Here is a 56,538-nt window from a genome sequence, read left to right on the forward strand (position 1 = left end):
CTGCTGTCCCTGCCCGGCTCGCCGATCATCTACTACGGCGACGAGATCGGCATGGGCGACAACATCTGGCTCGGCGACCGCGACGCCGTGCGCACTCCCATGCAGTGGACCCCGGACCGCAACGCCGGATTCTCCTCCTGCGACCCGGGGCGGCTGTTCCTGCCGGCCATCATGGACCCGGTCTACGGCTACCAGGTCACCAGCGTGGAGGCGTCGATGGCGTCGCCGTCGTCGCTGCTGCACTGGACCCGGCGCATGATCGAGATTCGTAAGCAGAACAAGGCGTTCGGGCTCGGCTCCTACACCGAGCTGCCCTCCTCCAACCCCGCGGTCCTCGCCTTCCTGCGCGAGTACGAGGACGACCTGGTGCTCTGCGTGAACAACTTCTCCCGCTTCGCCCAGCCCACGGAGCTGGATCTGAGCGCCTTCGAGGGTCGTCATCCGGTCGAGCTGTTCGGCGGGGTGCGCTTTCCCGCCATCGGGGAACTGCCGTACCTGCTGACGCTCGGCGGGCACGGCTTCTACTGGTTCCGGCTCCGCAAGGACGCCGCGTAGAACCCGGGGCGGGGCGGTTTCTCCCGCCCCGCCCGGGGCACGCATCAGTAACACCCCGCCCGCCGGCGGCGCCCTCCGGAGGCGGGCCGAACCTGGGGAAAGGACGCGACGCCATGTCGGAAGCCCTCACCCGCACCGTCACCGCTCCGCCCGGGCTCCTTTCATCACTCGATCCACTGCTGCGGGAGTGGCTGCCGCGGCAGCGATGGTTCGCGGGCAAGGGCCGCCCGGTCACCGGATTCACCCTGGTCCAGGCCACCGAGCTGCTGCCGCCGAGCTCCAAGCTGGGCCTGTACCACCTGCTGGTGCGCGCCCACCAGCCGCTCGGGCCCGCCCTCGGTGCCGCCGACCACCCCGGCGACTGCTACCAACTGCTGATAGGCGTGCGCGAGGCGCTGCCGCCCCGGCTCGCGCCCGCGCTCATCGGACACGTCACCCAGGGTCCCCTTGCCGGACGGACGGTCTACGAGGCCCTGCACGACACCCGGCCCGCCGAGCTGCTCCTGGAGGCCCTCCGCACCCAGGCCCGCGTCGGCGGGCTCCGTTTCGAGCGGGACCCGCACCAGGAGATCCGCTCCGGACTCGTCCCGCGCCTGATCACCGCCGAGCAGTCGAACTCGTCGGTCGTCTATGGCGATACGTTCATCCTGAAGCTGCTGCGCCGGATCGTGCCCGGGATCAACCCCGACCTGGAGCTGCCGCTGGCACTGGCCCGCGCGGGCTGCCCCCGGGTGCCCCCGCCCACCGCCTGGCTGGTCGCGGAGCCGGACGGCACCGCGGGCACGGCCGAGCCGGACGAGCCGTTCGTGCTGGGGGTGCTCCAGCCGTTCGTACAGGGCGCGACCGACGGCTGGGAACTGGCGCTGCGCAACCTGGCCAAGGGCGAGGACTTCGTCGCGGAGGCGCGGGCGCTGGGCCGGGCCACCGCCGAGGTGCACACCGCGCTGGCCCGTGCGCTGCCGATGGTCACCCTGGGCCATGCGCAGCTGCGGCTCATGGTCGACGGCATGACCGAGCGGCTGGAGGCCGCCGTGCACGCGGTGCCCGCGCTGCGGCCGTACGCTCCCGGGCTGCGCTCGGCGTTCACCGCCCTGGGCGACCTCGCCGCCGAGGGGCGCACCTGGACCGCCCAGCGGGTGCACGGCGACCTGCACCTCGGGCAGTGCCTGCGCTCCCCGGCCGGTGACTGGTCGCTGATCGACTTCGAGGGCGAACCGGCCCGGCCACTGGCCGAACGGCGGATGCCGCAGCCGGTGGTGCGGGACGTGGCCGGCATGCTGCGGTCCTTCGACTACGCGGCGCGCTCGGTGGACCCGGCCCAGCCGGAGTGGGCCGAGCGGTGCCGTGCGGCCTACTGCTCCGGGTACGCGGAGCCGGCCGGCCGCGATCCGCGCACCGATCCGGTGATGCTGCGGGCCTACGAGACCGACAAGGCCGTCTACGAGGTGCTGTACGAGGCCCGGCACCGCCCCGAGTGGCTCCCGGTGCCGCTGGCGGCCGTGCACCGGCTGGCCGTGTCCGACCAGACCTGACCCACCCGACCTTCGTCCAGGAGGCTTCGCCCGTGACCCCCCGCCCCGAGTCCAGCGGTTCGCAGCCCGAGCAGCCGGCCGAGCAGCGCATCGAGCCGCCGGCGACCGCCCGGAAGAAGAGCGCCGCCGCCGCGAAGAAGCAGCCCGCAGCGGCGAAGGCGGCGGCCAAGGCCGTGACCAAGAAGGTGACGGCGACCAAGACGAAGGCGACGTCGAAGAAGACGACGGAGAAGGCCGCCGAGAAGGCCCCGGCCAAGGCCACCGGGCGGAAGGCGGCGCCCGGGAAGCCGGCCGAGAAGGTCGCGGCGACGGCGGCCCGGAAGAAGCCGGCGGCGAAGAAGGTTACCGCGGCGAAGGCCACCGCGAAGCGGAAGGCGACGGCCCCGTCACCCGCCGCGGCGCGGGCCACCGCACCTGCGCAGGAGTCTCCGCAGCCGGAGGCCTCCCAGCCGGAGAACCCGCAGGTCGTCGCCCCGCCGGAGGCGGAGATCGCCGTCTCCCCCGCCCTGGACGCCGGGGACCGGGAACGGCTGCTGGAAGGCACGCACCACGCCCCGCACTCCGTGCTCGGCGCGCACCCGGTGCCCGGCGGCGTGGTCTTCCGGGTCTTCAAGCCGTACGCCCTGGCGGTGACCGTCCTGTCCGGGGGCCTGTCCGTCGACCTGCACGACGACGGAGACGGCTTCTTCTCGGGGCTGCTGCCGCTGCACGAGGTCCCGGCGTACCGGCTGCTCGTGACGTACGAGGGGACGGTGCAGGAGACCGAGGACGCCTACCGCTTCCTGCCCACCCTCGGCGAGTTCGACCTGCACCTGATCGGCGAGGGGCGGCACGAGGAGCTGTGGACGGCGCTCGGCGCACATCCCATGACGCACCAGGGCGTGACCGGCACCCGCTTCTCGGTGTGGGCGCCGAACGCGCGCGGGGTGCGAGTGGCCGGCACCTTCAACTTCTGGGACGGCACCGGCTTCCCCATGCGCTCGCTCGGCTCCTCCGGGGTGTGGGAGCTGTTCGTGCCGGGGATCGGCGAGGGCGAGCTGTACAAGTTCGAGATCACCCGTCCCGACGGTTCGAAGACCCTGCGCGCCGACCCGCTGGCCCGCCGCACCGAGGTGCCGCCCGCCACCTCCTCGATCGTCACCTCCTCCCAGTACGAGTGGGGCGACGACGAGTGGCTGGAGCGCCGGGCCGAGAAGCCCGCGCACCAGGGGCCGTTCTCGGTGTACGAGGTCCACCTGCCCTCCTGGCGACCCGGCCTGACGTACCGTCAGCTGGCCGAGCAGCTGCCGGCCTACGTGAAGGACCTGGGGTTCACGCACGTCGAGCTGATGCCGGTCGCCGAGCACCCGTTCGGCGGGTCCTGGGGCTACCAGGTCACCGGCTTCTACGCGCCGACGGCCCGCCTCGGCACCCCCGACGACTTCCGGTACCTGGTGGACGCGCTGCACCGGGCGGGGATCGGGGTGCTGATGGACTGGGTCCCGGCACACTTCCCGCGCGACGAGTGGGCGCTGGCCGAGTTCGACGGCCGTCCGCTGTACGAGCACGAGGATCCGCTGCGGGCCGCCCACCCCGACTGGGGCACCCTGGAGTTCGACTTCGGGCGGCGCGAGGTCCGCAACTTCCTGGTGGCCAACGCGCTGTACTGGTGCGAGGAGTTCCACATCGACGGGCTGCGGGTGGACGCGGTCGCCTCGATGCTCTACCTGGACTACTCGCGCGAGCCCGGCCAGTGGACGCCGAACGAGCACGGCGGCCGGGAGAACCTGGACGCGGTGGCGTTCCTCCAGGAGATGAACGCCACCGTGTACCGCAGGGTGCCGGGCGTGGTGACGGTCGCGGAGGAGTCCACGGCCTGGGACGGCGTCACCCGCGCCACCCACCACAAGGGCCCGAGCGGCTTCGGCGGGCTGGGCTTCGGGCTGAAGTGGAACATGGGCTGGATGCACGACTCGCTCAAGTACATGAGCCACGACCCGATCCACCGCCGCTACCACCACCACGAGATGACCTTCTCGATGGTGTACGCCTACAGCGAGAACTACGTGCTGCCGATCTCCCACGACGAGGTGGTGCACGGCAAGCGTTCCCTCGTGTCGAAGATGCCCGGCGACTGGTGGCAGCAGCGCGCCAACCTGCGCGCCTACCTGGGCTTCATGTGGGCCCACCCCGGAAAGCAACTCCTGTTCATGGGACAGGAGTTCGCCCAGGGGGCGGAGTGGTCGGAGGCGCACGGCCCGGACTGGTGGCTGCTGGACCCGCACTACGGCGCGGAGGCCGACCACCGGGGGGTGCGCGACCTGGTGCGCGACCTCAACGCCGTGTACCGGCACACCCCGGCGCTGTGGCAGGGCGACACCGAGCCCTCCGGATTCCGCTGGGTCGTCGGGGACGCCGCCGAGGACAACGTGCTCGCCTTCCTGCGCTACGACAGCGACGGCAGCCCGCTGCTCGCGGTCTGCCACTTCGCCGCCGTGGTCCGCGAGGACTACCGGCTCGGCGTCCCCGACGACGTGCCCGCCTGGCACGAGACCCTGAACACCGACGCCGGCCGGTACGGCGGCAGCGGCGTCGCCCAGCCCGACCCGGTGAAGCCCGAGCCGCAGGGCCGGCACGGATACCCGGCGAGCATCCGGCTGACCCTGCCGCCGCTGGCGACGGTGTGGCTGCGCCCGGCCTGAGGCCGGGCCGGGCGGTCACTCCAGGGCGTCGGCCAGTGCCTTCGGCAACGGCTCGGTGTGCAGGACGCCGAGCCGCTGGGTGGCGCGGGTGAGGGCCACGTAGAGGTCGCTGGTGCCGTAGCGGCCGGGTTCGACCACCAGGACCGAGTCGAACTCCAGGCCCTTGGCCTGGCGCGGGTCGAGCAGGACGACGGCGTGCGTGAGGTCGGGCTCGGCGCCGGCCGTCACCCCCTCCAGCCGGGCGGCCAGGGCGCGGTGCAGCGCACGCGGCGCGATCACCGCGAGCCGGCCCTCGGACGGGGTGAGTTCCTCCACGGCCTTGGCGACCGCGCCGGGCAGGTCGTCGGTGGCGCGGGACCAGGGGCGTACGCCCGTGGAGCGCACCGAGCCGGGCGGCTCGAAACCGGGGTGCTCGGCGCGGACGACGGCCGCCGCCACGTCCATGATCTCCGCCGGGGTGCGGTAGTTGACGCCCAGCCGGGTGTGCTTCCAGCGATCCTCCACGTAGGGGTGGAGGATCGTCGACCAGGAGCCGACACCGGCCGCCTCCGAGGTCTGCGCCGGGTCGCCGACCAGGGTCATCGAGCGGGTGGGACTACGCCGCATGAGCAGCCGCCACGCCATCGGTGACAGCTCCTGCGCCTCGTCGACGATGATGTGCCCGAAGGCCCAGGTGCGGTCGGCGGCTGCGCGCTCGGCGGCGCTTCGGTGGTCCTCCTCCTCGTGCCGCTCGGCGAAGCGCTCGGCGTCGATGATGTCGTGCGCGGACAGCACCTCGGACGACTCGGGGTCGTCCTCCTCCTTGTCCTCGAACTCGTAGGTCCGGGAGGCGTAGGAGACGTCCAGCACGCCCTGCGCGTAGGCGATCTGGGACTGCCGCTCGCGTTCGGCGCGCTCGCGCGCGAGCCGGTCGTCCTCGCCGAGGAGCTCGGCTGCCTCGTCGAGCAGCGGCACGTCGGCGACGGTCCAGTGCCGGGTCACCGGGCGGCGGATCGCGCCGGCGTCCTCGTCGGGCAGGAAGGCCTCGGGGGCGGCGAGGAAGTCGGCGACGAGGCGCTGCGGGGTGAGCCGGGGCCAGAGCTGGTCGATCGCCGACCAGACCTCGGGGTTCTCGGCGAGTTCGTCGCGGATCTGGGTGATGTCGGCGGCGTCGAGGACGTTGGAGCCGTCGTAGGGGTCGGTGCCGATGCGCTCGGCGACCATGTCGGTGAGCGTGTTGAGGATGTGCCCCTCGAAGTGCTCGCGGGCGACGTTGTGCGGCAGCTTCACGGCCCGGGTGCGTTCGCGGGCGACGTTCACCAGGCCGTCGTCCAGCATCAGGATCTCGCGGTCGTGCTCGATGGTGATCACCGGGTCGGGCAGCGCCTGCCGGCTGCGGACGACCTCGGCGAGCACGTCGGCCATCTCCGCCCGGCCCTTCACGGCGGCGGCCCCGGGGGTGTCGGCGCGGGTCGTCCGCACCCCGGGGAACAGCTCGCCGACGGTCGCGAGGAGCACGCCGGTCTCGCCGAGGCTGGGCAGCACCTCGCCGATGTAGCCGAGGAAGGCCGGGTTGGGGCCGACGACCAGGACGGCGCGACGGGCCAGCAGCTCGCGGTGCTCGTAGAGCAGGTAGGCGGCGCGGTGCAGGGCGACGGCGGTCTTGCCGGTACCGGGGCCACCCTCGACCACCAGCACGCCGCGGTGCGGGGCGCGGATGATGCGGTCCTGGTCGGCCTGGATGGTGCGCACGATGTCGGCCATGCGGCCGGTCCGCGCGGAGGTGAGCGCGGCCAGCAGCACGGCGTCGCCCGCGGGGTCCTCGTGGCCGGTGCGGGTCGCGTCACCGAGGTCGAGGATCTCGTCGTGCAGGGCGGTGACCCGGCGGCCCTCGGTGGAGATGTGCCGGCGGCGCCTGAGCCCCATCGGGGTGTGGCCGGTGGCCAGGTAGAAGGGGCGGGCGACGTCGGCGCGCCAGTCGATGAGGACGGGAGTGCGTTCGGCGTCGTCGGCGCGCAGACCGATGCGGCCGATGTGGTGGGTGGCACCGGAGGCCAGGTCGATGCGGCCGAAGCACAGGGAGCCGTCGACGGCGTTCAGCGCGGCGAGAAGGCCGGAGCGCTCGGCGACCAGGATGTCCCGCTCCAGCCTGGCCTGCATGGGCGTGTTGCCCTGGGCGAGCGCGTCGGTGACGGCCACCTCGGTGTCGCCGCGCAGGGCGTCCACGCGTGCGTAGAGCCCGTCGACGAATTCCTGTTCCTGGCGCAATTCGTCGTCCGGAAATTCGGTGTTTGACAATTCCGCTCCCGCCCGGATATACTGTGTTCACTGAACTTCACCGCGCCTTCTTCCACTAGAAGGCGCGAATCAATGAATATACGCAAGGAAAACCCCCGGGCGCAATTGCCCGGGGGTTTTTCGCGAGCGTTTCTCCGTGCAGGCTCGCCGATTGCGGCACGTGTCCGCCCGTGTCGGTCAGAGCACCTCGGCCAGTTCCTCCAGCAGCCGCCGCTTGGGCCGGGCCCCCACCATCGACCGCTGCGGCTCCCCGTCGCGGAACACCATGAAGGTCGGCATCGACAGCACCTTGTACGCGTTGGTCGTGTCCGGGTTGGCGTCCACGTCGAGCTGGACGACTTTCAGCCGGTCGCCCTCCTCGGCGGCCAGCGCACTCAGCACCGGCGCCATCTGCCGGCACGGCGGGCACCAGTCGGCGGTGAACTCCACCAGCACCGGCAGTTCCGACTCGATCACCTCCGCCGCGAAGTCCGCGTCGGTCACCTCGGTCACACCGCTCGTCCTGCTCACGTCTGCCGCCCTCCCAGTTCGCACACCGGTTCCGGACCGCCCGGAACCTCCGCCTCGGCGGCCAGTTCGTCCCGTGCCCGCTCGGCCCGGGCCAGCTGCTGCCCGACCTTCGCCCGCACCGCCCGCAACTCGCCTATCAGGGAGTCGAGTTCCTCCAGCTTGCGCCGGTAGACCTGGAGCGAGGCGGGGCACGAGTCGCCCTCGGGGTGACCGGCCCGCAGGCACTCCACGAAGGGCCGGGTCTCCTCCAGGTCGAACCCGAAGTCCTGGAGCGTGCGGATCTGCCGCAGCAGCCTCAGGTCGCTCTCGTCGTAGGTGCGGTAGCCATTGCCCGCCCGCCGCGCGGGCAGCAGTCCCCGCGACTCGTAGTACCGCAGTGTGCGCGTGGTGGTCCCGGCGCGTGCGGCCAGCTCGCCGATTCGCATGCCGACGAACGTAAGCGTTGACGTCGGGGTCAAGGCAACGGCCGGTTGTCAGTCCGCGGCCGGGACCGCCCCGGTGAGATGCGGCACGGCGGCGTAGGCGCGGCCGGTCAGCAGGAGCAGCAGGGCGCCGACGGGACCGCGGATCTCCTCGCCCTCGCCGCGCGTCCAGTCGATGTCGGTGGCCACGAGCCGGGCGCGCGGGAGCGGCCAGGGGCGGGGCGGGAAGCGCATGGTCCACACGCGGTCGGCGGCATCCCGGGCGGCCTCGCGGGGCATCTCCCGGTGCCGGCCGAGGGCGAGGGCGATGTCCTGGCCGTGGACGAGGATGTCGAGCAGGGGCTCGCGGGATGTGGTCGTGGGGGCGAGCCGACGGGAGCCGATGACGGAGCGCAGGGCGCCGACGATCTCACCGACGGGGCGCTCGCCCTCGCGCACCGCCGAGTCGTGGATCATGCGGTCGATGTTGCCCCTGGCGCGGAGGCACTCGCGCAGCACCCTGCTGTGGGAGAAGCGGGCGGCGACGGTCAGATGGGCGGCGACGTCCCGCACCCGCCAGTCCCCGCACCGGGTGGGCGTGTCCCACTCCTCGGGGCGCAGCCCCTCCAGCAGCTCGACCAGGCTCGCCCGCTCCCGGTCGACGATCCGCCAGCGCTCATCGGTCCCCAGTACGACTGACACGGGAATCACCGCCCATGGGAATGGTAAGATTCTCTGACCAAAGTAGTCAGAGAGTCTGACCGATGTCAAGCGGTGAAGCGGTCGGACGACCGCACGGAGGAAGGAGGGAGCGGCGGTGACGGAGAGCGGAGAGCAGGTCGCCGAGGGGGACGCGCGGGCCGAGGACCGGCTCAGCACCGGAGTGCTGCTGTTCCTCCCGTACCGGGCACTGGAGAACCGGGTCTTCGCCGCCCTCGCCGACGCGGGGTTCGACGACTTCACCCCCGCCCAGGGCCGGGTGATGCAGCGCATCGGCCCGCACGGCACCCGGCTGACGGAACTGGCCGAGCAGGCGCAGATCACCAAGCAGACCGCCGGTTTCCTGGTCGACCAGCTGGAGAAGGCCGGGTACGTGCACCGCGTCCAGGACCCCACCGACCGCCGGGCCCGCCTGGTCTGCGGCTCGGCGAAGGCATGGGCGGCGAAGGAGGTCGCGGACGCGGTGGTCGCCGAGGTGGAACGGGAATGGGAGGCGCACATCGGCCCCCGCCGCATGCGGCACCTCCGCGAGGCCCTGATGCTGCTGCGGGAGATCACGGATCCGTGGGCATGAGGGGTGCGGGGAGGCTGCGGGTGCCCGGGTAGGTCGCGGGGTGCCCGGGATTGTCCGCGGGGTCATGGGATGCCCGGGTGTGAATGCTGCGGGGCCACCCGCCGGGGCGTAATACCTACGGGCACGGACGCCCGGGCGTGAATGCTGCGGGGCCCGCCCGCATGGACGACGTACCCATGCCTACGGGCCCCGTTCCTGGACATCATGCACTACGGCTCCCGTGCCGGACGGAATGCCTGCGGGCACGGACAGCCCGGGCGTGATGGCGTGGGTTCCGCGGGGAATGGATCTCCGGGGCATGCGTCCGGCTGGAAGCGGATGCCCGGACGTGCGTCCCGCGGGAGGCGGAGGCACCGGGGCCTGCATGCCTGCCATCCACACCCAGGGCGTAAGCCACCCGAGGGATGCGATACCCGCCGCCCCTCGCCGCCCCTTGTGAAGTCACGTCACGGGCGACAAGACCGAGCGGCCAGGCCCACGGGGGCGGAACCTGGCCGCTCGGCGGCGGGGGGGACCTCAGGAGCTCGGGCCCGGGTGCGTCCGGGGCCGAGGAGAGCGGTCCTCGGGTGCCCGCGCCTCGGGGCCCCGAACAGGAGCGGATCCCCGGTGGCCCGAGACCCCGGGGCCGGTGGCCTCGGAGTTCTGGACCAGCGACGGGGCCGGGGGCCCGGGGCCGGTCCTGTCCGACCCGGGTGTCCACGGGCGGCCGGGCGGCCGGGCCACGGGGAGCGTCCCGGCCGCCCGGGTCCTGGGGCGGGGCCGGCCCGGCGAGAGGTGGCGGCCGGGCCGTGGGGCCCTGGATCGGGGCCCCACCCGCACCCCGCGGGCGGGGATGTCACTCCCGGGGCAACCCGGCCGCAGCAGGCGTCACGCCTTGGCCAGTTCCTTCTCGGTCGCCGGCTCGGGGAGCTGCGTGCGGTCCGGTGCGGTGGCCTGGTCGGAGTCGTCCAGCAGGGTCTGCTCGTCGAAGGGGAGCCGGCCGGCGAGGACCTCGCCCACCCTGCCCTTGTCGATCTCCTTCGTCCACGTGCCGACCAGCACCGTGGCAACCGCGTTGCCCGCGAAGTTGGTCAGGGCGCGGGCCTCGCTCATGAAGCGGTCGATGCCGACGATCAGGCCGATGCCGTCCACCAGGGCGGGCTTGTGCGACTGGAGACCGCCGGCCAGCGTCGCCAGGCCCGCGCCGGTGACACCCGCCGCGCCCTTGGACGCGACCAGCAGGAACAGCAGCAACGGGATCTGTTCGCCGACCGACATCGGCGTACCCATGGCGTCGGCGATGAACAGCGACGCCATGGTCATGTAGATCATGGTGCCGTCGAGGTTGAAGGAGTAACCGGTCGGGACGGTGATGCCGACCACCGGCTTGCTCACCCCCAGGTGCTCCATCTTCGCGATGAGCCGCGGCAGCGCCGACTCGGAGGAGGACGTCGACAGGATCAGCAGGAACTCACGGCCCAGGTACGTGAACAGGGTGAGGATGTTCAGCCCCGCGACGACCCTCAGCAGCGTGCCCAGCACCAGGAAGACGAACAGCACACAGGTGACGTAGAAGCCGAGCATCAGCACCGCGAGGCTCTTCAGCGCGTCCAGGCCCGCCGAGCCGGTGACTGCCGCCATGGCGCCGAACGCACCCACCGGAGCAGCCCACATGATCATGGCCAGGACCCGGAAGACCAGGCGCTGGATGTGCTCGATGCCCCGCAGGACCGGCTGGCCGGCGTTGCCCATGGCCTGGAGCGCGAAGCCGCACAGCAGGGCGATCAGCAGGGTCTGGAGCACCTCGCCCTCGGTGAAGGCGGACACGATGGTCGTCGGGATGATGCCCAGCAGGAACTCGGTGGTGTCCTTGGCCTCCGCGTCGACCTGTGCGTGCCCGGTCTCCTTGACCGCGTCGGTGATCGCGAGCCCGGTGCCCGGCTCCAGGATGTTGCCGACGACCAGCCCGATGCCCAGCGCGACCAGCGACATGACCAGGAAGTAGGCCAGGGCGATGCCGCCCACGGCGCCGACCTTCGCGGCCTTGCGCACCGAGCCGATGCCCAGCACGATCGTGCAGAAGATGATCGGCGAGATCATCATCTTGATCAGGTTCACGAACCCGGTGCCGATCGGCTTCAGCTCGACCGCGAAGTCCGGCGCGATCAGGCCCACGGCGATTCCGAGGGCGACCGCGACGATCACCGCGATGTAGAGGTAGTGCGTACGGTCCCGCTTGGCTCGGGGTGCGGCTGGTGCCGTATCGGCTGCGCTGGTCACGGCGGCCCTCCTTGACGACGTCGTCGGCATCACCGGCGTGCGGCTCACGTCCGGGACGGGGGTTTGGGGAATGCCGTGACTATGGCGTGCCCCTGTGAGGGCGGTCACCCTTCCGTTCATTGAGTTCATCGCGGAACCGAGGGGCAGACTGGCCGCATGCGCCTCCCCGTCCCCCGGCCCCGCAGCCTCGCGGGCCAGCTCTTCGCCATGCAGGCCGTGCTGATAGCGGTGGTCGTGGCCGGGTACGCGCTGTTCACCTACGTCGGCGACCGCAGCCAGGCCGAGGAGGGCGCGGGCCGCCAGGCCACGGCGGTGGCCCGCTCGGTCGCCGACTCCCCGTCCGTGCGGGAGGCGATCCGCACGTCCGACCCCTCGGCGCGGCTCCAGCCGTACGCGCTGGCGGTGGTGCGGGACACGGACGTCGACTTCGTGACGATCATGAATCCGCGGGGCATCCGCTGGACCCACCCCGACCCCCGCCAGATCGGCCTGCCCTTCCGCGGTCACACCGCCCCGGCGCTCGCGGGCCGGACCTTCACCGAGACCTACACCGGCACCCTCGGCCCCTCCGTCCGCGCGGTCACCCCGGTCCGGGACGGCGAGCGCATCGTCGGCCTGGTCAGCGCCGGGATCCGGGTGGAGGAGATCAGCCAGCGGGCGCGGGGCCGGCTGACCGCGCTGCTCGCGGTGGCGGCCGGCGCCCTCGGGCTCGGCGCGATCGGCACGTACGTCATCAACGCCCGTCTGCGCCGGCACACCCACGGCATGAACGCGACCGAGCTCAGCCACATGCACGACTACCATCAGGCCGCGCTCCACGCCGTGCGCGAGGGGCTGCTGATGCTGGACGGGCAGTACCGCGTGGCATTGATCAACGACGGCGGCCGGGAGCTGCTGGGCGTGGCCCCGGAGGAGGACGTGGTGGGCAGGTCGGTCGCGGAGCTGGGACTCCCGGCGCCGCTGACGGGTGCGCTGCTGGCGTCCGAGCCGCGGGTGGACGAGGTGCACCTGACCGCGGACCGGGTGCTGGTGGTGAACACCTCCCCGGTGTCGGGCGGTCAGCGGCGCGGGTCGGTGGCGACCCTGCGGGACGTGACCGAACTCCAGTCGCTGATGGGCGAGCTGGACTCCGAGCGGGGCTTCACCCAGGCGCTGCGCTCGCAGGCGCACGAGGCGGCGAACCGGTTGCACACGGTCGTCTCGCTGATCGAGCTGGGCCGCGCCGAGGAGGCGGTGGAGTTCGCGACCGCCGAGCTGGAGCTGGCCCAGGCGCTCACCGACCAGGTGGTGGCGGCAGTGAGCGAGCCGGTGCTCGCGGCGCTGCTGCTGGGCAAGGCCGCGCAGGCCAACGAGCGGGGCGTGGAGCTCGTGGTGTCGCCCGACAGCCGCCTGGACGACGGGCTGCTGCCGTCCTCGCTGCCCGCCCGCGACCTGGTCACCATCCTCGGCAACCTGATCGACAATGCCGTGGACGCGGCGCAGGGTGGGGTGCGGCCCCGGGTGACCGTCACGGCGCTCACCGAGGAGGGCGCGGAGCTGATCCTGCGGGTGTCCGACACGGGCCCGGGGGTGGCCCCGGACCACGTCGAGGAGGTCTTCCGGCGGGGCTTTTCGACCAAGCCGTCCGGTCCCGGCGGCCGGGGACTGGGCCTGGCGCTGGTGCGGCAGGCGGTGACCCGGCACGGCGGTTCGCTGACGATGGCCTCGGCGGACGGGGGCGGTGCCCGGTTCGAGGTGCGGCTGCCGCTCGGGGGCGCCGTGGCGGGCAGCACGGCCGCGCGGGCCGCGGAGGACGACGCATGAGCGCCGGGAGCCCCATCCGCGTGCTGGTCGTGGAGGACGACCCGGTCGCCGCCGACGCCCATGTGCTGTACGTGGGCCGGGTGCCGGGGTTCGTCGCCGTCGGCAAGGTGCACACGGGCGCCGAGGCCCGCCGCGCGCTGGAGCGCACCCCCGTCGACCTGCTCCTGCTCGACCTGCACCTGCCGGACGTGCACGGACTCCAGCTGGCGCGCTCGCTGCGGGCGGCCGGGCACCACGCGGACGTGATCGCGGTGACCTCGGCCCGGGACCTGGCCGTGGTGCGCGAGGGGGTGTCGCTGGGCGTGGTGCAGTACGTGCTCAAGCCCTTCACCTTCGCCACGCTGCGGGACCGGCTGGTGCGTTACGCCGAGTTCCGCGCCGCGGTCGGCGAGGCCAGCGGCCAGGACGAGGTGGACCGCGCCCTGGCCGCCCTGCGCGCCCCCGGGCCGGTGGCCCTGCCCAAGGGCCTGAGCGCACCGACGCTGGAGCGGGTGACCGTCGCCCTGCGCGAGGCCGAGGAGGGTCTGACGGCCGCGGGAGCGGCGGAGGCGGTCGGCATCTCCCGCATCACGGCCCGCCGTTACCTGGAACACCTCGTCGAAGCGGGCCGCGCGGCCCGCCGCCCGCAGTACGGGACCGTGGGGCGCCCGGAGCTGTGGTACCGGTGGGTACCGGGGCCCTGACGGCGTGTGGGGTCCGTTTCTCGCCGCGGTCCGCCGGGCCCTTGACCGCCGTTCCCCGAAGGGACCCGGAGGCCGCATGCCTCCGGCCACGGCAGGCGCCCTGCCGCCGGTAGCCGACCGGCCGGTAGCCGTAGCTTCCTACAATGAGTGATCCTGGCCGAACAGACCGTAGTCACATGCCCGCGGCAGCCCTACGTTGTGGCGCGTGCACCGACCCTCCGCCCGACCGGCCCCCCACTCGTCCCCGCCCTTTGACACCTCCGCCGCCCGCCGGCTGCGCGCCGCGCTCGGTCTGGGGCCCGAGCACGTCGCCCACACCCTGCGCGCCTCGTACGGGCTGCCGTACGCCACCCCGGATCTCGTGCTCGCCTGGGAGCGCGGGACCGTCGCCCCCTCCAGTGCCCAGCTCACCGCGTTGGCAGGTGTGTTGTGGTGCTCCCCCGGTGAACTCATCGGCCGGCCGCGCACCCTGCGCGAGCACCGTGTCGCCCGTGGGCTCGCCCCCGAGGACGTCGCCCGCGCGGTCGGGCAGGAACTCCACGCGTATCTGCGCATGGAGGAGACCGGCCAGTGGCGCGGGACCGACCGCCAGTCCGCGGCCCTGGCCGGGCTGCTCGAACTGTCCCTGGCCGACGTGGTCACCGTCACCGGACGGGAGGACCGGCTGGCGGAGCTGCTGCGCAGTGCGGCCACGACACGCTGGCAGGCGTACGTGCGCCCGGTGGCGAAGATCGCCCCGCTGGACCGCCGGCTGCTCGAAGGAGTGCTCCAGCGTCTGCACCAGCACTACCAGGGCCGCATGGCCGCCACCCTCAGCTGGGGCGGCGGCAGCGACGACGCGGGCGACGGCGGGCGGGAGTTCCTGGACCGGATCGTCGACCACTTCTGGCAGCAGGTCGAGGAGCGGGGGTGACACGGGCGGGCGTCACCCGGGAGCGGCGTCCGGCGGCGTGCGAGGCCACGCCGGGAACGATGCGGGTCCGCGGCGCCGTCTAGAAGACCGACTCCGCCTCGTCCATCCGGTCCTTCGGGACCGTCTTCAGCTCGGTCACCGCCTCCGCGAGCGGCACCATCGTGATGTCGGTGCCGCGCAGCGCGGTCATCATGCCGAACTCGCCCCGGTGCGCGGCCTCCACCGCGTGCCAGCCGAAGCGGGTGGCGAGCACCCTGTCGTACGCGGTGGGCACGCCGCCGCGCTGGACGTGGCCGAGGATGACCGGCTTGGACTCCTTGCCCAGGCGCCGCTCGAGCTCGTGCGCCAGGGCCGTGCCGATTCCCTGGAAGCGCTCGTGGCCGAACTGGTCGATCTCGCCCTTGCCGTAGTCCATGGAGCCCTCGGCCGGATGCGCGCCCTCGGCGACGCAGATGACCGCGAACTTCTTCCCGCGGGCGAAGCGCGCCTCGACCATCTTGACCAGCTGCGCCGGGTCGAAGGCGCGCTCGGGCAGGCAGATGCCGTGGGCGCCGGCGGCCATGCCGGACTCCAGGGCGATCCAGCCCGCGTGCCGGCCCATCACCTCGACGACCATCACGCGCTGGTGGGACTCGGCGGTGGTCTTCAGGCGGTCCATCGCCTCCGTGGCGACCCCGACGGCCGTGTCGAAGCCGAAGGTGCGGTCGGTGGAGGAGATGTCGTTGTCGATCGTCTTCGGCACGCCGACCACCGGCAGGCCCGCGTCGGACAGCATGCGGGCCGCGGTGAGCGTTCCCTCGCCGCCGATCGGGATCAGGGCGTCGATGCCGAAGTCGCTCACTATGTCGGCCGCGTTCTCGCAGGCCTCGCGCAGCCGGTCGCGCTCCAGGCGCGAGGAGCCGAGGATGGTGCCGCCACGGGCGAGGATGCCGCTGACCGCGTTGAGGTCGAGGCTGCGGTAGCGGCCGTCCAACAGGCCCGCGTAACCGTCCTCGAAGCCGATGACATCGTCGCCGTAGTTGTCGACCGCGCGGTGCACGACCGACCGGATCACGGCGTTCAGGCCGGGGCAGTCGCCGCCTGCGGTGAGAACTCCGATACGCATCGTGCTGTGTCTCCTGGTCGCTGGGGATACCGGTGAGCCGGATCCGATTCTTTCACGTCGCCCGGGGGGCCGCCGTCGTCGTCCCCGCTTCGACCCGTCCCCGAGGACCATCGGACCGCGTGAGAGGACCTTCGGCTCAGCAGGACGGACGGCGCCCTAGCCACCCCCGGAGGTATTGTCAAGAGGGTTCGGCTCGCCTCGGTAGGGCCTTTTTTGTCAGCCGTGACATCGCGAAAATCCCGACGGAACGGAGAGCGCGCGTGACCCGCAGCGTGTACGTCACCGGTATCGACCGCGGAGACGGCCGCCAGGTCGTCGAGCTGGGGGTCATGGAGCTTTTGACCCGGCAGGTCGACCGGGTGGGTGTCTTCCGCCCCCTCGTCCACGACGGGCCCGACCGGCTCTTCGAGCTGCTGCGTGCCCGCTACCGGCTCACCCAGGACCCGGCGACCGTCTACGGCATGGACTACCGGGAGGCGTCCGCCCTCCAGGCCGAGCGGGGCACCGACGAACTGGTGTCCACCCTGGTCGACCGCTTCCACCAGGTCGCCCGCGACTACGACGTGGTCCTGGTCCTCGGCACCGACTACGCCGACACCCAGTTCCCCGACGAGCTGTCCCTCAACGCCCGGCTGGCCAACGAGTTCGGCGCCTCGGTGCTGCCGGTCGTGGGCGGACGCCGGCAGGCCGCCGCCGCCGTGCGTGCCGAGACCCGCAACGCCTACCGCGTCTACGACGCCCTGGGCTGCGACGTGCTCGCCATGGTGGTCAACCGGGTGGCCCGCGAGGACCGGGACGAGATCGCCGAGCGGCTGGCCACCCGCCTGCCCGTGCCCTGCTACGTGCTGCCGGACGAGCCCGCGCTCGCCGCCCCCACGGTCTCCCAGATCGCGCACACCCTGGGCGCGAGGATCGTGCTCGGCGACGACTCCGGACTGGCCCGCGACGCGCTGGACTTCATCTTCGGCGGGGCCATGCTGCCGACCTTCCTCGCCGCCCTGACCCCGGGCTGTCTGGTCGTCACCCCCGGCGACCGCGCCGACCTGGTGGTGGGCGCGATGGCCGCGCACAGCTCGGGCACCCCGCCGATAGCCGGCGTGCTGCTCACCCTGGACGAGGTCCCCGGCGAGGACATCCTCACCCTGGCCGGCCGGCTCGCGCCCGGCACCCCGGTGCTGTCGGTGCCCGGCAACAGCTTCCCCACCGCCGAGCAGCTGTTCTCCATCGAGGGCAGGATGAACGCGGCCACCCCGCGCAAGGCGGAGATGGCGCTCGGCCTCTTCGAGCGGTACACCGACACCGCGGAGCTGACCCGGCGGGTCTCCGCGCCCAGCAGCGACCGCGTGACCCCGATGATGTTCGAGCACAAGCTGCTCGAACAGGCCCGCTCCGACCTGCGCCGGGTGGTGCTGCCCGAGGGCACCGAGGAGCGGGTGCTGCACGCCGCCGAGGTGCTGCTGCGCCGGGGCGTGTGCGAGCTGACGCTGCTCGGCCCCGAGGACCACATCCGCAAGAAGGCCGCCGATCTCGGCATCGACCTCGGCGACACGCTGCTGATCGACCCGGCCACCTCCGAGCTGCGCGACTCCTTCGCGGAGAAGTACGCGGCCCTGCGCGCCCACCGGGGCGTCAGCGTGGAGCTGGCCTACGACGTCGTCTCCGACGTGAACTACTTCGGCACGCTGATGGTGCAGGAGGGGCTGGCCGACGGCATGGTGTCGGGCTCGGTGCACTCCACGGCCGCGACCATCCGCCCCGCTTTCGAGATCATCAAGACCCAGCCCGAGGCGGGCATCGTCTCCTCCGTCTTCTTCATGTGCCTGGCCGACAAGGTCCTCGTCTACGGCGACTGCGCGGTCAACCCCGACCCGGACGCCGAGCAGCTCGCCGACATCGCCGTGCAGTCGGCGGTGACGGCCGCACGGTTCGGAGTGGAGCCGCGGATCGCGATGCTGTCCTACTCGACCGGCACGTCCGGCACCGGCGCCGACGTCGACAAGGTGCGCGAGGCGACCGAGCTGGTGCGCGAACGCCGCCCCGACCTCAAGATCGAGGGGCCGATCCAGTACGACGCCGCCGTGGAGCCGTCGGTCGCGGCGACCAAGCTGCCGGGCTCGGAGGTCGCGGGCCAGGCGACCGTGCTGATCTTCCCCGACCTGAACACCGGCAACAACACCTACAAGGCCGTGCAGCGCTCGGCCGGCGCGATCGCCGTCGGCCCGGTGCTCCAGGGTCTGCGCAAGCCGGTCAACGACCTGTCCCGGGGCGCCCTGGTGCAGGACATCGTCAACACCGTCGCCATCACGGCGATCCAGGCCCAGTCCCCCGCCCCGTCCCCGAGCGAGAAGGCAGCCGCCCAGTGACCGCGACCCGTGTCCTCGTCCTCAACTCCGGCTCGTCGTCGGTGAAGTACCAGCTGCTCGACATGAGCGACAGCCGCCGGCTGGCCGCTGGCCTGGTCGAGCGGATCGGCGAGCGGACCTCGCTGGTACGGCACACGCCCCTCGCGGCGGGCGGCGCGAGCCGGGAGCGCACCGGCCCGATCGCCGACCACGACGCCGCGCTGAAGGCGATGGCCGAGGAACTGGCCGCGGACGGGCTGGGCATCGACTCCCCCGGGCTGGCCGCGATCGGCCACCGGGTGGTGCACGGCGGGAAGCGCTTCACCGAGCCGACCGTCATCGACGACCGGGTGTGCGCGGAGATCGAGCGGCTGATCCCCGTCGCGCCGCTGCACAACCCGGCCAACCTGACCGGCATCCGCACGGCGCGCACGCTGCGTCCGGACCTGCCGCAGGTGGCGGTCTTCGACACCGCCTTCCACACCACGATGCCGGAGTCGGCCGCCCGCTACGCGATCGACGTGAAGACCGCGGACGAGCACCGCATCCGACGCTACGGCTTCCACGGCACCTCGCACTCCTACGTCTCGCGGGAGACGGCGCGGCTGCTCGGGAAGGCGCCGCAGGAGGTGAACGTCATCGTGCTGCACCTGGGCAACGGCGCGTCCGCCTCGGCGGTGCGGGGCGGACGCTGCGTGGACACCTCGATGGGGCTGACGCCCTTGGAGGGGCTGGTGATGGGTACGCGGTCGGGAGACATGGACCCGGCCGTCATCTTCCATTTGATGCGTGTTGGTGAAATGTCCGCCGACGAGATCGACACTCTTCTCAACAAGAAGAGCGGTCTCATCGGTCTGTGCGGGGACAACGACATGCGGGAGATCCGCCGCCGGATCGACGAGGGCGACGAACAGGCGCGGCTGGCCTTCGACATCTACATTCACCGTCTGAAGAAGTACATCGGTGCCTATTACGCCGTTCTCGGGCGGGTGGACGCGGTGGCCTTCACCGCCGGTGTCGGGGAGAACGCGGCGCCGGTGCGCGAGGCGGCCGTGGCGGGTCTGGAGGGGCTGGGCCTGGCGGTCGACGGCGAGCGCAACGCGGTGCACGGCGGCGGGGCGCGGCTGATCTCGCCCGAGGGCGCACGGGTCGCGGTGGCCGTGGTACCCACGGACGAGGAAATGGAGATCGCCACACAGACATACGCACTGGTCGGAAAGAACAACTGAGCGCCGACGTCCTCATTTGTACTTTCCGCCAGACGGAATATTCCGTAGCGAAACAAACGGATAGGATCGCCCCATGCGCCGTTCGAAAATCGTCTGTACTCTCGGCCCCGCGGTCGACTCCCACGAGCAGCTCGTCGCTCTGATCGAAGCCGGCATGAACGTGGCCCGCTTCAACTTCAGCCACGGCACCCACGCCGAGCACCAGTCCCGTTACGACCGGGTCCGTGCCGCGTCCAAGGAGACCGGCCGGGCCATCGGTGTCCTCGCCGACCTCCAGGGCCCCAAGATCCGCCTGGAGACCTTCGCCGAGGGCCCGGTCGAGCTGGTGCGCGGTGACGAGTTCACCATCACCACCGAGGACGTCCCGGGCGACAAGACGATCTGCGGGACGACCTACAAGGGCCTGCCGGGCGACGTCTCCCGCGGCGACCAGGTCCTCATCAACGACGGCAACGTCGAGCTGAAGGTGCTGGACATCGAGGGCACCCGGGTCAGGACGATCGTCATCGAGGGCGGCGTCATCTCCGACCACAAGGGCATCAACCTGCCCGGCGCGGCCGTCAACGTGCCCGCGCTGAGCGAGAAGGACGTCGACGACCTGCGGTTCGCCCTGCGGATGGGCTGCGACCTGGTCGCCCTGTCGTTCGTCCGGGACGCCAAGGACGTCGCCGACGTGCACCGCGTGATGGACGAGGAGGGCCGCCGCGTCCCGGTCATCGCCAAGGTGGAGAAGCCGCAGGCGGTGGAGAACATGGAGGACGTCGTGATGGCGTTCGACGGTGTGATGGTCGCCCGCGGCGACCTCGCCGTCGAGTACCCGCTCGAGAAGGTCCCCATGGTGCAGAAGCGCCTGATCGAGCTGTGCCGGCGCAACGCCAAGCCGGTGATCGTGGCGACCCAGATGATGGAGTCGATGATCACCAACTCCCGCCCGACCCGCGCCGAGGCCTCCGACGTGGCCAACGCGATCCTGGACGGTGCCGACGCGGTCATGCTGTCGGCCGAGTCGAGCGTGGGCGCGTACCCGATCGAGACCGTGCGGACGATGTCGAAGATCGTCCAGGCGGCCGAGCAGGAGCTGCTGTCCAAGGGGCTCCAGCCTCTGGTGCCGGGCAAGAAGCCGCGCACCCAGGGCGGTTCGGTGGCCCGCGCCGCCTGCGAGATCGCCGACTTCCTCGGCGGCAAGGGCCTGGTGGCCTTCACCCAGTCGGGCGACACCGCCCGGCGGCTGTGCCGCTACCGCGCCGTGCAGCCGATCCTGGCGTTCACGACGGACGAGTCCACCCGCAACCAGCTCACCCTGAGCTGGGGCGTGGAGCCGCACGTCGTGCCGTTCGTGAACAGCACCGACGAGATGGTCGAGCTGGTGGAGCAGGAGCTGGTCCGGCTGCACCGGTTCAACGAGGGCGACATCGTGGTGATCACCGCCGGCTCGCCCCCCGGCGTCCCGGGCACCACCAACATGGTCCGGGTGCACCACCTGGGCGGCTCCCGGGGCTGACCCCCCGTGAACGGCGCCGAGGGCGCCCCCTGCGCACAGGGGGCGCCCTCGGCGTTTACCGCGGCTCCCGGAAGGGTCCGGATCCGGGCACACGGCCCGGGTGGTGCGTCCCGCGCCGCGGTCAGTCCGTGGTGAACTGGTGCAGTCCGGGCACGTGCAGGGTCCCGCCGAACTGGCCGGCCTGCGTGACCGTCACGTCGGTGAAGTAGATCAGCGGGATGTTCAGCGGCGGCGGGTGCTCCGGGTCGAAGGTGATCGGGATCAGCCCGAGCAGCTTGCCGGAGATGCGCTCCGTGTACATCACGGTGTCGCCGTCGCGGATGGTGGACGTCGAGCCCTTGGCCGCCTGCACGTGGTAGGTCGTGCCGGACTGCGGGTCCTTGACCGTCTGGTGCAGGTCGCCGATGTCGGTGCCGTCGGAGATGACGTACTTCAGCACCTTCTTGGTGGTGCCGTTGGCGGTTTTCACCTCCACGATGCCCTTGTAGTCGGCGCCCTTCAGCAGCAGCGAGCTGGCGTTCAGGTACCAGGGGTCGTCGGGCAGCGGGACCTTGTTGTCGATCCCGCCCTCGGCGTCCGTGGCGACCGGGCACTCCTCCAGGTCGGCACCGGCCGACTCGGAGGGGCTCGGCGAGGCGGTGGCCTCCGGGGTGGGGGCCGCCTCGGCCGCCTTCTCGACGGTGTCCTCGACGGCCTTCTTCGGGTCCTCGGCCTCCTCGACCGGGCTCGGCACCTCGCCGGCGGTGCCCTCGGCGGTGTCCTGCACCGCGTCGGTGGCCTTGTCCGCCGTCTCCTCGGCGGTGCCGGACGGTTCCTGCTCCTCGGTCCCGCCGGCCGTGGCCGACGCGGACGGCGTGGGGCTCGGGCTCGCCTCGGCGGTCTTCTCCCCGCCGGTGAAGATGCCGGTGATGGCGTCGCCGACGTCCTCCAGCAGGTTGCCCCCGTCGTCGGTGGCCGACGGCGCCGGCGCGGGCTCGGCCTGCGCGTCGGCCTCCGCCTCGCCCGTGGACGGGGCCGGGGCCGGAGCCGGTTCGGCCTCGTCGCCGGAACCTGAATCCGGCGAAGTGGGCGTCTCCTGCTCCGTGTCGGTGCCCGTGCCCGGCGCCTCGTCGCCCCCGGAGGGAGCCGACGGGGCCGGCTCGGCGGTGGGGTCCTCGTCCGGGGACGCGTCGTCGCTCGCCGAGGCGGACGGCGTGGGCGACGCGGACTCCCCCTTCTCGGCGTCCTCCAGCGCCTCGATGCACTCCTTGTACTCGTCCGCGGTCAGGCTCCTGGACGACGGCTGGTCGTCGGCCTGGGCGAGCGTCGGCGTGAACCCCATTCCCATGAGGACCGCCGTCGGCATCGCGGCGATGGCTATCGCCTTTCCGGCCGGCATGTGGAACCGGGTGAACAGCGGCTTCTTGGGTGCCGCGTGGCGCGGCCCGGTTCTCGCACGGGACTCCACATCAGCCCCGTGGGTCACCTCGTCAGCCGGCACTGTGCCTCCCGTTCGCCCCGTTGGCCGGGCTCGTTCCTGACAGATCGTTGGGCTCGTCCCCCGCGACCGGGCCGTCGGCCGGGCCCTTCACGGGCTCCAGGACCGTGGTGCCGGAGTCCTCGGGGGTGGCAACCTCCGGGTCCACACCCGCGGGGGTGCCCGCCGGGTCCGCGGAGGCCGCCTTCACCGGCTCCTGCGCGGGCGGTTCGCCCGGCGCCCACGACACGGCCATCGCCCCGCCCACGAGGGAGAGGAGGAAGCCGATGAGGAAGCCGCCGATGTTGGACACGGGGATGGACACCAGCGCCAGGAGGATCGCCGCGACGCCCGCGAAGACCCGGACGTGCTTCTGGAACCAGAGGCTGACGCCGAGGACGACGAGCAGCACGCCGATGATCAGGGACCCGGCGCCCGCGGTGGTCGCCATGGCCAGCGTCAGATGGCCGATCTGGAGGTTCGCGTACGGGAAGTAGGCGATGGGGAGTCCGCCGAGGATGACGAACAGACCGGCCCAGAACGGCCGCTGGCCCCGCCAGGCGCGGAACTGCAGCCTCCGGCGAGTGAACTGGCCGGATGCGGCAGGAGTCTCGGCGCTCATGGAAAACAGCTCCCTGGTACGGCGTTGCTGTGGTGGTGATGTGCGCCGCCCGTGAAGGCGCGGCCGTGAAGGTGGACGGGCGGGGGCGCCACCGGCTCCCCCGCCCGTCAGCGAGTGCTTAGTAGCACTCCTTGACACCCGTCGAGAGCGACATCTTCAGGCCGCTGAGCTTGAAGGTTCCGGCGGTGGTCGCCCACGCCGTCTGCTTCACGTCCTTCAGAACCGCCTTCTCGGCCTGCTGGGCGAAACCGAACGGGTTCGCCTGCTCCTTGCCGCCCTTCATGCCGGGACCCTTGGTGGCGTCCTTGGCGGCAACACCGATGTCGATGTTCGTGAACGTCGCGTCGGCGTTCAGGTCGGCGACGTCGATGTACAGGTTCTCGGCCTCGACCGGCTGGGCGCCGTCACCGGCGCGCAGGATCAGGCTGACGTTGCCGAGCACCGGGATGTCGGGGGTGACGACCGACTGGCACAGGCTCTTGATGGTCGCGGACTTGAACGCCGAGACGGCGACGGGGTGAACCGTCTTCTTGCCGCTGAGCGTGTAGCCCTCGTCGAGGGCGCCGTACTGCGAGAAGCCCTCGCCGACGAGCTCCTTCGTCGTGACCTTGAACGACTGGCCGGAGACGCTGAACGACGCGGCGAGAGCGCCCTGCGCGAGGGCGACACCTATCGCGGCCGTAGCGGCGACGCTGGGCACCATGACCACAGCGAACCGCTTCCATCTGGTCCCGCCACGCACCTGGGACTCCATATTTCCTCCTTCTCGGACGTACATCGCCTGACCTGACCGGCCGCCAGTCGGCGGCCGAAGCCGGACAGGGATGGGAGAAGTGCTACGTCCTCGGGAAGGGGAGCGCCCGCGCTCGGCGGCGCACACAGCGCCCGAATCACCGGCGATCACCCCCGAGCGACAACCACTGGTCGCGCCTGACACGCATCACGCACAACCCTGCTGGACAGGCTTCGCCGGACAAGCGAAGACCCCCCTGTCCAAGAGCCGGCGCCACTGCCGCCGGCTCTGCTCGGTGGGGACCCAGGAGATCCCGCGACCCGACAGGCTGTCGGGGTACGGGCAACGGACCGAGCGTGGCCGATCGTGGTGCATTCTCGCCGCCCGCACAAGGGGGTTCGTTACTCGCTAGTAACGGCCGGATAACCGAAGAACGACCCGGTGGTCTCGGTCGGCGACGCTGGGTGTCACGAAGGGGGCGTACAAAACTGTTGATCGCTGGACAGAACCCGACAGATCAACACCCTCGATTTACTGGCAGTAACAGCGGCCGCGATTACCAAGATTTGGTAAAGCGCGGCCGCATCAACCTCTGGTGGCCAATTCACCACTCGGGCACCAGGCGCCGGAGGAACCGGCAAAACCGCCCGAACCAGGCGCCCTTCGAGCTCAGAAGAGGGCGCGGGCCAGCGCCCTGCGCGCGGCGATCACGCGCGGGTCGTCGGCGCCGACGACCTCGAACAGCTCCAGCAGCCGCACCCGCGCGGCCTCACGGTCGTCACCCGCCGTGCGCCCGACCGTCTCGATGAGCCGACCGAAGGCGTCCTCGACGTGACCGCCCACCAGGTCCAGGTCGGCGGCGGCGATCTGCGCCGCGGAGTCCTGCGGCTTCTCGGCGGCCTCCTTGCGCACCCGCTGCGGGTCCATGCCCTGCACGCGCTGGAGCAACTCGGCCTGGGCGAGACCCAATGCGGCCTCCGTGTTGCCCGGGTCGTCGGCGAGCACGTTCTTGTACGCCTGGACGGCGCCGCCGAAGTCCCCCGCGTCCAGCGCCCGCACGGCGGCCTCCAGGAGCGCGTCGTACGGTCCGGCCTGTCCGGCCTGCGCGGCCTGGGCCGCCGGCGCGCCGCCCGGTTCGGCCTCGGGGTCGACGGTGAGGCCGGTCAGGCCGAAGCGCTGCTCGGCGACCTGCACCAGCTGGTCCAGGGTCTGGCGGATCTGCGCTTCTCCGGCCGCCCCCTGGAAGAGCGGCAGGGCCTGGCCGGCCACCACCGCGAACACCGCCGGGATTCCCTGGACGCCGAACTGCTGCATCAGCATCTGATTGGCGTCGACGTCGATCTTGGCGAGGAGGAAGCGCCCGTCGTACTCGACGGCGAGGCGCTCGAGAACGGGGCTGAGCTGCTTGCAGGGCTCGCACCACTCGGCCCAGAAGTCGATGACGACCGGGACCTCGGTGGACCGCTGCAGGACGTCGCGCTCGAAGCCGGCCTCGTCGACGTCGATGACGAGATCGGCCGGGGAGACGGCGCCGGTACCGCCCCGCCGTGCCGCTTCGGCGCGGGCCTGCTCCGCCTTCGCCTTGGCCTCCTGGGCCGCCTTCACCGCGGCGAGGTCGACGACTCCGCTCATGGACATGTTCCGTGGCTGCATGCGTCTATCCTCCCCCGTACTGCGCGTGCGTGTGAAAAACGCCGGGAAAGCCAGGCGTTCGTGTGCTGCTGGCGCCGGGTCCCCACCCGCGCCGGTGGCTGTCGCTCGGGCACGCCGGTCCCGCGTGCTTTCGCTACGAGTCGTAGCGTAATACCAAGCGGAGGTCCTCGGCGACACCGCCCCGGTGATCTCCCTCACGAGCTCGCGGGAACGGCCGGTTATCGTCGTGCCATGCAGCGCCGCACCCCAGCCAGTCGCACCGGACGCCCGCGCAGTGCCGCCGCGGACGCCGCGATCCTGGCCGCGACCCGCGAGGCTCTGGTCGAACTGGGCTGGTCCAAGCTGACCTTGGGAGACGTGGCGACGCGCGCCGGGGTGGCGAAGACGACCCTCTACCGGCGCTGGGCGGGCAAGAACGAACTGGTGGTGGACGCGGTCGCGGAGCTTTTCGACGAGTTGTGCCTGCCCGACCGCGGCTCCCTGGCCGACGACATCGAGGGCGTGGTGCTCCAGTTCGCCGCGATCCTGGCCCGCCCGGAGGCCAGGAGCGGGCTGATGGCGGTGGTCGCGGAGGCCACCCGCGACGAGGCGCTGCGCGAGCGCATCCGGGCCTCGATCGTCGAGCGGCAGAAACGCCTGGTGCTCACGGGCCGGGCGCGGGCCCAGGAGCGGGGCGAGCTGCCGCCCGAGTCGGACCCCGCGGAGACGGCCCGCACCGTGGACCTGATCTTCGACATGGTGGCGGGTGCGGTGGTGCACCGCACCCTGGTCAGCGCGGAACCGGCGGACGCGGAGTGGGTGCACGCCTTCACCCGGATCCTGCTCTCGGGCCTCGCCCCGGCCGGTTCCGCCGCCGACCCCGCCGCCGGTCCGGCTTCGTAGACGAAGTCCACACGTGGACCCCTGAAAAACTGCTTATGATGCCCCGTGTTCGATTCCCGGCACATCAAGACCTTCCACGAAGTGGTCCGGACCGGTTCGTACTCGGCCGCCGCACGCAGCCTCGGCTACACCCAGCCGGCGATCACCCAGCAGATGAAGGCCCTCGAACGGGACACGGGCAGCGCCCTGTTCGTCCGTGTCGGCCGTGGCCTGCGCCTCACCGAGGCCGGTGAAACGCTGGCCAGGCACACGTCGGCCATCCTCGAGGCCATGGCCGTGGCGCGGGAGCAGATGAACGCCCTGACCCGGCTGCGCGCCGGCCGCGTCCGGCTCTGCGCCTTCCCCAGCGCCAATTCCACCCTCGTCCCCGAGACGCTGGCCACCCTGGCGGCCGACCACCCCGCCGTCCGCGTCGAGCTGCTGGAGAACGAGCCGCCCGAGTCCCTGCGGCGTCTCTCCCGGGGCGAGTGCGACATCTCGCTGGCCTTCACCTATCCCGGTCTGCGCGAGCAGGTACCCGAGGAGCTGGTGGAGCTTCCGCTCCTCGAGGACCAGCTGACGGTGCTGCTTCCCGCCGGGCACCCGCTGGCCCGGCGGCGCGTGGTCCGGCTCACCGACCTGGCGCAGGAGCGCTGGATCGCGGGCTGCCCGCGCTGCCGGGCGAATCTCCTGCACGAGTGCGCCGAGCAGGGGTTCGTCCCGGACATCGCGTTCATGACCGACGACAACCTGGCCGTGCAGAGCCTGGTCGCCGAGGGACTCGGCGTGGCCATGCTCCCCTCCCTCGTCCTGAACTTCATGCGCCACGCGAAGGTCGCCGGCCGCCCGCTCCAGCCCACAACCCGGCGCAAGATCTCGGCCTACGTCCTGCCCGAGCACCTGCGCATCCCGGCGACGGCCCAGGTTCTCGACCGGCTGAAGGCGGTCGCCGCCGCGAAGGACGGCTGCTGAGCGCCGGGCACATCGATAAGCCCCCCTTGGGAGAGGCGAAGAAACCGGCGTTGGACCCCGTGCCTGGGCCGGTCCGACGCTGACGGCATGACTTCCGCTCCCAGCGCCCCGAGCGCCTCCACGTCCCCGCGGACCACCGATCGCCTCGCCGCCCTGATCGCGGACATCGGGCGGGTGGCCGGACGCGGGCTGCCGCCCGACCCGACGGCCCACCTCGTCGCGGAGTGCCTGGCCCCGCACCTGGGCGCCCCCGACCTGCTCACCCCGGAGCAGTGCGCGAGCGACCCGGCACGTTATCGGCAGCACCTGCTGCACGCGGAGGACGACGGCAGCTTCTCCCTCGTCGCGCTCGTCTGGTTACCCGGTCAGGGCACGTCCGTGCACGACCACATCTCCTGGTGCACCACCGGGGTGCACCAGGGGCGGGAGCACGAGCGGCGCTACCGGCTCCTCCCGGCCGCGTCCCCGGACGGCGCCCCCCGGCTCGTCGCCACCGAGGACGCGGTCAACGGCCGGGGCGAGGTCTGCGGCTTCGCGCCGCCCGGGGACATCCACCGGGTCTGGAACGACGGTCCCGGCACCGCGATATCGCTGCACGTCTACGGCGCCGACCTGTCCCGCCTCGGCACCAGCGTCCGCCGGGTCTACCGGATGCCGACCGGCCGTTGACGGCCCTGCTGAAGGAGCGGGCCGCCTCGGTCGTCCGCGGCGGCGCGGCACCCGCCCGCCGCCCCGGGCTCGCGCTCGCCGGTCTCGGGGTGGCGGTCGCCTGGTGCGTCCACCGGGTGCTGCCGGGCGTGCCGATGCTCACCGCCGCCGTCGTACTGGGGATCGTGGCCGCGCACCTGCCCCGGCTGCGGGGCGCCGTACGGACCACCGCGCGGCCGGGGCTGTCGTACGCGGGCAAGCGGCTGATGCGGGCCGGAGTCGTCCTGCTCGGGCTGCGGCTGGCGTTCGACGACGTCCGTGCCCTGGGCTGGGCGACCGTGGGCGTGGTGCTCGCCGTGGTGACGCTGACGCTGCTCGGCACGTGGTGGCTCGGCAGGCGTCTGGGCCTGCCCGGCGACCAGCCGCTGCTGATCGCCGCCGGGTACGCCGTGTGTGGCGCGTCGGCCATCGGTGCCGTGGGCGAGGCGCGCAACAGCGACGAGCGGGACGTGGCCGCCTCGGTCGCGCTGGTCACCCTCTGCGGCAGGCTCGCCATCGCCGTACTCCCGCTGCTCCAGGGTGCGCTCGGGCTGAGCGACGCCGAGTTCGGCCGGTGGGCGGGTGCGAGCGTGCACGACGTCGGCCAGGTGGTCGCCACCGCCCGGACCGCCGGTGACGCGGCGCTCGGCGAGGCGGTCCTGGTGAAGCTGATGCGGGTGGCGCTGCTCGCGCCGATCGTCGCGGCGGTCGCGCTGGGCGTGCGTCGCCGGTCCCCGGCGGCGACCGCCGGCCGGGGCGCAGGCGGTCGGCCGGCGAGGTCGGGCACGGCGGCGCGGGTGCCGGTCGTGCCGCTGTTCGTCGTCGGCTTCCTGGCCGCCGTCGCCGTGCGCAGCACCGGCCTGGTGGCCGCGCCGGTGCTGGCCACGGCACACGTCGTCCAGGAACTGCTGCTCGCCGCGGCCCTGTTCGGGCTCGGCAGTGCGGTCGACCTGCCCCGCCTGGCCCGGACGGGCGGCCGGGTCGCCGCGCTCGGCCTGTGCGCGTGGCTGGTCGTGGCGGGGCTGTCGTACACCGGTGTGCTGCTGGTGTCGCGGTGAGGCCGGGCGGCCGTACGGACCCCGGCCCGGCCCGGCCGGCGCCGTGCCGGCCGGGGCGGTGTCCCCGGGCGTGACCCCGGGGGCTCAGAACCCGGCGGGCTCGGTGTAGACGCCCCACTCGTCGCGCAGGGCACCGCAGATCTCGCCGAGGGTGGCCTCCGCGCGCACGGCCCGGAGCATCGGCTCGATCATGTTGGCGCCGGACCGGGCGGCGGCGACCATGGCGTCGAGGGCGGACCGCACCGCCGCGTCGTCGCGGGCGGCCTTGCGCTCGCGCAGCAGCCGGACCTGCTCGCGCTCCACCTCGTGGCTGACCCGCAGGATCTCCAGGTCACCGGTGACGGAACCGGTGTGGACGTTGACGCCGACGACCTTCTTGTCGCCCTTCTCCAGCGCCTGCTGGTACCGGAACGCCGACTCGGCGATCTCGCCGGTGAACCAGCCGTCCTCGATGCCGCGCAGGATGCCGGAGGTGATCGGGCCGATCGGGTGCTGTCCGTCCGGGTGGGCCCGCAGGCCCCGCTCCTTGATCTGCTCGAAGATCTTCTCGGCGTCGGCCTCGATGCGGTCGGTGAGCTGCTCTACGTACCAGGAGCCGCCCAGCGGGTCGGCGACGTTGGCGACGCCGGTCTCCTCCATGAGCACCTGCTGGGTGCGCAGGGCGATCTCGGCGGCCTGCTCGCTGGGCAGCGCGAGGGTCTCGTCGAGGGCGTTGGTGTGCAGCGAGTTGGTCCCGCCGAGCACCGCGGCCAGCGCCTCGACGGCGGTGCGGACCACGTTGTTGTACGGCTGCTGGGCGGTCAGCGAGACACCGGCGGTCTGCGTGTGGAACCGCAGCCACTGCGCCTTGTCGGACCGCGCGCCGTAGACGTCCCGCATCCAGCGGGCCCAGATCCGGCGTGCGGCGCGGAACTTGGCGATCTCCTCGAAGAAGTCGACGTGCGCGTCGAAGAAGAACGAGAGGCCGGGGGCGAACACGTCCACGTCCAGCCCTCGGCTGAGCCCGAGCTCCACGTACCCGAAGCCGTCCGCGAGGGTGTACGCGAGCTCCTGGGCGGCCGTCGCCCCGGCCTCGCGGATGTGGTAGCCGGAGACCGACAGCGGCTTGTAGGCGGGGATGCCGGCCGCGCAGTGCTCCATCAGGTCGCCGATCAGGCGCAGGTGGGGCTCGGGCTGGAAGAGCCACTCCTTCTGCGCGATGTACTCCTTGAAGATGTCCGTCTGGAGCGTGCCGTTGAGGACGGCCGGGTCCACGCCCTGGCGCTCGGCGGCGACGAGGTACATGCAGAAGACGGGCACGGCGGGCCCGCTGATGGTCATGGAGGTGGTGACGTCCCCGAGGGGGATGTCCTTGAACAGCACCTCCATGTCGGCCGCCGAGTCGATCGCGACCCCGCAGTGGCCGACCTCGCCCAGGGAGCGCGGGTCGTCGGAGTCGCGGCCCATGAGCGTCGGCATGTCGAAGGCGACGGACAGGCCGCCGCCGCCGTTGCCGAGGATCATCTTGTAGCGCTCGTTGGTCTGCTCGGCGTTCCCGAACCCGGCGAACTGCCGGATGGTCCACGTCCGCCCCCGGTAGCCGGTCGGATACAGACCGCGGGTGAAGGGGTACTCACCGGGCCAGCCGATCCGCTCGAACCCCTCGTAGGCGTCCCCCGGCCGGGGCCCGTACACGGGCTCCACGGGATCCCCGGAGAGCGTGGTGAAGTCTGCGTCCCGCTTGCGGGCGGCGTCGTACCGGGCCTGCCAGCGTCGGCGGCCCTCCTCGATGGCGTCAGCGTCCATACCCTCGAATTTACTTGGACGTCCTAGTAAATGTCGATGGCCGACCGCCGCACGCTGCTCCGTACGGCGGCGGGACGGTACGTCTAGGCCTTGGCGACCGCGGGCGAGTCGTCCCGGACCGCCGCCTCGAGCTCGCGGCTGACCCGGCGCTCGACGAAGAACGCGGCCGTCGGAATGGTGCCCGCGAGCAGCACCCACAGCTGCCTCTTGACCGGCCACTTCGCCTTGGAACCCAGGTCGAAGGCGAAGATCAGGTACACCACGTACAGCCAGCCGTGGGCGATGCTGACCACCTGGGTGAAGTCGGCCGCGGCATCCATCTCGAGCGCGTACTTGCCGATCATGCCGAGGGTCAGCGCGACGAGCAGGACACCGGTGACGTAGGCCATGACCCGGTAGCGGGTCAGCACGCTCTTCTTCATGGGGTCGAGCGTAACCGGCCGTTCCGGTGGATCCCGGACCGGGGGAGGGTGCCCCGGGTCACTCCTCCTCGAAGTCCCCCGCCGCCAGCCGCAGCGGACGGAGCATCGCGAAGACCTCCGCGCACTCCTCGGCGTCGTAGACACCGAGCCCGAAGTCCATCGCCATCAGGTCGCGGGTGGCCGCCTCCACCACCTCGCGACCCTTGTCGGTGATGCTCGCGAGCGTGCCGCGGCCGTCGTTGGGGTTCGGGCGCTTGTCCACCAGGCCGGACCGCACCAGGCGGTCCACGGTGTTCGTCACGGACGTCGGGTGCACCATCAACCGCTCGCCGATCTTGGACATCGGCAGCTCACCCGACTTGGAGAAGGTGAGCAGGACCAGCGCCTCGTACCGCGCGAAGGTGAGCCCGTAGGGCTTGACCACCGCGTCGACCTCCGCCAGCAGAATCTGGTGCGCACGCATGATCGAGGTGATCGCGGCCATGGACGGCACGCTCCCCCAGCGCTGCTTCCAGAGCTCGTCGGCACGGGCGATGGGATCGAACGAGAGACTGAGCGGCTTCGGCACGAAGTCGACCTTACCGGGCGGTCACATGCTGGTCAGCCCCGTCTCGCCCTTCGGTCCGGCCCCTGGCGCATCCTCACCGTTTGAGCGACCGCTCAACTTCGCGTACGCTCACACCCACATCGTTTTGAGCGAGTGCTCAAACAGGCAGCCGACCCGGGGGAATCACATGGGGCTGTACATAGAGACACGGGTACGCGCGGACCTCGACGAACTCTGGGCCCGTACCCAGGACCCGGGCGCGCACCAGCGCTGGGACCTGCGCTTCACCGAGATCCGCCACCTCCCGCGCGCCCAGGGCGAGCCGCAGCGCTTCCGCTACGCCACGCGCGTGCTGCCGTTCCTGACCGTCGCCGGCACGGGCGTGTGCGCCGGTGAGAAGGAGCGCCCCGACGGCACCCGCACCTCCGCCCTGCGCTTCTCCTCCCCGCACCCGCTCTCCCTCCTCGCCGAGGGCAGCGGCTACTGGCGCTACGTCCCCGACGGCGACGCCGTGCGCTTCCTCACCGGCTACGACTACCGGCCCCGCTGGGGCGCCTTCGGCGCGCTGGCCGACCGGCTGGTGCTGCGGCCCCTGATGGGCTGGGCGACTGCCTGGTCCTTCGACCGTCTGCGGCTGTGGCTGGAGCACGGGATCACCCCCGAGCGGGCCCGCCGCAGCTGGCTGGCCGAGCTGGCGGTCCGCGCCCTGCTGATCGCCGCCGCGGGCGCCGCGCTCACCCTGGAGCCCGCCCTGACGAACCCGGCAGTGGCCTACCTGTGCCCGCTACTGCTCGTCCTGACGCTCTCCGCGGCCCTGTTCGCCCCGCCGCTGCCGGGCACCCCGGCCGCCCGTCGCTGCCTGCGCGGCGCGCCGGCCCCGGCCCGCTCCCCCCGGCTGCTGCACACCCTGGAGCAGCCGCGATGACGTCGATCTTCCGCACCGCGATGGGCGCCGGCTTCGACCGCCTCCACCCCGAGCTGCGGCGCCGCTTCTCCGTCGGTCTGGCGAGCGGCGAGGCGTGCACCGGTCACGGGGTGATGGACCGCATCTGGCACGGCGGCGCCTTCGTCAAGCCGTTCCTGGCGCTCGGCGCCACCCGCAACATCCTCGTCCCGCGCCAGGGCCGCCAGGTCCCCTTCACCATCGAGAACGTCCCGTACACCGACGGCTTCGGACGCGAGACGGTGAGCTTCGTGCGGACCTTCCGGCTGCCCGGCGGCCCCCGCCGCTTCGACGCCCAGATGGTCCTCGGCCCGCGCGGCGACCGCGTCCTCGACTACCTCGGCACCCACCAGCACCTTGCCACCGACCTGTACTTCCGCGCGGAGCCGGACGGGTCCCTGCTGATCCGCTCGGGCGAGCACCGGTTCCGGGAGGGGCCGGTCGACGTGCGCGTCCCCGAACTGATCGGTGCCACGGCCGAGGTCCGGGAGTCCTACGACGACACCGCGGGCCGCTTCCGCGTACGCGTCCGCGTCACCAACCGGCGCTTCGGCCCGCTCTTCGGCTACGAGGGCTCCTTCACCGCCGTCTACACCGACGTGCGAACCTGTGGCGTGCGCCCCGGCCTGCGCCCCGTCCGGGAGGAGTGCCGCGCGTGAGCCCCGCACGGGAAACGAGGACCAAGCTCCTCGAGGGCGCCCTGCGCACGCTCGCCGAGCAGGGCATCGCCAAGGTCTCGGCGCGGAGCGTCGCGGCGGCGGCCGGCGTCAACCAGGCACTCGTCTTCTACCACTTCGGGTCCGTGGACGAACTGCTGTCGGCGGCCTGCCGGTACGGGGCGGAACAGCGGGTCGCCCGCCACCGCGCCCGTCTGACGGCCGTCGGCTCGCTGTCCGAGCTGCTCGCCTTCGGCCGCGAGATGCACGAGGAGGAGCGCGCCTCGGGCCATGTGACGCTGCTCGGCCAGCTGCTGGCCGGCGCCCAGACCCACGACGCCCTGGGACCGGCCACCGCGGCGGGCCTCGACCTGTGGATCACCGAGATCGAGCAGGTCCTCGGCCGGGTGCTGCCGGCCACGCCGTTCGGCGAGTTCACCGACACCGCGGGCCTCGCGCGGGCCGTCGCGGCGTCCTTCGTGGGGCTGGAGCTGTACGAGGGCGTGGATCCGGCGGGGGCGAACGCCGCCCTCGACGCGCTGGAGCAGCTGGGCCGCCTGGTCGCCGCACTGGAGGACCTCGGTCCCGTCGCCCAGCGCGCGGTCCGTCACCACCTGCGGCGCGCGGGCCGGAACTGAGGCGGAGGGCGGCCGGCGGGATCCATGCACCCTTCCCGGCCGCCCCCGTACGGCGGTCAGTCGGCCGTCTCGGCGAGGTGGCGCTCGACGGTCTCCACCTTGGACGTGAGGCCGTCCCGGACCCCTGGGCGGATGTCCGCCTTGAGGACCAGCGAGACCCGCGGGGCCCGCGCCTCCACCGCGGCGACGGCACGCCTGACGACGTCCATCACCTCGGCCCACTCGCCCTCGATCGAGGTGAACATGGCGTCGGTGCGATGGGGCAGCCCGGACTCGCGGACCACGCGCACGGCGTCGGCGACGTACTCCCCCACGTCCTCGCCGACGCCGAGCGGCGTCACGGAGAAGGCGACGATCACGCGTTCACGATCCCTTCCTTGCGGGCGCGGGAGGCGATCACCGCGTCCTCGGCCTCGCGCTTGAGGCGGCGGTCGGCGAAGAAGCCGCCGGTGGGCAGGACCGACATCAGGAAGTAGAAGGCGGCGGTGCCGGTCGGCCACTTGGCGCGGTTCCAGGCGTCGGCCCAGAAGACCACGTAAAGGACGAACAGGAAGCCGTGGATCGCGCCCACCACCGGGACGGCGTTGAAGTCCGTGGTCCGCTTCAGGACCGAGCAGACGAGCAGGATCAGGAAGGAGATCGCCTCGGGGCCCGAGACCAGGCGGAGACGGCGGAGGGCGGCGGCGGTCTTGATGTCCACGGGTCACCTTCGATGGGAGAGACGTCGGCGTCGACGGGTCGGACGACGGGCGCGCGGTGCGTTTGTGAACGCGCGCACAAGGCGCCCCCATTCTGGCAAACGCCGGGGGCGATCACCGGAGGGGGTCCGTCCTGCGCCCGGTGGGCCTTCCCCCCGGAGGGGACTCAGGGTCCGTCTCGTCCCGGAGGATCTGTCGGCGGGGCGGGAGGGCGGCTACCGTCGCCCTCGTGGCGATGTTCCGACTTCAGAGCAGCAAGGTGCTCGCCGTCGACATGACCGGGGATGCCGTGAGGGCGAAGAACGGCTCGATGGTCGCGTACGACGGCGACATGGCCTTCAAGAAGCTCAGCGGCGGCGGTGAGGGTCTGCGCGGCATGGTGACCCGGCGGCTGACGGGTGAGCAGATGACGGTGATGGAGGTGAAGGGACTCGGAACCTGCTGGTTCGCGGACCGGGCCGCCGAGATCAGCCTGGTCGGGCTCCAGGGCGACACACTCCACGTGGAGTCGAGCAATCTGCTGGCCACCGACGGCGGCCTGCGCACCGGGACAACCTTCACCGGCCTGCGCGGCGCCTCCCAGGGAAACGGCCTGTTCACCACCACCGTCGAGGGACACGGGCAGGCGGCGATCATGTCGGACGGGCCCGCGGTGGTGCTCCGGGTCAGCGCACAGTACCCGCTGACCGTCGACCCCGGTGCCTACGTGGCCCACCAGGGGAACCTCCGGCAGTCCTTCCAGTCCGGGGTGACCTTCCGCACCCTCATGGGCGAGGGCGGCGGCGAGGCCTTCCAGCTCCGGTTCGAGGGCGACGGGCTGGTCTACGTGCAGCCCAGCGAGCGCAACACGATCGCGGGGGATGTGTGACATGCCGTTCCGTGAGATCAACGCGAAGATGGTCGAGGCGACCGTCGTGCCGGGCCGGCGGCTGTTCAGCCAGCGCGGCGCGATGCTCGCGTACAAGGGAGAGGTCACCTTCACCCCCAACAGGGCGGGCGGCCAGGGCGGGCTGGTGTCGATGATCGGGCGGCGCGTGGCCGACGAGGACACGCCCCTGATGACCGTGGAGGGCAGCGGCACCGTCCTGTTCGGGCACGGCGGCCACCACGTCCAGGTGATCAACCTGGCCGGGGACACCCTCTACGTCGAGGCGGACCGCCTGCTGGCCTTCGAGGACACCCTCCAGCAGGGCACCGTGTTCCTCGGCTCCCAGGGCGGGGTGATGGGCATGGTCCGGGGCCAGGTCTCGGGCCAGGGGCTGATCACCACCACGCTCAAGGGCCACGGGTCCGTCGCGGTCATGGCGCACGGCGGCGTCATCGAGATCCCGATCACCCCGCAGCGCCCGGTGCACGTGGACCCGCAGGCGTACGTCGCCCACCACGGCGACGTGCGCAACAAGCTGTCCACCGCCCTGGGCTGGCGGGACATGGTGGGCCGCGGCTCCGGCGAGGCGTTCCAGCTGGAGCTCAGCGGCAGCGGTGCGGTGTACGTCCAGGCGTCGGAGGAGAAGCTGTGAGCACCTACGGAACCCCGGGCGCCGGCCCCACCGTCCACGACCCGGTGACGCTGCCGTCCGACGACAACGTCGATCACTACACCTTCTGCGTGGAGCTCAAGGGGAGCCAGTGGTTCCTCCAGAAGGGGAAGATGATCGCCTACTACGGCACGATCGAGTTCAACGGCATCGGGCACGGCCGGCTCGACCGGCTGGTGCGCACGTCGTTCCATTCGCCTCTGCACGCGAGCGACTGGGTCGTGGCGGAGGGCTCGGGCAAGATGCTGCTCGCCGACCGGGCCTTCGACGTCAATTCCTACGACCTGGAGGACGGCAATCTGACCATTCGCTCGGGCAACCTCCTCGCTTTTCAGCCAAGTCTCTCCCTCAAGCAGTCGATCGTGCCGGGTTTTCTCACGCTCATCGGAACCGGAAAGTTCGTGGCCGCGTCAAACGGTCCGGTGGTGTTCATGGAACCTCCTGTCCGGGTGGACCCGCAGGCACTGGTGGGGTGGGCCGACTGCCCCTCTCCGTGCCACCACTACGACCATGGGTACATGACCGGCGTCATGGGCGGTCTACGTGCGATGACGGGCCTCGGCGGGGTCTCCGGCGAGGAGCACCAGTTCGAGTTCGTGGGCGCAGGAACGGTGCTGCTCCAGTCGTCGGAGACCCTGATGCCGGAGCAGGCCACGGGGGTCGCTCCGCACGAGCCGGGTGTGCCCGGTGGCGGGGTGTCCGGCGGGCACGGGCAGGGCTCGGGGGCACCGCGCCTTCCCGGACAGCTGGGCGACCTCCAGCGTCGCTTCGGGCTGTGAGCGGTAGTCTGCGGAGTGTGACATCGAACGCGTGCACGCAGTCACATGACCACCCTCACTAGTTCGCCTTTCAACTTCTTAGGTAGACTTCATTCATGGAGACCGAGACGGCCACGCGCTGGCTGACCGATGCGGAGCAGTGCGCCTGGCGCACCCACCTGGAGGTCAACAGGCTGTTGACGTACCAGCTCGAGAAGGACCTGCAGCCGTTCGGCCTGACAATGAACGACTACGAGATCCTGGTGAACCTCTCCGAGTCGGAGGACCTGCGGATGCGGATGAGCGACCTCGCCTCCGCCACCCTCCAGTCCAAGAGCCGCCTCTCGCACCAGATCACGCGGATGGAGAACGGGAACCTGGTCCGCCGGGAGAACTGCGAGTCCGACCGCCGCGGGCTCTACGCAGTCCTCACCGAGCACGGCATGGAGACCATGCAGAAGGTCGCGCCCCATCACGTGGCGTCCGTGCGCCGGCACTTCATCGACCTGCTCTCCCCCGAAGCCCTGACCGAACTCGACAAGGCCCTCAAGCCCATCGCGGAGCATCTGCGGGGCCAGCGGGGACGCCTCTGACCAGGGCCGTTTCCCCGTCAGGCGAGCGGCAGGCGGAGCTCGAACAGGGCTCCGCCGGTCGGCGCCGCACCGGCGGTGAGCGTGCCGCCGTGCCGTAGGGCGACGTCCCGGGCGATGGCCAGGCCGAGCCCCGCGCCGCCGTCGTCGCGACTGCGGGCGGCGTCCAGCCGCACGAACCGCTCGAAGATCCGCTCCCGGTCCGCCTCCGGAATTCCTTCCCCGTCGTCGGCGACCCCGACGACCGCCCGGTCACGTTCCCCGCGCACCGTCACGGTGACCGCCCCGCGGGCGTGGCGCTGGGCGTTGTCGAGCAGATTGGCGAGGACCCGTCCCAGCTGCCCCCGCGATCCGGCCACCTCCACCGGCTCCGCGTCCACCGTGACGCCGGCCCGCCCCGCCGCCTCCTCCCGGGCCAGCGCGGCCAGGTCGACCCGGGTGCCGACGGGCCGCTCCCCCGCGTCCAGCCGGGCGAGCAGCAGCAGGTCGGCGGCCAGCCGCTGGAGTCGCACCGTGTCCTCGACGGCGCCGTCCAGGTCGAGCAGTTCCGGGTGGGCGGCGGCCACCTCCAGCTGGGTCCGCAGCGAGGCGATCGGGCTGCGCAACTCGTGCGAGGCGTCCGCGACGAACCGCCGCTGGCGCTCCACGGATGTCTCCAGGGCGGCGAGCGTCTCGTTGGTGGTGCGGGCGAGGCGGGCGATCTCGTCGTGGGTGTCCGGCTGCGGCACCCGGCGGCCGAGGTCCTCGGATGCGGTGATCGCCGCCATCTCCCGGCGGATGCCCTCGACCGGACGCAGGGCCCGCCCGGTGACCAGCCAGGTCACCCCGGCGACGACCCCCAGCAGCAGCGGGAGGCCGACGAGCATCACCGTCAGCGCGGTCCGCACTGCGCCGTGCTCGGCGGCGAGCGGGGCACCGGCGTGCACGGTGAGCCGGCCCCGGTCGGGCGTCTCGACCTCCACGGCGGCGAAACGGTAGTCCTCGGTGTCGCCGTCGATCGTGGCGGAACCAGTGCCGAAGGTGGTCCGCCGGGCGATCTCGCCGGGCTCGAGGGACGCGCCGGAGTCACCGCCGTCGTCCGGATCGCCGTCCGGATCGCCGTCCGGGTCGCCGTCCCGGCCGGCCGCGTCGTCGGAGTCGGCCGCGTCGTCGTCCTCCTGTCCCATGGGCTGTGGCTGCGGCCTGCGGGGGTTCACCTCGGTGGTGGCCGTGCCGGTGATCCGCTCCAGGTCCTCACTGGCGGCGACCAGGACTCCGTTCCCGTCGACGACCTGTACGGGCCCGTCGTCGCCGTCGAGTCCGGACAGCCTGCCGTACGGCGTCCGGGCGGCCAGTTCGGAGGCGACCGCCCGCGCCGAGCGCTCCGCGCGGGTGCCCGCCTCGCCGATCAGATTGGACCGCAGCGACAGCAGTACGGCCGTGCCCGCGGCGACGAGCGCCACCGCGACGACGAGGGTGGCACCGAGCGTCGCCCGGGCCCGGACCGAACCGAACAGCCTGCTCACGGCGCCGTCTCCAGCCGGTACCCGGCTCCGCGCACGGTGTGGATCAGACCGGCGCGCAGCTTGCGGCGCAGTGCGCTGACGTAGACCTCGACGATGTTCGGGTCGCCCTCGTAGGCGAAGTCCCAGACGTGCTCCAGGATCTCCGCCTTGGACACCACCTCCCCGGCCCGCAGCACCAGTTGCTCCAGCACGGAGAACTCCTTGGCGGTGAGCGCCACCTCCTCGTCGCCGAGGAAGACCCGGCGGGCGGCGGTGTCCAGCCTGAGGTCGCCGTGCACATGGACCGGCGAGGCCCCGGTGCCCGGTCGGCGGCGCAGCAGTGCCTTGATCCGGGCGACGAGGACGACGTAGGAGAACGGCTTGGTGAGGTAGTCGTCGGCGCCGGTGTCCAGTCCCTCGGCCTCGTCGTACTCGCCGTCCTTGGCGGTGAGCACGAGGATCGGCACCTCGTGGCCGGCCGCGCGAAGGGCGGCGCAGACCCGGTAGCCGTTCAGGCCGGGCAGCATGATGTCGAGGATCACCAGGTCGTACGTGCCCAGCGTGGCCCGGTGCAGGCCCTCGCGGCCGTCGTGGACCACGTCCACCGCGTAGCCCTCGGCCGTCAGGCCCCTGGCGAGCGACAGGGCCAGCCGTTTCTCGTCCTCCACAAGCAACAGGCGCATGTGCCCAGGGTGGCAAAGGAACCCTGAAGATCCCTTCAGGCGGCTTCAGCTTCCCCTCAGCGTCGGTCGGCGAGATTGAGGACGTCACAGAACGCGAAGTGACATGACTCGGGAGGAATGCGGATGAAGCGCAACATCGTGATCGCCGCCGTGACGGCCGCGGCGCTGATCGGCGGAGGCACGGCGACGGCTCTGGCGTTCTCGGGGGACGAGGCGCCGACGACGCGGCAGACGGACGTACGGGCCGGGGACGACGACGGGCGGGCGGACACCGGCGACGACCGGGACCACACCGGCGACGACCGGGCCCGCGGCGGGGACGACGACGCGGACCGTGACGACGCCCGCGTGAGCTCCGCCGACGTGACCGCGGCGGCCGCCGTCGCCGCCGCGCTGAAGCACACGCCGGGCACCGCCGTCGCCGTCGAGCGGGACGACGCGGTGTGGGAGGTCGAGGTCCTCGGCCGCGGCGGCAGCTGGACCGGCGTGCGCGTCGCCCCGGGCAGCGGCAAGGTCCTCGGTACGCAGGAGGAGGACGACGCGGACGGCGACGACACCGCCGGTGCACGGGCCGCGCTGAAGGGGACGTCCGTGACCGCCGTGCAGGCCGCGAAGGCGGCTGCCGCCCGGGGCACGGTGACGTCGGTGGAACTGGACGACGACGGCACCGAGGGCTGGGAGGCCGAGACGACCTCCCCCGGCGGTGCCGAGCGCGCCTGGCGGATCGATCCGGCCACGGGCGCGGTGACACCCGACCGGAGCGGCGCCTCCGACGACGACTGACCGGGCCGGGGACCGGTGCCCGGCCGCTGTTCCGTCCCCGAGCGGCCCGCCCCCGGCAGGCGACTGGCCCGACGAGGCGGCACATCTCCGGACGAGAAGGCCCGGCGGGCGTCGGCACGCCTGCGAGCAGACACACCTGCCGAGCGAATCGCGGACGAGCAGGCGCCCCTGGCCGGCACCCGGCGAACAGTCGCACTCGGCGGCCACGTACACCCGGCTGTGCCGGCCGTGCCCAGCGGGACGCGGAGCTGGCGGGACGGACACCGTCGCGGACACGCAGACCCGACGGGCGGTACCCCCCTGCACGCCACGACACGCCCTCTGAGCAGCGCATCCAGCAGCAGGTGCCGGCACGTCGAGCGCGAACGGGCGACCTGCGCGGGCACCCCGCAGGCATCGGCGAGCCGCCGATGGGTCCGTGCATGGTGGCGTGGGTCCCGTGCGTGGTGGCGCCACCACGCACGGGTGGGCCCCACCGGGGACCGGCGGGTCCCGGCGGACGCACCGGCCGACGCTCGGCGGTGCGGCAGGGAACGTACGCCCGCACGCCCGGCCGGGCCGGGGCGCGGGAGGACCCCGCCGGAGGCGGGGTACCTCAGCCCTGCGTCAGCCCCGTGACCAGTTCGTCCGCCGCGCGGTACGGGTCCAGTTCGCCCGCGATGATGCGCTCCGCGAGAGCGCCGAGGCGGCGGTCGCCGTGCAGATCGCCGATGCGTTCACGCAGGGCCGTGACGGCGATCGTCTCCACCTCGCGGGCGGCGCGGGACAGCCGGCGCTGCGCCAGCACTCCGCGCTCCTCCATCCACGCACGGTGCTTCTCCAGCGCCTCCACGACCTCGTCGACACCCTCGGCACGCGCGGCGACCGTCTTGACGATCGGCGGGCGCCAGTCTCCGGGGGCCCGGGACTCGCCGAGGCCCAGCATGTGGTTCAGCTCGCGGGCGGTGGCGTCCGCGCCGTCGCGGTCGGCCTTGTTGACGACGTAGACGTCGCCGATCTCCAGGATTCCGGCCTTGGCGGCCTGGATGCCGTCGCCCATCCCGGGGGCCAGCAGCACGACCGAGGTGTCGGCCTGGGAGGCGATCTCCACCTCCGACTGGCCGACACCGACCGTCTCGACCAGGACGACGTCGCAGCCCGCCGCGTCCAGCACCCGGATGGCCTGCGGCGCGGCCCACGCGAGGCCGCCCAGGTGCCCGCGCGTCGCCATGGAGCGGATGTAGACACCGGGGTCGGAGGCGTGCTCCGACATCCGGACGCGGTCACCGAGCAGAGCGCCGCCGGAGAAGGGCGAGGACGGGTCGACGGCCAGGACGCCGACCCGCTTGCCCTGTTTGCGGTACGCGGTCACCAGCGCCGAGGTGGACGTCGACTTGCCGACGCCCGGCGAACCGGTCAGGCCGACCACATACGCGTTGCCGGTCAGCGGCGCGAGAGCCGCCATGACCTCCCTCAGCTGCGGGGACGCCCCCTCCACCAGGGAGATCAGCCGGGCCACGGCACGCGGCCTGCCCTCCCTGGCCTGGGCCACCAGAGTGGAGACGTCCTGCATCACAGCTCCGTTCACGAGAGAGAAGACCAGCAGACAAAACCAGGCTCAGGCCTTGGGTACCCGCACGATCAGCGCGTCACCCTGGCCGCCGCCACCGCACAGCGCCGCGGCGCCGACCCCGCCACCGCGCCGCTTGAGCTCCAGCGCCAGGTGCAGCACGAGACGCGCACCGGACATCCCGATCGGGTGACCCAGGGCGATCGCGCCGCCGTTGACGTTCACCATTTCCGTGGAAACGCCGAGGTCCTTCATTGACTGCACGGCGACCGCGGCGAACGCCTCGTTGATCTCGATGAGGTCCAGGTCGGAGACCTCCAGGCCCTCCTTCTTGAGGGCGTGCAGGATCGCGTTGGACGGCTGCGACTGCAGGGAGTTGTCGGGACCGGCCACGTTGCCGTGGGCGCCGATCTCCGCGATCCAGTCCAGGCCCAGTTCCTGCGCCTTGGCCTTGCTCATCACGACCACGGCCGCCGCGCCGTCGGAGATCTGCGAGGAGGAGCCGGCCGTGATGGTGCCGTCCTTGGAGAAGGCGGGGCGCAGCTTGCCGAGGGACTCCGCGGTGGTGTCCGCGCGGATGCCCTCGTCCTTGCTGAACAGCACCGGGTCGCCCTTGCGCTGCGGGATCTCCACCGGGGTGATCTCGGCCTCGAAGATGCCGTTCTTCTGCGCGGCGGCGGCCCGCTGGTGGGACAGCGCGGCGATCTCGTCCTGCTCGGCGCGGCCGATGCCCAGGCGGGTGTTGTGCTTCTCGGTGGACTCGCCCATCGCGACGTTCTCGAAGGAGTCCGTCAGGCCGTCGTACGCCATGGCGTCGATCATCTGCACCGCACCGTACTTGAAGCCCTCGCGGGACTTCGGCAGCAGGTGCGGGGCGTTGGTCATGGACTCCTGGCCGCCGGCGACGACCACGTCGAACTCGCCGGCCCGGATCAGCTGGTCGGCCAGGGCGATCGCGTCGAGGCCGGACAGGCACACCTTGTTGATCGTGAGTGCCGGGACGTTCATCGGGATGCCGGCCTTGACCGCGGCCTGGCGCGCCGGGATCTGCCCCGCCCCGGCCTGGAGCACCTGCCCCATGATCACGTACTGGACCTGGTCGCCACCGATCCCCGCACGGTCGAGGGCGGCCTTGATCGCGAAGCCGCCGAGGTCGGCTCCGGAGAAGGACTTCAGCGAACCGAGCAACCGACCCATCGGGGTGCGGGCGCCCGCGACGATGACGGACGTCGTGCCGTTCGTTGCGGAAGATGCAGAGGACATGGGCTGCGATCTCCTATCCGGCCTGCACAGCCGAGGAGTGAACGAGGGTTTACTTCGAATGTACTGACGCGCGGTGGACCGCGTCACCGGCCTTTCGGTGTGATCGCGCGCACGTTGCGTAACCACGCCCGGAGCGCTGCACTGAATCCATGCTGACGCGAATCGACCACATCGGAATCGCCTGCTTCGATCTCGACCGCACCGTCGAGTTCTACCGGGCCACCTACGGCTTCGAGGTGTTCCACTCGGAGGTGAACGAGGAGCAGGGCGTGCGCGAGGCCATGCTCAAGATCAACGACACCTCGGACGGCGGCGCCTCCTACCTCCAGCTCCTGGAGCCCACCCGCGAGGACTCCACCGTCGCCAAGTGGCTGGCGAAGAACGGCGAGGGCGTGCACCACATCGCCTTCGGTACGGCGGACGTCGACGCCGACGCGGCCGACATCAAGGACAAGGGCGTACGCGTTCTGTACGAGGAGCCCCGGCGCGGCTCCATGGGGTCACGGATCACCTTCCTGCACCCCAAGGACTGCCACGGCGTACTGACAGAACTGGTCACTTCGGCGCCTGTTGAGTCGCCTGAGCACTGACCCACGTACATATGGGCCGGTAGGGTTGGGTGCGGTCGCCGCTCGATCCAGGGCGACCGCTTTTCCGGGGTCCAGGGTTTCGGGGGGCGAGCGCCGGGGCAGCAGCCCATGCTCCGCCGTTGATCTGACACCATTCCCCCGGGGGCCCCGTTCGGCGGATGGACGGAGCTCGGCCAGACTTGCGACCAGGGGACGGATGGGACCGCGCAGTGCGGGGCTACGAGAGCCAGGAGCGAGAGCCGGCGGCTGACGTCGACCACCTCTCTCGGTTCGAAGCCGAGATGAAGCGGCTGAAGACCGAGCGGGAAAAGGCGATCCAGCACGCCGAGGACCTCGGCTACCAGGTCGAGGTGCTGCGCGCCAAGCTGCACGAGGCGCGGCGCACCATCATGTCCCGGCCCGCCTACGACGGCGGCGACATCGGCTACCAGGCCGAGCAGTTGCTGCGCAACGCGCAGGTGCAGGCCGACCAGCTCCGCGCGGACGCCGAGCGCGAGCTGAGCCAGGCACGCGCCCAGACCCAGCGGATCCTCCAGGAGCACGCCGAGCAGGCGGCCCGGCTCCAGGCCGAGCTGCACCAGGAGGCGGTGACCCGGCGCCAGCAGCTCGACCAGGAGCTCGCCGAGCGCCGCCAGACCGTCGAGTCGCACGTCAACGAGAACGTGGCCTGGGCGGAGCAGCTGCGGGCCCGCACCGAGCAGCAGGCCCGCCGGCTGCTCGAGGAGTCCCGCGCGGAGGCCGAGCAGGCCATGGCCGCCGCCCGCGCGGAGGCCGAGCGGCTGACCGCCGAGGCCCGCCAGCGGCTGCGGAGCGAGGCGGAGTCCGCCCGCACGGAGGCCGAGCAGATCCTGCGCCGCGCCCGCGCGGACGCCGAGCGGCTGCTGAACGCCGCCTCCACGCAGGCCCAGGAGGCCACCGACCACGCCGAGCAGCTGCGGACGTCGACCGCCAGCGAGTCGGAGACGGCGCGCCGCCAGGCACAGGAGCTCAGCCGGGCCGCAGAGCAGCGCATGTCGGAAGCCGATACGGCGCTGCGCGAGGCCCGCACCGAGGCGGAGAAGGTGCTCGCCGAGGCGAAGGAGGCCGCCGCCAAGGCGCTCGCGTCCGCCGAGTCCGCCAACGAGACGCGCACGCGCACCGCCAAGGAGCAGGTCGCCCGGCTGGTCGAGGAGGCCACCAAGGAGGCCGAGCAGACCAGGTCCGAGGCCGAGCAGTTGGTCGCCGACGCCCGCGCCGAGGCCGAGAAGATCGTCACCGAGGCGGCCGAGAAGGCCCGCACGATCACCGCCGAGGAGACGGCGACCCAGCTGTCCAAGGCCGCCAGGACCGCCGAGGACGTGCTGAACAAGGCGTCCGAGGACGCCAAGAAGACCACCCGGGCCGCCGCCGAGGAGGCCGAGCGGATCCGCCGGGAGGCCGAGGCCGAGGCGGACCGGCTGCGCGCCGAGGCGCACGACATCGCCGAGCAGCTCAAGGGCGCGGCAAAGGACGACACCAAGGAGTACCGCGCCAAGACGGTCGAGCTCCAGGAGGAGGCCCGGCGGCTGCGCGGCGAGGCCGAGCAACTGCGCGCCGACGCGGTCGCCGAGGGCGAGCGGATCCGCGCGGAGGCCCGCAGGGAGGCCGTGGCGCAGATCGAGGAGGCGGCGCGGTCCGCCGAGGAGCTGCTCGCCAAGGCCAAGGCCGACGCGGACGAGCTGCGCTCCACCGCGCAGACGGACAGCGAGAAGGTCCGCACCGAGGCCATCGAGCGCGCCACCACGCTACGGCGGCAGGCCGAGGAGACGCTGGAGCGCACCCGCAAGGATGCCGAGCAGTACCGCGCGGAGGCCGCCGAGCAGGCCGAGGCGCTGAAGGAGGACGCCGCGCGGGCGGCGCGCGAGCTGCGCGAGGAGGCCGAGCGGGCCGTCGCGGCCCGGCGCGCGGAGGCCGCCGAGGAGCTGGCGCGGGTCCAGGGCGAGGCCGAGGAGCGGCTCGCCGCCGCCGAGCAGGCGCTGAGCGACGCCCGCGAGGAGGCGGCAAGGATCCGCCGGGAGGCGGCCGAGGAGACCGAGCGGCTGCGCACCGAGGCCGCCGAGCGGATCCGCACGCTCCAGCAGCAGGCGGAGGCGGAGGCGGACCGGCTGCGCACCGAGGCCGCCGCCGACGCGTCCGCGTCCCGCGCGGAGGGCGAGACCGTCGCGGTCCGGCTGCGGTCGGAGGCCGCGGCCGAGGCCGAGCGGCTGAAGTCGGAGGCGCAGGACAGCGCCGACCGGATGCGGGCCGAGGCGCAGGCCGCCGCCGAGCGGCTGGGGGCGGAGGCGTCGGAGACGCTGGCCGCCGCGCAGGAGGAGGCGGCACGCCGCCGCCGCGAGGCCGAGGAACTGCTGGGCGCAGCCCGGCAGGAGGCCGACCAGGAGCGCCGGCGGGCCCGCGAGCAGAGCGAGGAGCTGCTGGCCTCGGCGCGCAAGCGCGTGGAGGAGGCTCAGGCCGAGGCCGTGCGCCTGGTCGAGGAGGCCGACCGGCGCGCCACCGAGATGGTGTCGGCGGCCGAGCAGCATGCCCAGCAGGTGCGGGACTCCGTGGCGGGCCTCCAGGAGCAGGCCCAGGAGGAGATCGCCGGGCTGCGCAGCGCGGCCGAGCACGCGGCGGAGCGCACGCGCCGTGAGTCCGAGGAGGAGGCGGACCGGGTCCGCGCCGACGCCTACGCGGAGCGCGAGCGGGCGAGCGAGGACGCGGGCCGGCTGCGGCGCGAGGCGCAGGAGGAGTCGGAAGCCGCCAAGGCCCTCGCCGAGCGCACGATGTCCGAGGCGATCAACGAGGCGGAGCGGATCCGCGCGGACGTCGCCGAGCACGCCCAGCGGGTGCGCACCGAGGCGGCGGACGCCATCGCCGAGGCGGAGCAGAACGCCGCCCGCACCCGGGCGGACGCCCGCGAGGACGCCAACCGGATCCGTTCGGACGCGGCGACGCAGGCGGACACCCTCATCACCGAGGCGCGCAGCGAGGCGGAGCGGCTCACCGCCGAGACGATCACGGAGACCGACCGGCTGCGCGTGGAGACGGTCGCCGAGGCAGAGCGGGTGCGGTCGGAGTCGGTCGCCAAGGCGGAGAAGCTGATCGCGGACGCCACCGGCGACGCGGAGCGGCTGCGGGCCGAGGCCGCCGAGGCGGTCGGCTCGGCGCAGCAGCACGCGAAGCGGATCCGCGTCGAGGCCGAGCGGCTGAAGGGCGACGCGGAGGCGGCGGCCGACCGGCTGATGAGCTCGGCGCGCGAGGAGGCCGAGCGCACCCTGGACGAGGCCCGCAAGGACGCCAACAAGCGGCGCTCCGAGGCGGCCGAGCAGGTCGACAAGCTCATCGCCGAGACCACGGCCGAGGCGGACAAGCTGCTGGCCGAGGCGCGGAAGCAGGCGCTCAGGACGACCGCGGACGCGGAGTCCCAGGCGGACACCATGGTCGGCGCGGCCCGCAGCGAGGCCGAGCGGATCGTGTCCGAGGCCACCGTCGAGGGCAACGCGCTCGTGGAGAAGGCCCGGACGGACGCGGACGAGCTGCTGGTCGGCGCCCGCCGGGACGCCACGCAGATCAGGGAGCGCGCCGAGGAGCTGCGCGACCGCGTCACCTCCGAGATCGAGGACCTGCACGAGCGGGCCCGCCGTGAGGCGGCGGAGACGATGAAGTCGACGGGCGACCGCTGCGACGCGCTGATCAAGGCCGCCGAGGAGCAGCTCGCCAAGGCCGAGGCGAAGGCCAAGGAGATCGTCTCGGAGGCCAACTCGGAGGCGGGCAAGGTGCGCATCGCCGCCGTGAAGAAGGCGGAGGGCCTGCTGAAGGAGGCCGAGCAGAAGAAGGCCACGCTCGTCCGGGAGGCGGAGGAGCTGAAGGCGGAGGCGATCCGCGAGGCGCGGCGCACGGTCGAGGAGGGCAAGCGCGAGCTGGAGATCCTGGTGCGCCGCCGCGAGGACATCAACGCGGAGATCTCCCGGGTGCAGGACGTCCTGGAGGCGCTGGAGTCGTTCGAGGCTCCGCCGGGCGGCAAGGACAACGGGGTCAAGGCGGGGGCCGCGGCCGGCGCGACCCGTTCGGGCGGCAAGATCTCCGACAGCTAGGGCCCTCGTTGGCATCGGGACGCAGGGAGACGACGGCGCCTCGATACCGCGCTTCCGCGGCGTGATCCACAGACAGGTCCTGGCAAACCGGGCGGAATCCCCTGTCTGCCAGGGGCTTTGACCAAGGCTTTGGCAAGGGCTCCGACGGTTAGCCACTCAAAAGGGGTGTCATTCTCCGTATCAAACGTGCATCCGCTCGATGACACACCGCTTCGGCCCCTAGGATTCCACCTATCACCTCACCGGTCTCATTCGACAGGAATCCCATGAGCGACACTTCCCCCTACGGCTTCGAGCTTGTGCGGCGTGGGTACGACCGCGCTCAGGTGGACGAACGTATCTCCAAGCTCGTCTCCGACCGTGACAGTGCTCTCGCCCGCATCACCGCTCTGGAGAAGCGCATCGAGGAACTCCACCTCGAGACGCAGAACGCCCAGGCGCAGGTCACCGACGCCGAGCCGTCGTACGCGGGTCTCGGCGCACGCGTGGAGAAGATCCTGCGGCTCGCCGAGGAAGAGGCGAAGGACCTTCGCGAGGAGGCCCGGCGCGCGGCGGAGCAGCACCGCGAACTCGCCGAGTCGGCCGCCCAGCAGGTGCGCAACGACGCCGAGTCGTACGCCGCCGAGCGCAAGGCCAAGGCCGAGGACGAGGGCGTCCGGATCGTCGAGAAGGCCAAGAGCGACGCCGCTCAGCTGCGTACCGAGGCGCAGAAGGACGCGCAGTCCAAGCGTGAGGAGGCGGACGCCCTCTTCGAGGAGACCCGCGCCAAGGCGGCGCAGGCCGCCGCCGACTTCGAGACGAACCTGGCCAAGCGCCGCGAGCAGTCCGAGCGCGACCTGGCGTCCCGTCAGGCCAAGGCGGAGAAGCGTCTGGCGGAGATCGAGCACCGCGCGGAGCAGCTGCGCCTGGAGGCCGAGAAGCTGCGCACCGACGCCGAGCGCCGCGCCCGCCAGACGGTGGAGACCGCGCAGCGCCAGGCCGAGGACATCGTGGCCGACGCCAACGCCAAGGCGGACCGGATCCGTTCGGAATCCGAGCGCGAGCTCGCGGCCCTGACCAACCGCCGCGACTCCATCAACGCCCAGCTGACGAACGTCCGCGAGATGCTCGCCACGCTCACGGGTGCTGCGGTGGCCGCGACCGGTGCGCCCGCCACCGAGGACGAGCCGATCTCCCGCGGGGTGCCGGCCCAGCAGTCCCGGTAACGTCCGGGAGTACAACGGCTGAAAACACGCGAAGCCCTCTGCCACTGGGGTGGCAGAGGGCTTTGTCCCTTTTGGGCGTGGCCGCATGATCGAGCTCGAGGGGCTGACCAAGCGGTACGGCGAGAAGGTGGCCGTCAACCATCTGACGTACACCCGCCGTCGGACCGGGCATCGTCACGAGCTTCCTCGGCCCCAATGGCGCGGGCAAGTCGACCACCATCCGGATGATGCCGGGCCTGGACCGCCCCACCGCCGGGGGCGCCGCATCGACGGCAGCCACTACCACCGGCTCAAGGACCCGATCACGTGCATCGGCGCCCTGCTGGACGCCAAGGCGGTGCACGGCGGGCGCAGCGCCTTCAACCACCTGCTGTGGCTCGCCCAGAGCAACGGCATCCCGCGGCAGCGGGTGCACGAGGTGCTGGACACGGTGGGGCTGACGGCCGTGGCGAGGAAGAAGGCCAAGGGGTTCTCGCTCGGCAGGGGCCGGCGCCCCGGGATCGCCGCCGGCCTGGGGATCATGGTGCTGTGGGCGCTCGCGGCGCTCGTGGGCGGTTTCCTGGTACTCAAGAGGCGCGACGCGTAGCACGGGACCGGGCGGGACCGGTTTTTGCCCACGCTTGAACGGAACCGTCGGCGCCTGGATATCCTCCTAACCCTTACGGGGGCGTGTGCCCCGCTGTCCTGAACCTTTGATGGGTGCGGAGCATGATCGAGGCAGTCGGCCTGACCAAGCGCTACGGCGACAAGACCGCTGTGTACAACCTTTCCTTCCAGGTACGGCCCGGCGCCGTCACCGGCTTCCTGGGCCCGAACGGATCCGGCAAGTCGACGACGATGCGCATGATCCTGGGCCTGGACAACCCCACCTCGGGGCAGGTGACGATCGGCGGCTATCCGTACCGCAAGCTCCCCAACGCTCCCCGACAGGTCGGCGCCCTGCTGGACGCCAAGGCGGTGCACGGCGGACGGGCGGCCCGCAACCACCTGCTGAGCCTGGCCCAGCTGTCGGGCATCCCGGCCCGGCGGGTGGACGAGGTGCTGGGCGTGGTCGGCCTGCACGAGGTGGCGGGGAAGCGGTCCAAGGGCTTCTCGCTCGGCATGGGACAGCGCCTCGGCATCGCCGCCGCGCTGCTCGGCGACCCCCAGGTGCTGCTGTTCGACGAACCGGTCAACGGCCTCGACCCCGAGGGCATCCTCTGGGTGCGCAACCTGATGAAGTCCCTCGCGGCGGAGGGCCGCACGGTCTTCGTCTCCTCGCACCTGATGAGCGAGATGGCGCTGACCGCGGACCACCTCATCGTCATCGGCCGCGGCCAGCTGCTCGCCGACATGAGCGTGACGGACTTCATCTCCGCCAACTCGGCCGATTTCGCTCGCGTGCGCACCCCGGACACCGAGCCGCAGGCGCGCGAGAAACTGTCCGCCGCCATCACCGAGGCGGGCGGCCACGTGCTGCCCGAGCAGGACGGCGCGCTGCGGGTGACGGGACTGCCGCTGCCGCGCATCAGCGACATCGCCCACGACAGCGACGTACGGCTGTGGGAGCTCTCGCCCCACCAGGCCTCGCTGGAGGAGGCGTACATGCGCATGACGCAGGGCGTCGTCGACTACCGCTCCACCGTCGACCAGAAGCAGGGGCTCCAGCAGCCGCTGCCGCCGGGCGCGCAGCCGCCGGTACCGGTCCCGGGTCAGGGCCAGCCCGGCTGGTACGCCCCGCCGCCGCCGGCGCAGGGCGGTCAGCCGTTCGCCGCACCGCAGAGCGCCGGGCAGCCGCCGGCCGGTCCGTACGCCGCGCCGGCACCGGGCGCGGGCCACCTGGCCCAGGCGCCCAACCCGTACGCCCAGTTCGCCCCGCAGGCGCCCCAGGGCCAGGCCCCGGCCGCCCCGCCCGCCGCGCCGCCGTCCGTCCCCACCAGCTCCGACCTGACCAAGCCCGAGGACGCCCGATGAGCACGCCCCAGCCCCCGATGCCGCAGACCGCCGCACCCGCATGGCAGGCGGCCCCCGGAGCCGCGTATCCCGGCTACACCTCGCCGATCCCGGTGGTGCGCACGCACCTCGGGCACGCGATCGCCTCCGAGTGGACCAAGATCCGCTCGGTGCGCTCCACGATGTGGACGCTGGGCGTGTTCGTGCTGCTCGTCGTCGGCATCGGCCTGCTCACCGGTCTGGTGGTCGCGAGCTCGGGCACGGACCTGAACAACGAGAGCCCGCTGTCCATCGGCTTCTTCGGGCTGCTGCTGGGCAGCATGTGCATCATCACGCTGGGCGTGCTGACCACGGCCTCGGAGTACGGCACCGGCATGATCCGCACCACGATGGTCGCCTGCCCCTCCCGGGGCCGGGTGCTCGCGGCGAAGGCCGTGGTGTTCTTCCTGGTCGCCTTCGTGGTGACGCTGGTGTCCGCCACCTTGATGGCCTTCCTGCACGTGGCTCTGCTGGCGGACAACGGCGCGAAGGACCCGACCGGGGGCGAGTGGCTGCGGGGTACCGTCGGCATCGCGCTGTACATCGCGCTGCTCGGCACGCTGTCGCTGGCCGTCGGCTCGGTGGTCCGGCACTCGGCCGGCGCCATCACCATCATGATCGGTGCCGTGCTCGCTCCGCTGGTGATCGCGCTGTTCATGTTCTCGCAGTCGCTGGAGGACGTGCAGCAGGCGCTGTTCGAGTACTCCATCCCCAACCAGCTCAGCGTCTTCTACTCCAACTCCCTGAGCCAGACCGGCCCCTCGGGCTGGGACCCGCTGTGGATCATGCTCGGGGTCACGGCCGTGGTCCTCGGCGGTGCCTTCGCACTGCTGGAGAAGCGCGACGTCTGAACCCGGCCCGGGCCGACGCAACTTCCCGGCCGGTCAGGATCTGGGCGCGTCACGGGACCGCCGCACCCGCGTGGTGCGGCGGTCCCGCGCGTTCCAGCACGCCTTGTGCCAGTGCCGGCGGTCGTCGACGCCCGCGTGCTCGGGCCAGGTGACCACGTGCGGCACCCCGTCCGGGATCAACTGGTCGCACCCGGGGCAGCGGTACGCCTTGCCCTGTGCGCTGGCACCCGCGACGTGCCGCACGCTCCACTCCTCGCCCCGCCAGTGCTCGGTGGACTGCCAGCCGCCGTAGCGGCCGGGTCGGTCGTCCTCGGCGCTCCGGCCGGACGTACCGGCTCCCTTGGGTCGGTTGCGACGCGGGGACACAGAACACCTCACGGGGCTTCTACGGGATGCGCGGACCGCATCCCAGCCTACGCGGGTCCCCAGGGGGTACACGTACGCCGCCATACGTCACACGTCACCTTCCGGCGGACCCGGTGCCCCCACCCACCGGCGCATTCTGCAGACAATCCGCAAAGTCCCCCGCCCGGCCGTGTCCTCGGCACGTGTCAGACGGTTATGCCCTGTGGGGGAGCTCCGTGTCGGAGCCAAGGAAGCAGGTAAGCAATGCGCGTGGGAAGTTTTGTACTGGCCGCCCGGTTCCCGGGTCAGGGCGAGGGGGAGGCGCTGCACCGTGCGGTCCGCTCGGCCGAGGTGGCCGAGGAGGCCGGGCTGGACTCGGTCTGGCTGGCCGAGCACCACTTCGTGCCGTACGGCACCTGTCCGTCGGCGGTGACCCTGGCCGCGCTGCTGCTCGGCCGCACCCGCCGGCTGCGGGTCGGCACGGCGGTCAGCGTGCTGCCCACCGCCCACCCCGTGGCCCTCGGCGAGCAGGCCGCCCTGCTGCACGTCACCAGCGGCGGACGGTTCTCCCTGGGGGTGGGACGCGGCGGGCCGTGGGTCGATCTGGAGGTGTTCGGGGCCGGCCTGGAGGCGTACGAGCAGAGGTTCCCGGAATCGCTCGATCTGCTGCTGCGCTGGCTGCGCGAACCCACCGTCGCGGCCGACGGCGAGCGCTTCCGGTTCCGTGAGGTCCCGGTCGTGCCGCGCCCGTCGGAGGCGCTCACGGACGCCGGGGGCCCGGAGGTCGTGGTCGCCTGCACGTCTCCGGCGAGCGTGCGGCTGGCGGCCGAGCGCGGGCTGCCGATGCTGCTCGGCATGCACGTCGGGGACGAGGAGAAGGCCGAGATGGTCGGCCTGTGGCGGCGGCACGCCCGGGCGTGCGGGCGGTCCCCGGAGGAGGTCCACCAGGCGGCGCACGTCTCGGCCGGGATCTGCCAGATCGCCGACCGGCGCACGGACGCGGTCGAGACCCTGCTGAAGGCGATGCCGGGCTGGCTGCGGCAGGGCCTCGAGGCGCACATCACGGTGGACGGGCGGCTGCGGCAGATGCGCGATCCGCTGGCGTACACCGAACTGCTCTGCGGCCTGCACCCGGTGGGCACGCCGCGGCTGTGCGCCGACCGCCTCGCGGCGACCGGGGAGCGGACCGGCATCTCCCGCTTCGCCCTGCTCGTCGAGGGATCCGGCGACCTGGCGGCGACCGAGGAGAACGTACGGCGGCTCGGGACCGAGGTACTCCCCCAACTCACCTGAGCGAGCGGGGGGTTCCACGGAGGCTTGCCGCCCCGGTACCCACTGCACCTCCTGCGTGCGGAGCGGCAAGCGTACGAATGGGGCGCGTCAGCAGTCGCGCAGTTCCGGCGACTGGTTCAGCAGCTGACTGCGGACCGAGGTGAAGCGGGCCAGCGTCTCGTCGACCGAGGACTCAAGCGGGAACACGGCCACCCGGTGGCAGTTCTGGAAGGCCAGCCGTACACCGAAGTGCCGTTGCAGCGCGCCGCGTATCGCGTCACTCGCGAGCGCACGCAGCAGCTGACCGCGTGCCTGCTCGTCCGGCGGGGGCGTCTGGTTGTCGGCGAAGGCTCCGCCGTCCACCTTCAGCTGGGCCACCAGGGAGCTGATCATCTCCCACGCGTAGGGCAGGGAGGTCCGGACGCAGTCGACGAAGTCAGCTTCGTCGACCTCGCCTCGCTCGGCCTGTTCGAGTAGGGCCGGTGAGACGTCGAGCGACATGGGTTCTCCTCTCGCACCCCCAACGAGCAGGGGTTGCCTGACAGATAGGGGAGTCCGCGACATCGGACACGCTGCGTACACACCTCGCGACCTCCCGTTCACTACGGTAAGCAACGGACCGTGACCGCACCAGGAGAATGCCGGTATGGGGAACTTCCTGTGGGCCGGTAATCGGCCATCGCGGAACACGCGTTTTCCAGGAGATTCGGGACGCGCCGCACGGGTCACCGGGGTCTGCTGTGAGGGCGAATCGCGCCGGGCCGGGGCTGTCGAGTAGCGTTGCCGACCATGCGTCTCGTCATTGCCCGCTGCTCCGTGGACTACGCCGGGCGGCTCACCGCGCACCTGCCCTCGGCACCCCGTCTGATCCTGGTGAAGGCGGACGGCAGCGTGTCCATTCATGCCGACGACCGGGCCTACAAGCCCCTCAACTGGATGTCGCCGCCCTGCACGCTGAAGGAGGGCACGGGCGACGAGGAGGGCGTCTGGACCGTCGTCAACAAGGCGGGCGAGAAGCTCATCATCACGATGGAGGAGGTCCTGCACGACTCCTCGCACGAACTCGGTGTCGATCCTGGCTTGATCAAGGACGGTGTCGAGGCCCACTTGCAGGAGCTGCTCGCCGACCGCATCGAGACCCTGGGCGAGGGGTACACCCTCATCCGCCGCGAGTACCCGACGGCCATCGGGCCGGTGGACATCCTGTGCCGGGACGCCGACGGGCGGACCGTCGCGGTGGAGATCAAGCGGCGGGGGGAGATCGACGGCGTGGAGCAGCTCACCCGCTACCTCGAACTGCTGAACCGCGACCCCCATCTGGCCCCGGTCCGCGGCATTTTCGCCGCCCAGGAGATCAAGCCCCAGGCCCGGGTCCTGGCCACCGACCGCGGCATCGGCTGCCAGGTCCTCGACTACGACGCCCTGCGCGGCATCGAGGACGACAAACTCCGCCTGTTCTGACCGCCGTACGGGCCACGGGCCGGGCTCCCCTCGGGGGGCCCGGCCCGTTCGTCCGCTCCGGGGGCGTCAGATGAGCGTCCCGGCGCCGTCCGGGGTGCCCGTGCCGCCGCTCTCCGGGGCGCTCGCCGTCGTGCTCGCCTCCGCCGGCGCGGAGGACGCCGGGCCGCTGGCCGTGTCGCTGGTCTCCGGGGGCGGGGGCTCGGAGCTGGGCGTCGTCGGCGGTGTCGTCTCGGTCTCCGTCGGCTGGTCGGTCGGTGTCGACGGGGTCGAGGGACTGGTCGGCGGCTTGGTGGACTGGGACGGCTTGGACGTGGGCGGCTTCGAGGTCGTCCCGGACGGCGACTTCGACGGTTTGCCCTGGTCCGGGCTGTCGCTCGGGTCGTCCGACGGCCCGCCCGACGTGGAGGCCGTGGGCGTCGGGTCGTCGGAGGTGCCGAGGGTGCCGTCCGGGCCGGGGTCGGTGGGCCGGCTCGTGGCCTCGCCGGTGTCGCCGCCCTCTTCGGCCGCCGGGTCGGCGCCCAGGCTGCCGTCGTCGATGCCCTGGCTCGCGGACGGGTTGACACCGACCCGGTCGGACGGGTTGGTGGCGTCGTTCTCCGACGTGGCGCCGAGGGTCACCACCGTGCCCAGCACGGCCACGAGCAGCGCGCCCGCGCCGGCCGCCACGAGGTTGCGCCGGGCCATGCCCTTCAGACCGCCGCCGCCCGCCCTGCCCGCGGGCACGGGGGTGGGCGACGGCGCGGTGCGGTGGACGATCAGCGCGGTGTCGGCCGGCGGCTGGAGCTCGGGGAAGGCGGCCGGAACCCCACGGGGCGGCGGGGCCGACTCCTCGTGGCGGGCGTCGGGCACCTCCTCCCCCGCGGTGGGCGCGAGGGCCAGCGGCGTGCCGGAACGGTCCGCGACCAGGGCCAGCGCCCGGCGGCCGGCGACCGTGCCGCGCTTGTCGGCGAGGGCGCCGCGCAGCCCGATGGCCGCCTCGAGTTCGGCACGGGCCCGGTCCAGTCGTCCCGCGCACAGCGCGTGGATGCCGAGCTCGTGGTGGAAGTACGCCTGTTCCGCAACGTCCCCGGCGAGCCGCGCGGCCTCCGCGCCCGCCCGCAGCGCGCGTTCCCAGGCGCTCCAGTGCAGGCCCGCGGCGAACGCCGGCGCCGCGGTGCGGGCCAGCTCCACGGCCGGGCTCTGCGCGTCCTCGGCGGCCGTGGACGCTCCCTCCGGGTCGGCCGGGGCGGGGAGCTGGGCCATGGTCAGCGGCGCCAGCACACCGAGCGCGGCGAGCACCGCGTCGGCC

General features: G+C 72.3%; 51 protein-coding genes and 1 pseudogene (1 of these 52 only partly in view). 30 read left to right on the plus strand and 22 right to left on the minus strand.

The window, feature by feature from the left end; all coding sequences use genetic code 11:
* The 3 genes from ACFYOV_RS03895 to glgB form a co-directional block, all read left to right on the plus strand.
* Positions 1-555, plus strand: a 555-nt coding sequence (locus ACFYOV_RS03895) for an alpha-glucosidase C-terminal domain-containing protein (protein WP_389082462.1), incomplete at its 5' end; no start/stop codon positions are given.
* Between the two features lie 113 nt (positions 556-668).
* Positions 669-2,087 (plus strand): maltokinase, encoded by a 1,419-nt coding sequence (locus ACFYOV_RS03900; RefSeq protein WP_389082464.1) that lies wholly within the window; start codon positions 669-671, stop codon positions 2,085-2,087.
* Between the two features lie 32 nt (positions 2,088-2,119).
* Positions 2,120-4,768: a 1,4-alpha-glucan branching enzyme gene (gene glgB, locus ACFYOV_RS03905; protein WP_389082467.1), complete on the plus strand. Its 2,649-nt coding sequence runs from the start codon at positions 2,120-2,122 to the stop codon at positions 4,766-4,768.
* 15 nt (positions 4,769-4,783) lie between these two features.
* On the opposite strand, the gene ACFYOV_RS03910 is transcribed toward glgB, so the two are convergent.
* From ACFYOV_RS03910 to ACFYOV_RS03925, 4 genes are all read right to left on the minus strand, one after another.
* Positions 4,784-7,015: a HelD family protein gene (locus ACFYOV_RS03910; RefSeq protein WP_389084023.1), complete on the minus strand. Its 2,232-nt coding sequence runs from the start codon at positions 7,013-7,015 to the stop codon at positions 4,784-4,786.
* 207 nt (positions 7,016-7,222) lie between these two features.
* Positions 7,223-7,537 (minus strand): thioredoxin, encoded by a 315-nt coding sequence (trxA, locus tag ACFYOV_RS03915; protein ID WP_389084026.1) that lies wholly within the window; start codon positions 7,535-7,537, stop codon positions 7,223-7,225.
* A gap of 14 nt (positions 7,538-7,551) precedes the next feature.
* Positions 7,552-7,980 (minus strand): MerR family transcriptional regulator, encoded by a 429-nt coding sequence (locus ACFYOV_RS03920; protein ID WP_389082469.1) that lies wholly within the window; start codon positions 7,978-7,980, stop codon positions 7,552-7,554.
* Positions 7,981-8,028: 48 nt separating this feature from the next.
* Positions 8,029-8,658 (minus strand): maleylpyruvate isomerase family mycothiol-dependent enzyme, encoded by a 630-nt coding sequence (locus tag ACFYOV_RS03925; RefSeq protein ID WP_389082472.1) that lies wholly within the window; start codon positions 8,656-8,658, stop codon positions 8,029-8,031.
* Between the two features lie 115 nt (positions 8,659-8,773).
* Here ACFYOV_RS03925 and ACFYOV_RS03930 point away from each other — a divergent pair, with 115 nt between their 5' ends.
* The gene (locus ACFYOV_RS03930) at positions 8,774-9,250 is read left to right on the plus strand and encodes a MarR family winged helix-turn-helix transcriptional regulator (RefSeq protein WP_389082474.1); all 477 of its coding nucleotides are present in this window, start codon (positions 8,774-8,776) and stop codon (positions 9,248-9,250) included.
* Between the two features lie 867 nt (positions 9,251-10,117).
* On the opposite strand, the gene ACFYOV_RS03935 is transcribed toward ACFYOV_RS03930, so the two are convergent.
* Positions 10,118-11,509, minus strand: a complete 1,392-nt coding sequence (locus ACFYOV_RS03935; protein WP_389082477.1) for a cation:dicarboxylate symporter family transporter — start codon at positions 11,507-11,509, stop codon at positions 10,118-10,120.
* A 156-nt stretch (positions 11,510-11,665) separates the two neighbouring features.
* Here ACFYOV_RS03935 and ACFYOV_RS03940 point away from each other — a divergent pair, with 156 nt between their 5' ends.
* The 3 genes from ACFYOV_RS03940 (at position 11,666) to ACFYOV_RS03950 (ending at position 14,908) form a co-directional block, all read left to right on the plus strand.
* Positions 11,666-13,312, plus strand: coding sequence for an ATP-binding protein (locus ACFYOV_RS03940; RefSeq protein ID WP_389082479.1), 1,647 nt, complete (start codon positions 11,666-11,668; stop codon positions 13,310-13,312).
* On the plus strand, positions 13,309-13,995 hold the full coding sequence (locus ACFYOV_RS03945; protein ID WP_389082481.1) for a response regulator: 687 nt from the start codon (positions 13,309-13,311) through the stop codon (positions 13,993-13,995). Before ACFYOV_RS03940 ends, ACFYOV_RS03945 begins: the two co-directional genes overlap by 4 nt.
* Positions 13,996-14,191: 196 nt before the next feature.
* Entirely contained in the window at positions 14,192-14,908 is a 717-nt protein-coding gene (locus ACFYOV_RS03950; RefSeq protein WP_389082484.1) for a helix-turn-helix domain-containing protein, read from the plus strand.
* A gap of 79 nt (positions 14,909-14,987) precedes the next feature.
* Here ACFYOV_RS03950 and ACFYOV_RS03955 read toward each other — a convergent pair whose 3' ends face one another.
* Positions 14,988-16,013 carry an ATP-dependent 6-phosphofructokinase gene (locus tag ACFYOV_RS03955; RefSeq protein ID WP_389082486.1) on the minus strand — a complete coding sequence of 342 codons (1,026 nt, stop codon included), beginning with the start codon at positions 16,011-16,013 and terminating at the stop codon, positions 14,988-14,990.
* 260 nt (positions 16,014-16,273) lie between these two features.
* Between ACFYOV_RS03955 and pta the strand changes: the two genes are divergently transcribed.
* The 3 genes from pta (at position 16,274) to pyk (ending at position 21,085) form a co-directional block, all read left to right on the plus strand.
* Positions 16,274-18,376, plus strand: a complete 2,103-nt coding sequence (pta, locus tag ACFYOV_RS03960) for a phosphate acetyltransferase (RefSeq protein WP_389082489.1) — start codon at positions 16,274-16,276, stop codon at positions 18,374-18,376.
* Positions 18,373-19,584, plus strand: coding sequence for an acetate kinase (locus ACFYOV_RS03965; RefSeq protein ID WP_389082491.1), 1,212 nt, complete (start codon positions 18,373-18,375; stop codon positions 19,582-19,584). Before pta ends, ACFYOV_RS03965 begins: the two co-directional genes overlap by 4 nt.
* 73 nt (positions 19,585-19,657) lie before the next feature.
* Positions 19,658-21,085, plus strand: coding sequence for a pyruvate kinase (gene pyk / locus ACFYOV_RS03970; RefSeq protein ID WP_389082494.1), 1,428 nt, complete (start codon positions 19,658-19,660; stop codon positions 21,083-21,085).
* Positions 21,086-21,206: 121 nt separating this feature from the next.
* Here pyk and ACFYOV_RS03975 read toward each other — a convergent pair whose 3' ends face one another.
* From ACFYOV_RS03975 to ACFYOV_RS03990, 4 genes are all read right to left on the minus strand, one after another.
* Entirely contained in the window at positions 21,207-22,565 is a 1,359-nt protein-coding gene (locus ACFYOV_RS03975; RefSeq protein WP_389082496.1) for a hypothetical protein, read from the minus strand.
* Entirely contained in the window at positions 22,555-23,163 is a 609-nt protein-coding gene (locus ACFYOV_RS03980) for a DUF6114 domain-containing protein (protein ID WP_389082499.1), read from the minus strand. Before ACFYOV_RS03980 ends, ACFYOV_RS03975 begins: the two co-directional genes overlap by 11 nt.
* A gap of 118 nt (positions 23,164-23,281) precedes the next feature.
* On the minus strand, positions 23,282-23,917 hold the full coding sequence (locus tag ACFYOV_RS03985) for a DUF6230 family protein (protein WP_389082501.1): 636 nt from the start codon (positions 23,915-23,917) through the stop codon (positions 23,282-23,284).
* Between the two features lie 648 nt (positions 23,918-24,565).
* Positions 24,566-25,549 carry a tetratricopeptide repeat protein gene (locus ACFYOV_RS03990; RefSeq protein WP_389082503.1) on the minus strand — a complete coding sequence of 328 codons (984 nt, stop codon included), beginning with the start codon at positions 25,547-25,549 and terminating at the stop codon, positions 24,566-24,568.
* A gap of 231 nt (positions 25,550-25,780) precedes the next feature.
* Here ACFYOV_RS03990 and ACFYOV_RS03995 point away from each other — a divergent pair, with 231 nt between their 5' ends.
* The 4 genes from ACFYOV_RS03995 (at position 25,781) to ACFYOV_RS04010 (ending at position 29,127) form a co-directional block, all read left to right on the plus strand.
* Positions 25,781-26,431, plus strand: coding sequence for a TetR/AcrR family transcriptional regulator (locus ACFYOV_RS03995; protein ID WP_389082505.1), 651 nt, complete (start codon positions 25,781-25,783; stop codon positions 26,429-26,431).
* 45 nt (positions 26,432-26,476) lie between these two features.
* Positions 26,477-27,382: a LysR substrate-binding domain-containing protein gene (locus ACFYOV_RS04000; protein WP_389082507.1), complete on the plus strand. Its 906-nt coding sequence runs from the start codon at positions 26,477-26,479 to the stop codon at positions 27,380-27,382.
* Positions 27,383-27,469: 87 nt separating this feature from the next.
* Positions 27,470-28,051 (plus strand): cysteine dioxygenase, encoded by a 582-nt coding sequence (locus ACFYOV_RS04005; protein ID WP_389082509.1) that lies wholly within the window; start codon positions 27,470-27,472, stop codon positions 28,049-28,051.
* Entirely contained in the window at positions 28,048-29,127 is a 1,080-nt protein-coding gene (locus ACFYOV_RS04010) for a YeiH family protein (protein WP_389082512.1), read from the plus strand. Before ACFYOV_RS04005 ends, ACFYOV_RS04010 begins: the two co-directional genes overlap by 4 nt.
* Before the next feature lie 84 nt (positions 29,128-29,211).
* Here the strand turns inward: ACFYOV_RS04010 and ACFYOV_RS04015 are convergent, their stop codons facing one another.
* The 3 genes from ACFYOV_RS04015 to ACFYOV_RS04025 all read right to left on the minus strand — a co-directional run bounded on the left by ACFYOV_RS04015 (position 29,212) and on the right by ACFYOV_RS04025 (position 31,902).
* Positions 29,212-30,912 carry a methylmalonyl-CoA mutase gene (locus ACFYOV_RS04015; RefSeq protein WP_389082514.1) on the minus strand — a complete coding sequence of 567 codons (1,701 nt, stop codon included), beginning with the start codon at positions 30,910-30,912 and terminating at the stop codon, positions 29,212-29,214.
* Positions 30,913-30,995: 83 nt separating this feature from the next.
* The gene (locus ACFYOV_RS04020) at positions 30,996-31,334 is read right to left on the minus strand and encodes a DUF3817 domain-containing protein (protein ID WP_389082516.1); all 339 of its coding nucleotides are present in this window, start codon (positions 31,332-31,334) and stop codon (positions 30,996-30,998) included.
* A gap of 58 nt (positions 31,335-31,392) precedes the next feature.
* The gene (locus ACFYOV_RS04025) at positions 31,393-31,902 is read right to left on the minus strand and encodes a MarR family winged helix-turn-helix transcriptional regulator (protein WP_389082518.1); all 510 of its coding nucleotides are present in this window, start codon (positions 31,900-31,902) and stop codon (positions 31,393-31,395) included.
* Positions 31,903-32,068: 166 nt separating this feature from the next.
* Between ACFYOV_RS04025 and ACFYOV_RS04030 the strand changes: the two genes are divergently transcribed.
* From ACFYOV_RS04030 to ACFYOV_RS04040, 3 genes are read left to right on the plus strand one after another with little or no spacing between them, the layout of a single operon-like run.
* A complete protein-coding gene (locus tag ACFYOV_RS04030) occupies positions 32,069-32,806 on the plus strand; it encodes a hypothetical protein (RefSeq protein WP_389082520.1) in 738 nt (245 codons plus the stop codon).
* Positions 32,803-33,483 (plus strand): DUF4166 domain-containing protein, encoded by a 681-nt coding sequence (locus ACFYOV_RS04035; protein ID WP_389082523.1) that lies wholly within the window; start codon positions 32,803-32,805, stop codon positions 33,481-33,483. Before ACFYOV_RS04030 ends, ACFYOV_RS04035 begins: the two co-directional genes overlap by 4 nt.
* Entirely contained in the window at positions 33,480-34,118 is a 639-nt protein-coding gene (locus ACFYOV_RS04040; RefSeq protein ID WP_389082525.1) for a TetR family transcriptional regulator, read from the plus strand. Before ACFYOV_RS04035 ends, ACFYOV_RS04040 begins: the two co-directional genes overlap by 4 nt.
* A gap of 56 nt (positions 34,119-34,174) precedes the next feature.
* Here the strand turns inward: ACFYOV_RS04040 and ACFYOV_RS04045 are convergent, their stop codons facing one another.
* Both ACFYOV_RS04045 and ACFYOV_RS04050 read right to left on the minus strand, forming a co-directional pair.
* Complete coding sequence (locus ACFYOV_RS04045) at positions 34,175-34,477, minus strand: MTH1187 family thiamine-binding protein (protein WP_389082528.1); 303 nt, start codon at positions 34,475-34,477, stop codon at positions 34,175-34,177.
* Positions 34,474-34,818, minus strand: coding sequence for a DUF3817 domain-containing protein (locus ACFYOV_RS04050; protein ID WP_389082530.1), 345 nt, complete (start codon positions 34,816-34,818; stop codon positions 34,474-34,476). Before ACFYOV_RS04050 ends, ACFYOV_RS04045 begins: the two co-directional genes overlap by 4 nt.
* A gap of 233 nt (positions 34,819-35,051) precedes the next feature.
* Here ACFYOV_RS04050 and ACFYOV_RS04055 point away from each other — a divergent pair, with 233 nt between their 5' ends.
* From ACFYOV_RS04055 to ACFYOV_RS04070, 4 genes are all read left to right on the plus strand, one after another.
* Positions 35,052-35,684, plus strand: coding sequence for an AIM24 family protein (locus ACFYOV_RS04055; RefSeq protein ID WP_389084028.1), 633 nt, complete (start codon positions 35,052-35,054; stop codon positions 35,682-35,684).
* 1 nt (position 35,685) lies between these two features.
* Positions 35,686-36,336: an AIM24 family protein gene (locus ACFYOV_RS04060; RefSeq protein ID WP_389082533.1), complete on the plus strand. Its 651-nt coding sequence runs from the start codon at positions 35,686-35,688 to the stop codon at positions 36,334-36,336.
* Complete coding sequence (locus ACFYOV_RS04065; protein WP_389082535.1) at positions 36,333-37,133, plus strand: AIM24 family protein; 801 nt, start codon at positions 36,333-36,335, stop codon at positions 37,131-37,133. Before ACFYOV_RS04060 ends, ACFYOV_RS04065 begins: the two co-directional genes overlap by 4 nt.
* A 95-nt stretch (positions 37,134-37,228) precedes the next feature.
* Positions 37,229-37,705, plus strand: a complete 477-nt coding sequence (locus ACFYOV_RS04070) for a MarR family winged helix-turn-helix transcriptional regulator (protein WP_389082538.1) — start codon at positions 37,229-37,231, stop codon at positions 37,703-37,705.
* Between the two features lie 17 nt (positions 37,706-37,722).
* Here ACFYOV_RS04070 and ACFYOV_RS04075 read toward each other — a convergent pair whose 3' ends face one another.
* Positions 37,723-39,207: a sensor histidine kinase gene (locus tag ACFYOV_RS04075; protein ID WP_389082541.1), complete on the minus strand. Its 1,485-nt coding sequence runs from the start codon at positions 39,205-39,207 to the stop codon at positions 37,723-37,725.
* Positions 39,204-39,869 carry a response regulator transcription factor gene (locus ACFYOV_RS04080; protein ID WP_389082543.1) on the minus strand — a complete coding sequence of 222 codons (666 nt, stop codon included), beginning with the start codon at positions 39,867-39,869 and terminating at the stop codon, positions 39,204-39,206. The genes ACFYOV_RS04075 and ACFYOV_RS04080 overlap by 4 nt, the downstream gene beginning before the upstream one ends.
* A gap of 123 nt (positions 39,870-39,992) precedes the next feature.
* Here ACFYOV_RS04080 and ACFYOV_RS04085 point away from each other — a divergent pair, with 123 nt between their 5' ends.
* The gene (locus tag ACFYOV_RS04085; protein ID WP_389082546.1) at positions 39,993-40,652 is read left to right on the plus strand and encodes a PepSY domain-containing protein; all 660 of its coding nucleotides are present in this window, start codon (positions 39,993-39,995) and stop codon (positions 40,650-40,652) included.
* Between the two features lie 595 nt (positions 40,653-41,247).
* Here the strand turns inward: ACFYOV_RS04085 and meaB are convergent.
* Positions 41,248-42,204, minus strand: coding sequence for a methylmalonyl Co-A mutase-associated GTPase MeaB (gene meaB, locus ACFYOV_RS04090; RefSeq protein ID WP_389082548.1), 957 nt, complete (start codon positions 42,202-42,204; stop codon positions 41,248-41,250).
* Positions 42,205-42,249: 45 nt separating this feature from the next.
* On the minus strand, positions 42,250-43,464 hold the full coding sequence (locus tag ACFYOV_RS04095; protein WP_389082551.1) for an acetyl-CoA C-acetyltransferase: 1,215 nt from the start codon (positions 43,462-43,464) through the stop codon (positions 42,250-42,252).
* A 149-nt stretch (positions 43,465-43,613) separates the two neighbouring features.
* On the opposite strand from ACFYOV_RS04095, the gene mce reads away from it, so the two are divergent.
* From mce to ACFYOV_RS04125, 6 genes and pseudogenes are all read left to right on the plus strand, one after another.
* Positions 43,614-44,054, plus strand: coding sequence for a methylmalonyl-CoA epimerase (mce, locus tag ACFYOV_RS04100; RefSeq protein ID WP_164335145.1), 441 nt, complete (start codon positions 43,614-43,616; stop codon positions 44,052-44,054).
* A gap of 209 nt (positions 44,055-44,263) precedes the next feature.
* Positions 44,264-48,145: a polarized growth protein Scy gene (gene scy / locus ACFYOV_RS04105; RefSeq protein ID WP_389082554.1), complete on the plus strand. Its 3,882-nt coding sequence runs from the start codon at positions 44,264-44,266 to the stop codon at positions 48,143-48,145.
* 266 nt (positions 48,146-48,411) lie between these two features.
* Positions 48,412-49,350 (plus strand): cellulose-binding protein, encoded by a 939-nt coding sequence (locus ACFYOV_RS04110; RefSeq protein ID WP_389082557.1) that lies wholly within the window; start codon positions 48,412-48,414, stop codon positions 49,348-49,350.
* A gap of 85 nt (positions 49,351-49,435) precedes the next feature.
* Positions 49,436-49,864 (plus strand): annotated as a pseudogene (locus tag ACFYOV_RS04115) (ATP-binding cassette domain-containing protein); the annotation flags it as partial.
* Positions 49,865-50,058: 194 nt separating this feature from the next.
* Positions 50,059-51,303, plus strand: a complete 1,245-nt coding sequence (locus ACFYOV_RS04120; RefSeq protein WP_389082559.1) for an ABC transporter ATP-binding protein — start codon at positions 50,059-50,061, stop codon at positions 51,301-51,303.
* The gene (locus tag ACFYOV_RS04125) at positions 51,300-52,172 is read left to right on the plus strand and encodes an ABC transporter permease subunit (protein ID WP_389082562.1); all 873 of its coding nucleotides are present in this window, start codon (positions 51,300-51,302) and stop codon (positions 52,170-52,172) included. The genes ACFYOV_RS04120 and ACFYOV_RS04125 overlap by 4 nt, the downstream gene beginning before the upstream one ends.
* A 33-nt stretch (positions 52,173-52,205) precedes the next feature.
* Here the strand turns inward: ACFYOV_RS04125 and ACFYOV_RS04130 are convergent, their stop codons facing one another.
* Entirely contained in the window at positions 52,206-52,538 is a 333-nt protein-coding gene (locus ACFYOV_RS04130) for an ATP/GTP-binding protein (RefSeq protein WP_389082564.1), read from the minus strand.
* Between the two features lie 243 nt (positions 52,539-52,781).
* On the opposite strand from ACFYOV_RS04130, the gene ACFYOV_RS04135 reads away from it, so the two are divergent.
* Positions 52,782-53,810 carry an LLM class flavin-dependent oxidoreductase gene (locus tag ACFYOV_RS04135; protein ID WP_389082567.1) on the plus strand — a complete coding sequence of 343 codons (1,029 nt, stop codon included), beginning with the start codon at positions 52,782-52,784 and terminating at the stop codon, positions 53,808-53,810.
* An 87-nt stretch (positions 53,811-53,897) separates the two neighbouring features.
* Here ACFYOV_RS04135 and ACFYOV_RS04140 read toward each other — a convergent pair whose 3' ends face one another.
* Positions 53,898-54,290 carry an SCO5389 family protein gene (locus ACFYOV_RS04140; protein WP_389082569.1) on the minus strand — a complete coding sequence of 131 codons (393 nt, stop codon included), beginning with the start codon at positions 54,288-54,290 and terminating at the stop codon, positions 53,898-53,900.
* Between the two features lie 288 nt (positions 54,291-54,578).
* Here ACFYOV_RS04140 and nucS point away from each other — a divergent pair, with 288 nt between their 5' ends.
* Complete coding sequence (gene nucS, locus ACFYOV_RS04145; RefSeq protein ID WP_389082572.1) at positions 54,579-55,250, plus strand: endonuclease NucS; 672 nt, start codon at positions 54,579-54,581, stop codon at positions 55,248-55,250.
* 66 nt (positions 55,251-55,316) lie between these two features.
* Here the strand turns inward: nucS and ACFYOV_RS04150 are convergent, their stop codons facing one another.
* Positions 55,317-56,538: the final stretch of an ATP-binding protein gene (locus ACFYOV_RS04150; RefSeq protein WP_389082574.1), read on the minus strand. 1,388 nt of this gene lie beyond the right edge of the window; only the last 1,222 of its 2,610 coding nucleotides appear in the window; its start codon lies beyond the right edge, outside the window; it ends in the stop codon at positions 55,317-55,319.

The organism is Streptomyces sp. NPDC005931, assembly GCF_042871235.1.
Classification (GTDB): Bacteria; Actinomycetota; Actinomycetes; order Streptomycetales; family Streptomycetaceae; genus Streptomyces.

What these genes read in the sequence shown, in the direction of transcription:
- ACFYOV_RS03900 (WP_389082464.1), top strand. Translation starts at nt 669, where the DNA reads ATGTCGGAAGCCCTCACCCGCACCGTCACCGCTCCGCCCGGGCTCCTT.
- ACFYOV_RS03920 (WP_389082469.1), bottom strand. Translation starts at nt 7,980, where the DNA reads ATGCGAATCGGCGAGCTGGCCGCACGCGCCGGGACCACCACGCGCACA.
- ACFYOV_RS03940 (WP_389082479.1), top strand. Translation starts at nt 11,666, where the DNA reads ATGCGCCTCCCCGTCCCCCGGCCCCGCAGCCTCGCGGGCCAGCTCTTC.
- ACFYOV_RS03945 (WP_389082481.1), top strand. Translation starts at nt 13,309, where the DNA reads ATGAGCGCCGGGAGCCCCATCCGCGTGCTGGTCGTGGAGGACGACCCG.
- ACFYOV_RS03955 (WP_389082486.1), bottom strand. Translation starts at nt 16,013, where the DNA reads ATGCGTATCGGAGTTCTCACCGCAGGCGGCGACTGCCCCGGCCTGAAC.
- pyk (WP_389082494.1), top strand. Translation starts at nt 19,658, where the DNA reads ATGCGCCGTTCGAAAATCGTCTGTACTCTCGGCCCCGCGGTCGACTCC.
- ACFYOV_RS03980 (WP_389082499.1), bottom strand. Translation starts at nt 23,163, where the DNA reads ATGAGCGCCGAGACTCCTGCCGCATCCGGCCAGTTCACTCGCCGGAGG.
- ACFYOV_RS03985 (WP_389082501.1), bottom strand. Translation starts at nt 23,917, where the DNA reads ATGGAGTCCCAGGTGCGTGGCGGGACCAGATGGAAGCGGTTCGCTGTG.
- ACFYOV_RS03990 (WP_389082503.1), bottom strand. Translation starts at nt 25,549, where the DNA reads ATGCAGCCACGGAACATGTCCATGAGCGGAGTCGTCGACCTCGCCGCG.
- ACFYOV_RS03995 (WP_389082505.1), top strand. Translation starts at nt 25,781, where the DNA reads ATGCAGCGCCGCACCCCAGCCAGTCGCACCGGACGCCCGCGCAGTGCC.
- ACFYOV_RS04005 (WP_389082509.1), top strand. Translation starts at nt 27,470, where the DNA reads ATGACTTCCGCTCCCAGCGCCCCGAGCGCCTCCACGTCCCCGCGGACC.
- ACFYOV_RS04015 (WP_389082514.1), bottom strand. Translation starts at nt 30,912, where the DNA reads ATGGACGCTGACGCCATCGAGGAGGGCCGCCGACGCTGGCAGGCCCGG.
- ACFYOV_RS04020 (WP_389082516.1), bottom strand. Translation starts at nt 31,334, where the DNA reads ATGAAGAAGAGCGTGCTGACCCGCTACCGGGTCATGGCCTACGTCACC.
- ACFYOV_RS04030 (WP_389082520.1), top strand. Translation starts at nt 32,069, where the DNA reads ATGGGGCTGTACATAGAGACACGGGTACGCGCGGACCTCGACGAACTC.
- ACFYOV_RS04035 (WP_389082523.1), top strand. Translation starts at nt 32,803, where the DNA reads ATGACGTCGATCTTCCGCACCGCGATGGGCGCCGGCTTCGACCGCCTC.
- ACFYOV_RS04055 (WP_389084028.1), top strand. Translation starts at nt 35,052, where the DNA reads ATGTTCCGACTTCAGAGCAGCAAGGTGCTCGCCGTCGACATGACCGGG.
- ACFYOV_RS04060 (WP_389082533.1), top strand. Translation starts at nt 35,686, where the DNA reads ATGCCGTTCCGTGAGATCAACGCGAAGATGGTCGAGGCGACCGTCGTG.
- ACFYOV_RS04070 (WP_389082538.1), top strand. Translation starts at nt 37,229, where the DNA reads ATGGAGACCGAGACGGCCACGCGCTGGCTGACCGATGCGGAGCAGTGC.
- ACFYOV_RS04080 (WP_389082543.1), bottom strand. Translation starts at nt 39,869, where the DNA reads ATGCGCCTGTTGCTTGTGGAGGACGAGAAACGGCTGGCCCTGTCGCTC.
- ACFYOV_RS04085 (WP_389082546.1), top strand. Translation starts at nt 39,993, where the DNA reads ATGAAGCGCAACATCGTGATCGCCGCCGTGACGGCCGCGGCGCTGATC.
- meaB (WP_389082548.1), bottom strand. Translation starts at nt 42,204, where the DNA reads ATGCAGGACGTCTCCACTCTGGTGGCCCAGGCCAGGGAGGGCAGGCCG.
- ACFYOV_RS04095 (WP_389082551.1), bottom strand. Translation starts at nt 43,464, where the DNA reads ATGTCCTCTGCATCTTCCGCAACGAACGGCACGACGTCCGTCATCGTC.
- mce (WP_164335145.1), top strand. Translation starts at nt 43,614, where the DNA reads ATGCTGACGCGAATCGACCACATCGGAATCGCCTGCTTCGATCTCGAC.
- ACFYOV_RS04110 (WP_389082557.1), top strand. Translation starts at nt 48,412, where the DNA reads ATGAGCGACACTTCCCCCTACGGCTTCGAGCTTGTGCGGCGTGGGTAC.
- ACFYOV_RS04120 (WP_389082559.1), top strand. Translation starts at nt 50,059, where the DNA reads ATGATCGAGGCAGTCGGCCTGACCAAGCGCTACGGCGACAAGACCGCT.
- ACFYOV_RS04125 (WP_389082562.1), top strand. Translation starts at nt 51,300, where the DNA reads ATGAGCACGCCCCAGCCCCCGATGCCGCAGACCGCCGCACCCGCATGG.
- ACFYOV_RS04135 (WP_389082567.1), top strand. Translation starts at nt 52,782, where the DNA reads ATGCGCGTGGGAAGTTTTGTACTGGCCGCCCGGTTCCCGGGTCAGGGC.
- ACFYOV_RS04140 (WP_389082569.1), bottom strand. Translation starts at nt 54,290, where the DNA reads ATGTCGCTCGACGTCTCACCGGCCCTACTCGAACAGGCCGAGCGAGGC.
- nucS (WP_389082572.1), top strand. Translation starts at nt 54,579, where the DNA reads ATGCGTCTCGTCATTGCCCGCTGCTCCGTGGACTACGCCGGGCGGCTC.